Raw genomic sequence first — 54577 nt, forward strand, 5'->3', positions numbered from 1 at the left:
TGTTGCTGCCGCCGTTGAAGCCGGCGATCACCTGGCCCTGCGCGGGCCAGGCCCAGTCGCCGGTGCCGACGCGCGAGGGCGGCGGGCCCGATTCGCGCGGGGCCGGCGGCACGGGCCGCTTCGAGGGTTCGCGCTCGCCGCCTGCTGCGGTGCGCGGCGGCGGTTCCGACGCGCCGCCCGGCGGCACGATGCGCAGCACCTGGCCGACCTCGAGCTTGTCCGGGTCGTCGATGCCGTTCCAGCGCGAGATGTCCTGCATCCGGCGGCCGGTCTTCGAGGCGATGCGGTACAGGGTGTCGCCCGGCTGCACCACGTAGTTGCCGGGACCGCGTGCATCGCTCTTTTCGACGGGCGCGTTGCCCGGGGATGGGGTGGAGCAGCCCGCGATGGCCAGCGCCATCGTCAGTGCCACGAGCGGCGCGGCGTGCCTGCGCCAGTTCCTGCCTGTCGAAACCAAAACCGGATACCTCCTGGATCAAAAGCCGCCGTGCGCGGCGGGGCATGATCGCACGAGGCGGCGGCGGGCCGTCCGGAAGGCGGCCGCGAGCCGGCGTAGGAGGCCGGGAGGCTCAGGCGATGACGTTGAACCAGCGCGTGGCGCTGGCGCCGTCGATGCGCGCTTCCTGCCGCGCATGGGCGGCCTGTTCGAGCACCGCCGTGACCGGCCGCGCCGGATCGCCGATGGCGAAGCCGACCTTGCAGTCCAGCCCGTGGCCGAGCGCCCGCGCGCCGCGCACCAGCGAGGAGCCGACGCGTTCGGCGGCCTGCGCCAGCCCGTCGCGCGGGCCGGTCAGCACGATGACGAAGGTGTCGGCGTCCACGCGCCCGCAGGCGTCGCCGGGCCGCACCGAGCGGCGCATGCGGCCGACGAAGGCCTGCAGCAGCCGTTCGGCCGCTTCCTCGCCGAGGCGGTCGCGCGCCGCGGCGAGGCCGCCGAGCTCGACGCTGATCGCGCACCAGAGGAAGCCGGGGCTGTTCTCGGCCACGCTGCGCGCCTGCCGCACCTGCGCGAGGAAGACCTCGGGCAGCGGCAGGCCGGTGGTGTCGTCGCGCGCCATGTCCTCGGGCGCTGGCGCCACCTCGGCGGCCACGCCGGGCTTGGGCATGGCCTCGGCCGCGGGGCCGGGCACGGTGAGCGCGCGCGCGGTGGCGCTGGGCACCACCACGTCGGGCACGTTGAGGAACGCGGGCCGGAACTCGCGGTTGAGCCGGCGCGCGATCAGTGCCGAGGCGGCCAGGCCCAGCACGATCAGGCAGCTGCCCATGCCGAGCAGCGAGGCCAGCGGGTTGCGGGCGCTGCGGTTCAGGGTGTCCTCGGGCACGCCGACCGCGACCCACCAGGCGGTGCCGGGCACCGGCGCGATGGTGGAGAGCACCTTCAGGCCGTCGAGCGTGAGCGTGCTGCTGACGCTGCGGTCGGCGCCGGCGATCTTCTGCCGCAGCTGCGGCGTGGCGTGATGGCCGAGGTAGCGGTCCTCGTCGCGCGAGCGCGCGACCACCTTGCCGCTGGCGTCGACCAGCGAGGCGATCCAGCCCTCGGGCCAGATCTGTTCGCGCAGCACCACGCCGAAGCCCTCGGGCCGCAGGCTGGCGCGCGCGATCGCGGCATCGGCCAGCGCGTTCGGGTTGTACTGGCGGTAGAGGGCATGGAGCGCGGCCGAGGTCTCGCCCGAGGCCAGCACCTCGAAGCGCTGGCCCGCGCCGGGCAGGGCGGCGAGCTGGTGGACGTCGGCGCGCAGGCGGTCGGCCTCGCGCGCCATCGCGGCGGCGGTGCTGTTGGCCTTGTCGAGCAGCAGCTGGCGCTCGCGGGCCTCGGCCTGGTCGCCCATGCGCGTGGTGACGTAGACGCTGAAGACCAGCATCGGCACGAGCACGAAGAGCTGGACCGCGATCAGCCAGGGAATGAAGCTCGCCGGGCGCGAGGGCGCGCTTCCCGGCGGGAAAGTGGTGCGTTGGAAGAAGCCGATCCGGTTCATGGCAGGTGTGCGCTGCGCTGGAGCCTGAATGTAACCTTTGGCCTTAAGAAAAGGTCACTAATTGTTGCCCGGTGCGGGGGCTTTTTTCACGCCCCGGCGACCGGCGGTGTTTGGCGCGGGTGCCGGCGGCGGTGCCGGGGCGTCCTGCCGCTCCTGGCGGGCGGCCGTGATCATGGCGTCGAGCAGGCCCGGGAAGCGCCGTGCGAGGTCGTCGCGCCGCAGCCGCATGTAGCGCGCGGTGCCCTCGGCACGGGTCTGCGTCAGGCCCGATTCGCGCAGCCGTGCCAGGTGGTAGGACAGCCGCGACTTCGATCCCAGCCCCAGGAAGCTCGAGCAGTTGAGCTCGGTGTGCTCGTCCAGCAGCAGCAGGATGCGGCGGCGCGTGGCATCGCGCAGGGCGTCGTAGACGGCCGACAGGTCGATGTCTTCGGTGGCCGGGTGCGGGAGCTCGGGGGTCGACATGGCGCAGCAGGGTAACCCAGCGACACCTTCGCGTTAAGCCGAAGGACCGCAAGGGCCTCGAAGTTCAACGGTTATTGAACAAAGGCCGGCTTCGCAGTACGCTCGCGGCCCTTGTTCAACAGTCGTTGAACCAACCGGAGAGAAACGGATGCTGACAAAACTGGTGTGGCTGATGGCGGGCGCATTCGCCATCGGCACCGAGGGCTTCGTGATCGCGGGCATCCTGCCCGCGGTGTCGCGCGACCTGCACGTGACCATCGCGCAGGCGGGCCACCTGGTGATGGCCTTCGCCTTCACCTATGCGATCGCGGCGCCGGTCACGGCCACCTTGACCGCGAGCTGGCCGTTCGGCCGGCAACTGCGGCTGGCGATGGGCGGCTTCACGCTTGCCAACGTGATCGCCGCGCTCGCGCCGGGCTTCACGGCGCTGCTGATCGCGCGCGTGCTGCTGGCGCTGTTCGCGGGGCTGTTCATGGCGGCGGCGGGTTCGTACGCGGCCGCCTCGTCCGAGCCGTCGCGGCGCGGCCGGGCGCTGGCGCTGCTCTACATGGGCATGACGGCCGCGACCGTGCTCGGCGTGCCGCTGGGCACCTGGGTCGGCAACAGCTTCGGCTGGCGCGCCACCTTCTGGATGATCGGCCTGCTGTCGCTGGTGTCGCTGCTCGGCCTGACCCGGCTGCGCCCGTTTACCGTGCCCTGGCCCGTGCCCAGCCTGCGCGAGCGGCTGCGCATCGCCGCGCGGCCCGACGTGCTGATGACGCTGGGCGTCACGCTGGTCTGCTTCGCGGGCATCTTCGCCGTCTACACCTACCTGTCGCCGCTGCTGCGGCTGGTGGCGGGACTGTCGGACGACGGCGTGGCGCTGGCGCTGCTCTCGTTCGGCGTCTGCGGCGCCATCGGCAACCTGCTGGGCGGCCACATGGCCGACCGCTTCGGTGCGCTGCGCGTGGGCGGCCTGGCGCTGGCCGCGCTGGGCCTGGTGCAGGCCGGCCTGGCCTGGGTCGCGCATGCGGCGCCGCCGCAGGTCGCGGTCTACCTAGTGTTCGGGCTGATCATGGCCTGGGGCGTGGTGGGCTGGTCGTTCCCGCCGGTGCAGCAGGTCACCTTGGTGCAGCAGGCACCGCAGGCGGTGTCGGTGGTGCTGTCGCTCAATGCCTCGGCGATGTACTTCGGCATCGCGCTGGGCGCATGGTTCGGTTCGCTGGTGGTGGCGGCCGAGCAGGTGCGCTCGCTGCCCTGGGTGGGCGCCGCGGGCGTGTTCGCGGCGGCCGGCCTCGCGGCCGTGGTGCGCGGCCGGTTGCGGCGCGCGGCCCGGCGCGCGCAGGCCGCGCCGCTGCCGGCCTGAACCTGTTCTCAGGCGGCCTGCAGCGCCGCGAAGCCGCGCCCGAGGTCGGCCACCAGGTCGGCCGGCGCCTCGAGCCCGACGTGCAGCCGCACCACCGCGCCGCGCGCGCTCCAGTCGCTCACGCTGCGCGCCGCGCGCATGTTGGCCCAGGCCACCAGGCTCTCGTAGCCGCCCCAGGACGAGCCGCGCCCGAACAGCGAGAGCGCGTCGACCAGCCGCTCGACCGCGGCCGGCGCGATCTCGGGCCGCAGCTCGAAGGACAGCAGCCCGTTGGTGCCGCTGCAGTCGCGCCGCCAGAGATCGTGGCCCGGATGCGTGGGCAGCGCGGGGCAGAACACGGTCGCCACCTCGGGCCGGGCCTGCAGCCAGCGCGCGACCTCGAGCGCATGCTGCTCGTGCAGGCGCAGCCGCGCCGACAGCGTGCGGATGCCGCGCAGCACCAGCCAGGCGTCGTCGGGGCTCACGGTCATGCCGAAGGCGTCGCAGCGCTCGTTGAGCGCGCGCCAGGCCTCGCGCGTGGTAGCCACCGTGCCCATCATCACGTCGGAGTGGCCCGAGAGGTACTTGGTGGCGGCCATCAGCGAGATGTCAGCGCCGAGTGCGAGCGGGCGGTACTGCAGGCCCGAGCCCCAGGTGTTGTCGGCCGCCAGCAGCGCGCCGCGCGCATGCGCGAGCGCGGCCAGCCTCGGCAGGTCGCACATCTCGTAGACCAGCGAGCCCGGGCACTCGGCGTAGACCAGCCGCGTCGCGGGCTCGAACAGCTGCTCGATGCCGCTGCCGTCGGCCGCGAAGAAGCTGCAGCGGATGCCGTAGGGATCGAGGAAGGAATGCACCAGGTGGCGCGCCGGTTCGTAGACGCTGTCGGACATCAGCACGTGGTCGCCAGGCTTGAGGTAGGACAGCAGCACCATGCCGATGGCCGCGAGGCCGGTGGGAAAGAGCCGCGTGCGGTAGCCGCCCTCGAGCTCGCTGACCGCATCCTCGAGCGCGAAGGTGGTGGGCGTGCCGCGCGCGCCGTAGCTGAACACGCGCTCCTCGCCGCGCCGCGCGCGGGCGTCGCGCATCGCGGCCACGCTGTCGAACACCACCGTGCTCGCGCGCACCAGCGGCGGGTTGACCGGCGCGCCGCCCGCATGGGCCGGGTGCTTGCCGAGGTGGGCGATGCGGGTCTCGAGCGACAGGCCGGAGGGATCGGTGGGCGAGGCGGGCATGGGCATCTTGTCTCGTTGTGACGTCGTCGATGCTAGTCGGCGCGCGCGCCCGACAGCTTGACGATGCGCGACCAGCGCTCGATGTCCTGCCGCAGCTGCGCGGCGAAGGCCTCGGGCGTGTTCGCGACCACCTCGCTGCCGCCATCGGTCACCTGTTTGTTCACCTCGGGCAGGTGCAGGGTGCGCACGATCGCCTCGTTGAGATAGGCCACGCGCTCGGGCGGCGTGCCGGCCGGCGCGAAGAAGCCGTACCAGTCCTCGAAGCGCGCGTTGGCATAGCCGAGCTCCTCGAGCGTGGGGACCTTCGCGAACACGCCGATGCGGCGCGGGCTGGTCACGGCCAGCACGCGCAGCTTGCCGTTCTGCACCATGCCCGCCACCGAGGCGGTGGAGGTCACGAGCACGTCGACCTGGCCGCCGAGCAGGTCGGTGAGCGCGGGGCCGGCGCCCTTGTAGGGCACGTGCGTCATGTCGACGCCGTTGTCCTTCTGCAGCACCACGCCGACCAGGTGCGAGAGCGTGCCGTTGCCCGGCGTCGCATAGGTGAGCTTGCCGGGGCTGGCCTTGGCCTTCGCGGCCAGGTCGGCGAAGGACTTGAGCGGCGAGTTCGCCTCCACCACCAGCGCGAGCGGTGCCGCGTTGATCTGCGTGATCGGCACGAAGTTCTTGACCGGATCGAAGCCCGGCGCCGCGTACAGCGCGGGGTTCACCGCCATGATCGAGACCTGCGAGGTCAGCACGGTGTAGCCGTCGGCCTTGGCGTCGGCCACCGCCTTGGCGCCGATGTTGCCGCCCGCGCCGCCGCGGTTGTCGACCACGGCCGGCTGGCCCGTGATCTCGGCCAGGCGCGTGGTCACCAGGCGCGCGGTGGCGTCGTTGCCGCCGCCGGGCGGGAACGGCGAGATGAAGCGGATCGCCTGCGTGGGGTAGCCGTTGCGCGCGGGCAGCGGGTCGGCCGCCGCGCCCTGCAGCACGAGGGCCGCGCTCCACGCGGCGGCGAACAACCAGCGCGCGCGGCGCATGCGGGACGGACGGTGCGTGGAAAGGCCGGAAGCAGTCGACATGGTGAACTCCTGGACGGAACGAACGAGGACGAGCGAAACCGGACCGTGGCGCGAAGCCACGGTCGGTGGACTGACGGGGAAGGGTTCGAGGGCTAGGCCTGCGGCGCGCCCGGCAATCGGAAGGCGGCGCGCTCCTGCGCGTCGAGCTGCGCGACCAGGCCGGTCTCCCAGGCGAGGTAGCGGCGCGCGGCCTCCTTGTTGCCGTCGTGGCGGTCGTGCACGAAGAACAGGTAGTCGATGCAGTCGGCATCGCCGGGCAGCGCGGGCGTGGCCTCGAGCGGCAGCCCGGCGGCGCGCCACGCGGCGATGCCGCCTTCGAGCAGCAGTGGCGCTGCATGGTCCGCGAGCTCGGAGGCGGCGGCCCAGGCGGCGAGTGCCGGATCGTCGGCCACCAGCACCAACTGGCGCGTCTCGCCACGCAGGTCGTCGGCCAGCCGTGGCCGGATCGACCAGCGCGCACCCGCGATGTGACCGGCGCGGAACGCCATGCCCGGCCGCAGGTCGACCAGCGCGACTTCGCCGCTCGCGATGCGCGCCGACAGCGCGTGCGCGTCGATCGTTGCGAGCGGCTTCGGCGCAGGCGCGGCAACCGCCTCGAGCGCCAGCCCGCTCGCGAGCCCGCCCTCGAGCACGCTCGCGTCGTGGCCCATCTGGCGCAGCCAGCTCGCGACCGTGGGCGCGCGCACGCCGTCGCTGTCGAACAGCACCAGCCGCGCGCCGCGCACGCCCAGGTACTGGTCGGCCGCCTGCAGCAGCTGCCCGCCCGGCGTGTGCTGCGCGCCGGGCAGGCTGCCGGCCGCGAATTCCTCGGGCGTGCGCACGTCGCACAGGAACAGGCTGCGGCCCGCGTCGCCGGCCCAGTCGCGCACCGTGCGCGCATCGACCGTGGGCGCGCCGAAGCGCGCGGCCAGCGCCTGCGCGGCACCGCGCAGTTCGGTGGTGCCGCTGTCGTCGGCATAGCGCTCGGTGCCGCCGTGCGCGAGCGCATGGTCGGCCAGGTACCAGCCCTGCGTGCCGTTCTCGAGCGCATAGACCGGGTTCGGAACGCCGAGGTTGATCAGCGTCTGCGCACCGATGATGCTGCGCGTGCGGCCCGCGCAGTTGACGACGATGGTCGTGCGCTCATCGGGCACGAGCCGGCGCACGCGGTAGGCGAGCTCGCCGTTGGGGCAGCAGGTCGCGCCCGGGATGTTCATCTTGAAGAACTCGCTCACGGGCCGGCCGTCGAGCACCACCACGTCGTCGCGGCGCGCGAGCATGGCGGCGAGTTCGTCGGCGCCGATGCGCGGCGTGTGATAGGCCTCCTCGGCCAGTTCGCCGAAGGTCTTCGAGGGCAGGTTCACGCCCGCGAACAGCGCGTGGCCCGCGGCCTGCCAGGCGCGCGTGCCGCCTTCGAGCACGTGCACGTCGCTGTAGCCGAGCGCCCGCAGGCGTTCGGCGGCGCGCTCCGCGACACCCCGGCTCTGCGCGTCGCCGCCGTCGTAGGTCACGACGCGCACGCCGCGGCGTGGCAGCAGGCGCGGCGCATCGAGCTCGAGCCGGCTGAAGGGAAGCGGCACGCCGTAGAACAGGTGCGACTCGCCGTACTGGCCGTGCTCGCGCACGTCGAGCAGCGCGATCTCGCCGCCGTCGTGCAGCCAGCGCTTGAGGGTCTTCGGGTCGATGGAGGTCATGGGGAGCGGAAAGGAAGAAGGCGAGGGAACCGGTTCAGCGCCGCGTCTGCACGCCGATGCCCATGGTCTGGCAGGTGCCGGCCGCGAGGTCGTAGGCGGTGCGGCGGTCCAGTGTCTCGAGCGCGCGGCCGTACATGTGCAGGTGGCGGATGGTCTGCTCGCCCTGGATCTCGACCGAGTGGATGTCCTCGGGCATCAGCGCGATGCCGGCGCCGGGCGCGACCACCACCAGCGCGGTCTCCTCGAGTCGGCCCACGCCAGGCACCGAGCCGTCGTCCAGCCGTTGGTAGACGCGGTTGTGCTCGGTGCCCTCCACCGCGGCGATGCAGGCCCAGGTCGTGTGGTTGTGCGGCACGATGCGCTTGCCGGGACGCATCACGTTGAGATAGAGCGCATAGCTCTGGTCGGCGTCCTCGGCGATCAGGTAGCGCGCCTGGTGTTCGCCGGGCTCGGGCGGCGGGTAGTCGCCGGCCTGCCAGTACTCGGTGCGGGCCGCCAGGCCCTGCAGTGCTTCGAGCACCTCGGCCAGCTTCTCGCGCGTCGGTTCACCGCCGTCGATGGTTTTCTTCATCTGGCCGATGGCGTTCTGGACGGCCTCGCGGCGCGGGGCGGATGCGGTGCTCATGCGGTTTCTCCTGTGGGGATGCCTGATTTCTGTGCAGCCACTGTAGTGAGCCCGGCGCCACCGAACAATCCAGCACGGGCGCAAAACACATCAATAAAATTAATGGATGCCCACGCTCGACCTCGAACTGCTGCGCACGCTCGCGGCCGTCGTCACCCATCGCAGCTTCGCCGCCGCGGCGGTGCATCTGGACCGCACGCAGTCGGCCGTCACGCAGCAGATGCAGCGGCTCGAGGAGCAGATCGGCCATCCGCTGTTCGCCAAGCAGGGCCGGCAGAAGCGGCTGACCGAGCACGGCCAGCGCCTGCTCAACTACGCGCACCACCTGCTGGCGCTCAATGACGAGGCGCTGCGCAGCCTGCGCGAGGGCCAGCTCGAGGGCAACCTGCGCATCGGCGCGCCGCACGACGTGGCCGAGACCATGCTGCCGCTGCTGCTGACCGAGGTGGCGCGCACCTCGCCGCTGCTGCAGCTCGACATCCACGTGGCGCGCAGCCCCTACCTCATGACCTCGCTCAAGCGCGGCGAGGTCGACATGATCATCTCGAACCGCATCGACACCCAGTTCGAGGGCGTGGTGCTGCGCAACTCGCCGACCGTGTGGCTGTGCGCCGCGGGCTACGTGCACGACCGCGCGAAGCCGGTGCCGCTGATCATGGCCGACGGGCCCAGCATCTTCCGGCGCATCGGCCACGAGGCGCTCGACGCGGCCGGCGTGCCCTGGACGCCGCGCTACACCTCCTCGAGCCTGATCGGCATCAAGGCGGCGCTGCGCGCGGGGCTCGGCGTGACGGCGCGCGGCGTGGAGCAGCTCGACGCGGGCCTGCGCGTGCTCGGCGTGGGCGACGGCATGCCGCGGCTGCCCGACCTGGCCTACCACCTCTACGTGCGCAGCCACGTGGTGAACCCGGTCACGCGGCAGGTGTTCGAGCACCTGAAGAAGCACCTGCGGCTGCCGCGCACCGACGCGGCGGCCTGAACCGAGGGCTCAGCGCGCCGCGGTCGAGGCGTGGGTGTCCTGCTTGGCGCGGTACATCGCCTGGTCGGCGGCCGCGAGCAGGTCCTGCGGCAGCTCGCCGCCGCTGCCCAGCGCGATGCCCACCGACACGCCGATCAGCGTGCTCGCGCGCGCCAGCTGCAGCGGCTCGGCGATCGCCGCGATGCAGCGCTGCGCCAGCACCTGCGCGCCCTGTTCCACGGGCTCGGCGAGGCCGGTGGCGAGCAGCACGAACTCGTCTCCGCCGATGCGCGCCACGGTGTCGGTCTGCCGCACCAGCGCCTGCAGCCGGCCCGCGATCTCGCGCAGCGCGAGGTCGCCGGCCTCGTGGCCCAGGGTGTCGTTGAGCCGCTTGAAACCGTCGAGGTCCAGGTAGAGCACCGCCACCTGCTGCCCATGGCGCGCGGCCTGGGCCAGCGCCTGCTGCAGCCGCTCGTCGAGCAGCTTGCGGTTGGGCAGGCCGGTCAGCGTGTCGTGGTGGGCCAGCCGCGCCAGCGCCTGCTGGTTGTCGACCAGCTTGGCCAGCAGCCGGTTGAAGGCCTGCGTCAGGTGGCCGATCTCGTCGTCGCGCACCACGCGCAGCGGTGCCAGCGGCAGCTCGCCGCGCGTCATGCGGTCGGCCTGGTCGGCGGCGCGCAGCAGCGGGCGCAGCAGCCAGGTCATGATCAGGCCGATCACGATCAGCACCATCGTCACGGCCGGCGCGCGCTGCTGCAGGATGAAGGCCTGCATGCGCGCCACCGGCGCCAGCGCCTCCGACACCGGCAGCCGCGCCACCACGAACCAGCCGGTGGTCGGCACCGAGGCGATGGCCGAGATCTCGTCGATGCCCCTGGCGTTGCGCGTCGTGCCGCTGCCGCGGTAGCCCGCCATCGCGCGGTCGTGCAACGGGTTCACGCCGTCGGGCGGGGTGGGGGTGAGCATCATCGTCGCATCGGTCGAGGCGACGAACAGCCGGTCGCGCGGCGAGATCACGAGGATGCCGCCGGCCTGGCCCACGCGGCCTTCGAGCAGGTGGTCGAGCAGGCCGTCGGCCGTGAGGTCGGCGGTGCCGAGCAGCACGGCCACCACGTCGCCGCGGCCGTCGCGCAGCGGCACGGCCATGGGCAGGGCCGCATGGTGCTGCGCGGTGGCCTGCGCCCGGCCCACCGCGCGCCGGCCGGCGCGCGCGGCCGCGAATTCCAGCGCCTCGGTCGCGAACTGGCCGTCCTGGTCGAGCCGCCTGCCGTCGGGCGTGGCGAGCGCCAGGCCGAGCGGGAACAGCGGGTTCAGCGCGCCGCGCTCCGCGAGCCAGGCGTGCAGCGGCGCGGGCTGCGCGAGCAGCTCGGGCGGCACGGCCTGCGCCAGCCGCTCGAGGAAGGCGAGCCGTTCCACCAGGTAGTTGTCGACGTCGCGCGCCACGTAGGCGGCCAGTGCCGTCTGCTGCGAGGCCACCGATTGCGTCAGGTCCTCGCGCAGGAAGCGGCTGAGCTGGATGTAGCTGGCGGCGGTGCCGACGATCGCCATCACCAGCCCCATCACCAGAAGGCGGACAACCAGGCTGCGAGCGGATGTTCGGAGAGTCACTCTGGCGGCGGGTCGTGAGGCGGGGAGGTGCGGGACTGTAGCCGAAGCCTCCGTGCCGCCGCCGCGGCGGGGGACTTCAGGTCGACCAGATGCGCGGCGTGGCGGCCGGCAGCGACCACAGCTCGGCGCGCCAGTCCTGCCACACCTGGCGCAGCAGCCGCATCGCGGGTTCGACCACCGGCGCGAGCACGCGCAGCACCACCACCTCGGCATGCGGGCTGGTGGCGCCCGCGCTGTCGGCCAGGCCCTGGGCCTCGATGCGTTCGCGCGCGAGCGCGAGCAGCGCCTCGCGCCGGGCGCGCGCGGCCGGCGTGCCCGCCACGTAGAACAGCGAGGCCAGGCAGCGGTGGCCGCCCAGGCCCAGCGGGCTTTGCAGCAGCCGGTGGTCGGCCGCGTCGATGCGGCCGCGCTCGAGCCACACGCCGGGCGCCTCGATGTGCTGCAGCAGGCTGCCGCGCTCGAAGGGCTGGCGCGCATGGGGCAGGCCCAGCGCCGTCACGTCCCAGCCGATCATCTCGGCGCCGGGCTCGGCCTCGATGGCGATGCGGTTCTCGGCCACGCAGCCGCTGTAGCAGATGGCCTCGAGCGGCAGCCATTCGAGCCGCGCGCCGGCCGCCAGCCGCAGCCGGGTGCGCTGCACCGCGCGCTCGCCCTCGCTGCGGTAGAAGCGCGAGGCGCCGGGCGTGGTCACCAGGCCATGGCTGCCGGCGGCGGCCTCGACCTCGATCTCGAGCGTGTCGCCGCCCACCAGCCCGCCCGGCGGATGCACCAGCACGTTGTGGCAGACGGTGTCGCCCTCGGGGTAGAGGCTCTGCAGGATGCGCAGCGGGCCGTCGTGGCGGAAGCGGGCGACGGTGCGGTCGGCTTCGTGTCGGTAGGAGAGATGGAGGCGGGCGTGCCAGGACATGCGGCGGAGTCTAGGTCCTCGCGGTGCGCCGCTTCAGGTCTTCCAGGCGCCGTCGTGGGCGGCGCTGGCCTCGTCGATCAGCGCCGGGCCGATGCATTCGATCGGATGCGGCGAGGCGCGGAACACGTCGCGGCACGATAGCTCGGCATCGCGCTGGTCCTGCCGCTCGCCGCGGAACACGCGCAGCCGCTCGGCGTCGATGCCGAACACCACGCGGCCGATGTTCGACCAGAAGATCGCGCCCGCGCACATCACGCAGGGCTCGCCCGAGGCATAGAGCGTGGCGCCGGCCAGTTCCTCGCGCGAGATGCCGCGGCCCGCGAGCGCGCGGATCGCGTTGGTCTCGGCATGGCCGGTGCAGTCGCCGGTCTCGCCGGTGTTGTTGTAGGCCTCGCAGAGCACTTCGCCCGCGGCCGAGACGATGACCGAGCCGAAGGGCCGGTTGCCGCGCCGGCGCGCGAGGTGCGACCAGACGATGGCCTTGCGCAGGTAGCGGCCGTCGCGTTCGTCGAGCGCGGTTTCGGCGGGAGCGGTGGGGGTGGTGGTGCTGGGGGAGTTCATGCCTTGGGAAGGGTGCGTTCGGTGCGCGATGGGAGCATCGTGGTGTTGAAGATGGCGTCGGAGGCGGGCTTGACCTTCAGACCGAAGACGTCGGCCACTTCGTCGACCTGCCGCTCCAGCGTGAGCTTGCGGATGTCGCCGAGGCCGTGGCCGCGCGTGTCGGCGGCGCCCACGTACTGGGCCGTGATGTTCCAGCGCTCGCGCTCGATTTTCTCATCGAGGATGGGCTCGCGCTGGCGCATGGCCGCGATGCTCGGCGCCGGATCGGCGAAGGTCTCGACGATGGCGCGGTTGCTCGCGCGCAGGAAGGCGGCCACCAGCTTGGGGTTCTGCGCCACCAGGTTGCTGCTCGCGAGGATGGCGTTGCCGTAGAGGTCGACGCCCGCGTCGGCGTACTTGAGCACCGACAGCGTCTCGGGCCGCATGCGCGCGAACAGCGAGACCGCCGAATCGTGGAAGTAGGTGGCGGCATCGACGTCGCCGCGCACCATCACGTTGTCGCGCGCGCTGAAGTCGGTGGTCTGCCACTGGAAGGCGTCGGCGCGCAGGCCCTGCCTGCGCGCGACCAGCGGCCAGGCGCGCCGCGTCGATTCGACCGCGGCGGCCGCCACCTTCTTGCCCGCGAGGCTCTTGAAGTCGCCGGTCACGCCGCGGTCCTTGCGGCCGATGATCACGAATGGTGCGCGGTTGTAGTACTGGTAGACGGCCTGCACCGCCGGCGTGCCCGGGTTCTGCGCGTTGAACTCCACCAGCGAGCTGATGTCGCCCAGCCCGAGCTGGTAGACGCCGCTGGCGATGCGGGTGATGGAAGCCACCGAGCCGGCGCCGGTGTCGATGCTCACGTCGAGCCCTTCTTCCTTGTAGTAGCCCCTGGCCAGCGCGAGGAAGAAAGGCGCGGTCTGGCCGTTGATGCGGAAGTCGAGCGTGAACTTGAGGGGGGTGAGCCGGCCGTTGCCGCCCTGGGCGAGGACGGCCGGAGCGGCGAGGGTGGCGGCGCTGGCCGCAAGGAAGGATCGACGGTGCATGGGAAGCCTCGGAATCTTCGGTTCTTGAATCCGTTCGCCCTCTGGGGACAGAGGGCGGCGGGCATTTCAAGAGCAATTTCCGGGCGGGCGCACGTTCGTGGTGCGTGCGCTGCTGAACGCTTCTACTCTTGGGATCGGCAAAGCAGAAGGCATGCCAAGGGCTTGGCGCCTCACGCTTTGCGCTTTGCTCGGGCATTGGCGGCGGGGCTTGGCATGGCACGCGCGCCGCGCAACAATCCGGGCGCGCAATTTGCAAGGCAGTTGCGCAGAGTAGAAGCGTTCAGCCCCATCGTCATCGCGCCATCGCGGTCCGGCACGGGGTGGGAAATTGCTCTTTCAGTTCGTCCCACACGACCTCAGAAGGAGTCCGCCCATGCTCGTCACCCGTCAACCCGTCTTCCGCAAGTTCTGGCATGCCGTCATGCCGCTCACCGACCTGGCCCAGGGCCCCAAGCCCTTCCGGCTGCTCGGCGAGGACATCGTTCTCTTCCTCGACGCCGAGGGCCAGCCGGCCGCGCTGCGCGACCGCTGCTGCCACCGCACCGCGAAGCTCTCCAAGGGTTGGTGCGTGGACGGCGCGGGCCAGGCCTGCGCCCAGGGCGCGATCCAGTGCGGCTACCACGGCTGGACCTACGACCGCGGCGGCCAGGTCATCCGCATCCCGCAGTACGACCCCGAGCGGCCCATTTCGCCCGACTACCGCACCACGGCCTACCGCTGCACCGCGCGCCATGGCTACGCCTGGGTGGCGCTCGAGGAGCCGATCGCCGACATCCCCGCCATCCCCGAGTTCGACGATCCCGGCTACCGCACCATCTTCCAGTTCCACGAGGAATGGCAGACCAGCCCGCTGCGCGCGCTCGAGAACTCCTTCGACAACTCGCACTTCAGCTTCGTGCACCGCGCCACCTTCGGCGTGGCCGCGAGCCCGAAGCCGAGCAAGTACGAACTGGTGGAGAACGAGGCGGGCTTCTATGCCGAGACCGTCATCGAAGCGACCAATCCCGAGAAATTCCACGCGATCAGCGGCGTGACCGATCCCATCACCACGCGCCACATGCGCAATGCCTATTTCCTGCCGTTCTCGCGCCGCCTCGACATCGAGTACCCGAGCGGCATCCGCCACATCATCATCAACTGCTTCACGCCGATCGACGACCACCGCATGCAGCTGTGCCAATGGCTGTTCCGCAACGACACCGAGGCCGATTGCCCGGCCGCGATGCTGATCGCCTTCGACGACGAGATCACGCGCGAGGACAAGGACATCCTCGAGTCGACCGACCCCGATGCGCTGGTCGACACGCGCCGGCGCGGCGTCGAGTACTCGATGGAATCGGACCGCCCGGGCATGCTGATCCGCAAGCACCTGATGCAGCTGCTCGCGCGGCACGGCGAGGCCGAGGTGTACCGCGGCATGGAGGCCGCGGTGCCAGTCGCGAAGGCGGCCTGATTCAGGCCGTGGCCGGCGAGGTGCTCGGCCGCGCGGTGCGCGAGCGGCCCTCTTCGTAGCGGTCCATCGCGAGACCGTCGGTGCGGATCTCGGGCCGCTGGCCGGTCACGATGTCGGAGATCAGCTTGCCCGAGCCGCAGGCCATGGTCCAGCCCAGGGTGCCGTGGCCGGTGTTGAGGAACAGGTTCGGGTAGCGCGTGGCGCCGACGATCGGGGTGCTGTCGGGCGTCATCGGGCGCAGGCCGGTCCAGAAGCTCGCGCGCGGCAGGTCGCCGCCCGGGAACAGGTCGCTCACCACCTTCTCGAGCGTGGCGCGGCGCTGCGGGTTCAGGCGCAGGTCGAAGCCCGAGAGCTCGGCCATGCCGCCCACGCGGATGCGGTTGTCGAAGCGCGTGACGGCCACCTTGTAGGTCTCGTCGAGCACGGTCGACTGCGGCGCCAGCGATTCGTCGACCAGCGGCACCGTGAGCGAGTAGCCCTTGACCGGGTAGACGGGAATGTCGAGGCCCAGCGAGGCGATGGCCGCGCGCGAATAGCTGCCGAAGGCCATCACGTAGCGGTCGGCCGTGAGCACCTTGCCGGCCGTGGTGCGCACGCCGCTGATGCGGCCGCCCTCGGTCTCGAGCGCCTCGACGCCCTGGCCGAAGCGGAAGTCCACGCCCAGGCCGCGCGCGATCTCGGCCAGGCCGCGCGTGAACAGGTGGCAGTCGCCGGTCTCGTCGTTCGGCAGCCGCAGGCCGCCCGCGAGGCGGTCGCGCGCGCCGGCCAGCGCGGGTTCGACGCGTGCCAGCGCATCGCGGTCGAGCAGCTCGTAGGGTACGCCGCATTCCTCGAGCACCGCGATGTCGCGCTGCACCGCGTCGAGCTGCGCCTGGGTGCGGAACAGCTGCAGGGTGCCGCCGGTGCGGTGCTCGTACTGCAGGCCGGTCTCGGCGCGCAGCGCCTGCAGGCAGCCGCGGCTGTACTCGGCCACGCGCATCATGCGTTCCTTGTTGATCGCATAGCGCTCGGGCGAGCAGTTGCGCAGCATCTGCGCCATCCAGCGCAGCTGGAACAGCGTGCCGTCGGGGCGGATCGACAGCGGCGCATGCTTTTGGAACATCCACTTGATCGCCTTCAGCGGAATGCCGGGCGCGGCCCAGGGCGTGGAGTAGCCGGGCGACACCTGGCCCGCGTTGCCGAAGCTGGTTTCCTCGGCCGGACCGGCCTGCCGGTCGAGCAGGGTGACGTCGGCGCCCGAGCGCGCGAGGTAGTAGGCCGTGGTGGTGCCGATCACGCCGCCGCCCAGAACGATGACTTTCATGGTGTATCCGCTGATTCGAATGGAATACCGAGAATTTATGCGTCAGAATGAAGTGGATTCCACTGTTTTCAAGCGTTCGGCAGCGGAATCCCCTGTGTAGAACCTTCCTATGCGCCGCGCGGAGTGAAAGTGCCCGAGCTCGACCGAATCGACCGCAAGATCCTCGACCTGCTGCAGCGCCAGGGCCGCATTTCCATGACCGAACTGGCCGAGCGCATCGGCCTGTCGGCCTCGCCCTGCGCCGAGCGCGTCAAGCGCATGGAGCGCGACGGCGTCATCAGCGGCTACCACGCGCGCGTGTCGCCCGAGGCGCTGGGCAAGACGCTGCTGGTGTTCGTCGAGATCAAGCTCTCGGCCAAGTCGGGCGACGTGTTCGACAAGGTCAGGCAGGAGCTGCTGCACATGCCCGAGGTGCTCGAATGCCACCTGGTGTCGGGCAGCTTCGACTACCTCGTGAAGGCGCGCCTGAGCGGCATGAGCGAATACCGCCACCTGCTCGGCGACATCCTCAAGAAGCTGCCGGTGGCGGCCGAGTCGCACAGCTACGTCGTGATGGAAGAGATCAAGGAAACCCTGATGCTGGCCACCGACCGCTGAAGGCACGGCTACCATCGCCGGCCCATGTCCCAAGACCCGATCACCATCCGCCCCTGGCGCCTCGACGACTTCGACGCCGTCAAGGCCATCCTCGACGACACCTTTGCGAGCACCTGGCTGCCGCAGCTCACGCCCGAGGCCGCGCGCGGCTACCGCGAAAGCGGCGAGCCCGTGGGCTACATCGACGAGATGGGGCCCGAGTTCTTCGTCGCCGAGATCGGCGGCGAGGTGGTCGGCATGGTCCATTGGCAGCGCGACTTCGTGCAGGCGCTGCACGTGCCCGCGGCGCAGCAGCGCAAGGGCATCGCGCGCGCGCTCATGGCCTTCGCCGAAGCCGGCATGCGCGCCGACGGCGTCGAACTCGCGCGGCTCGAGACCGACACCTTCAACACCGCGAGCCAGGGCTTCTACCTCGCGCTCGGTTACCGCGAGGCCGACCGCTATCCCGACCTCGAGTGGCACAGCGGCTTCACGACCATCCTCTACGTGAAGCCGCTGGCTCCCTGAATCCCTTCCCACCCAAGGACACCGCCATGAGCATCTCGATCCGCCGCGACGGCACCACCGGCACGCGCCACATCCTCAAGATCCGCAACCACGAGATCGCCGTCGATGCCTCGCCGGCCGGCGGCGGCAACGACGACGGCCCCGAGCCGCACGACCTCTACGACGCCTCGCTGGCCGCCTGCAAGGCGCTCACCGTGCTGATCTACGCGCGCCGCAAGGGCATCCCGGTCGAGGATATCGAGGTCATGGTCGACCGCGACGACAGCGAGGAGCGCAAGGGCATCTACCGGCTCAACTCGACGCTGCGCGTGAGCGGCAACCTCACGGACGCGCAGCGCGACGAGCTGCTGCGCGTGGCGGGCAAGTGCCCGGTGCACAAGCTCATGACCGAGGTGAAGACCGAGATCCAGACGAACTGGGCGGCCTGATCCCGGGGGGCGGTCAGCGCAGCACGCGCCAGGCCCGCACCGCGCGCAGCAGCGACCACAGGCCGGCCTCGGCCGGCACCTTCTTCTCGTTGAAGGACACGGCGATGTAGAGGTCGTCGGCCGGCACGTAGGCGACCACGCTCGTGAAGCCCTCGATGCCGCCGCTGTGGCCCAGCATCAGGCCCGGCCCGTCGGGCACGTCGTAGAGCTGCACGCCCATGCCGTACGAGGCATTGCCGCCGCTGTAGGGGCCGAGCATCGCGGCCATGTCGCCGAACATGCGCCGCACCGTGGCCGGCGGCAGCACCCGGCCGCCGAGCAGCGCATGCCAGAAGCGCACGAGGTCGCCCGCGGTCGAGGCCAGCGCGCCCGCGGCATAGGGCGTGGCGTACTGGTCGGGCGCATCGACCGGCCGGCCGGCCGCATGGCCGCTGACCACCGGCAGTTCGACGCCGGGCCGGCGCATCGTGGTGTGCGTGAGCGCGAGTGGGCCGATCAGCCGCTTCGCCAGCACCTGCTCGAAGGAGGCGCCCTCGAGCCGCTCGACGATGGCACCGAGCATCGCGTAGCCGGTATTGCTGTAGCTCCAGTTCGTGCCGGGGCAGAACTGTGGCTTCTGCGCGAGGCCCATGGCGATGATCTCCGCCGGTGGCCGGTACTTCGTGCCGAAGTCGGGCAGCGCATTGAAGCTCACGAGGCCGCTGGTGTGGCGCAGCAGGTGCTCGATGGTGACGAGCCCGGCGTTGGGCGCCTCGGGGAACCAGCGCTCGATGCTGTCGCCGAGCGCGAGCCGGCGTTCCTCCACGAGCTGCAGCACGATGGCGGCGGTCAGCGTCTTGGCGGTGCTCGCGACCTGGAAGCCCTGGTCGGGCCGCACGGGCTCGCGCGGCTCGGTGCGCGCCAGGCCGCGTGTCGCCCGCCAGCTGCCTTCGCCGGGCATCGCGACCGCCACGCTCGCGGCCGGCACATGCTGCAGCATCCTGTCGAGCGCATCGCCGAGGCTCTGCTGCAAGTCGGCGGGCAGCTCGCCGTCGATCGCGCGGCCGAAGTCGCGCTGCCAGATGGCATCGGGCGCGGAACGCCGCGGCGGGCCCGCATAGGCGGCGCCGGCCGCGCAGCCCGCGTCGGCCCGCGCGCTGCCCCAGGGCAGGGCCATCGCGATCATCGTGGCCAGTGCGTTGCGGCGTGCCGGGTCGTTCAGCGTCGTCCTCATCCGATCTCCTTCAGCCCTGCCTGGCCGCTTCCGACTGCTTGCGCGCCGCCTCCACGCGCTTGGCGTAGCGGTCACCCCAATCGGCGAGCGGACCGAGCGCCGCATTGAGCGTGGCGCCCAGCTTGGTCTCCGAATACTCGACGCGCGGCGGCACTTCGTGGAACACCTCGCGCGCGACGATGCCGTCGGTCTCGAGCTCGCGCAGCTGCTGGATCAGCATCTTCTCGCTGATGCCCGGCAGCATGCGCCGCAACTCGCCGAAGCGGCGCGGCTGCAGGTGCAGCTCCCAGAGGATCAGTGCCTTCCATTTGCCGCCGATGACTTCGAACGCGGGGCCGATGCCGCAGACGTAGGGCTTCTTCGCTGCCATGCCGTTCTCCAATACTGAAGTTTTGGTAAGTACCGCACTTTATCGTAGGTACTTGACCATTGGGAGGTGCGATTTCTACCATGCAGCCATCGTCAATCCTTTTTGGAACACCCCATGAGCAGCAAGCAGAAGATCACCGTCATCGGCCTCGGTTCGATGGGCGCCACCATCGCGCGCCTCTACCTCGAACAGGGCCACGAAGTCACGGTCTGGAACCGCAGTGCCGACAAGGCCGCGCCGCTGGTCGCCCAGGGCGCGGTGCTGGCCTACAGCGCCGCCGCCGCGGTGCGCGCGAGCCACGTGGTGCTGATGTGCGTCTACGACTACCGCGCGGCCGATGCGATCCTCGGCGCCGAGGGCGTGGCGGCCGCGATGGACGGCCGCCTGCTGGTGCAGCTCACGACCGGCAGCCCGCAGGATGCGCGCGATGCGCAGGCCTGGGCGCAGCGCCATGGCGCCACCTTCCTCGAGGGCGCGATCCAGGCCGCGCCCGAGCAGATGGGCCAGGGCGACACGCCGATCCTGATGTCGGGCGACGAGCCGGTGTTCCGTGCCGTCGAGCCGCTGCTCGCGGTGCTCGGCGGCGGCATCGTCTACCTCGGCGAGAAGATCAGCAATGCCGCGGCCATGGACCTCGCGACGCTCTCGACCATCTACGGCACGATGCTGGGCTTCCTGCACGGCGCGCGCGTGGCCGAGTCGGAGGGCTTCGACGTGGCCGAGTTCGGGCGCATCGTCGCGGGCATCATGCCGACCTTCGCGGGCTTCCTGCAGCACGAGGGCGCGGTCATCCAGTCGGGCGACTTCAAGATCTCGCAGAGCCCGATGCGGATCTCGGTCGAGGCCACGCAGCGCATCCTGCAGACGGCGCGCGAGAGCGGCATCAACAGCGAGTTCCCGGCCTTCGCGGCCGGCCTGTTCCAGCGCGCCGATGCCGCGGGGCTCGGCGGCGAGGAGCTGGCCGCGCTGATCAAGCTGCTGCGCGCGCCGGCTTGACATCGCCGGCCGGTCCTCAGGCCCAGCGCATCGCCTCGATGGCGCGCACCAGTTCGGCCTCGCGTTCGATGAAGAAGTCGCCGTGGCAGGCGTCCTCGAACACGATCTGGTGGTGCGTCTTCAGTGCCGCCATGAGGCGGGCCGCGTCGTCGACGCGCACGTAGCGGATCACGCGCAGGTAGGCCGCCGCGTCCTTCAGCGTGGCCGCGTCCAGCGTCTCGGGCAGCGCGGGGAAGATGTCGCGGATGTCGCCCGGCATCGCGGTCACGACGAGAGCGGGCGCTCGCACCGGCGCGTAGTCGGGCGAGAAGGAATGGCTCGCGGTCTCCATCGCGGCGGCCACCGTGGCGGGCGTGTTGAGGCGCACGCTGCCGTCGGGCTGCAGGTCGAGCTGGTCGCGCAGGTTGGCTTCCAGCGGCGCCGACCAGTGGCGCACGGTGCGCCGCGCGTAGGCGAGCGCCGCCTCCATCGAGGCGCCGTCCTCCTCGCGCGGCACCGGTTCGCGGAACAGCCGGTTCTCGGGCACGGGCAGGCCACCGGTGGCGGGATCGCGCGTGTGGTCGAAGGTGGCATCGATGTAGACCAGCCCGCGCACGCGCTGCGGATGCCGGCCCGCGAAGCGCGTGAGCTCGTTGCCCGCGATCGAATGGCCCGCGAGCACCACGCGGTCGAGGCCGAGCCCGTCGAGCAGCGCATGCAGGTCGGCCACCAGGGTGTCGACCTCGTAGTGCTGGGTGGCGGTACGCACCGGCAGCGGCTTGTCTGACTGGCCGTAGCCGCGCCGGCTCACCGCGATCACGCGCGCACGCGGCGCGAGCGCATGGGCCAGGCCGTCGAAGACGTAGGCATTGGCACCCAGCCCGGGCAGCAGCACGATGGTCGGGCCGCGGCAGTTGTCGCATTGCCAGTCGCGCACGTGCAGCGAGACATCGTGCGCCACCTTCACGCGGCGGTCGGTCACCGACACCACGGTCGGGCCGGCGGGCGGAGCGACCGGCGGGCTGCCCGGATGGCTGCTGCCGCCGCAGCCGCCGAGGGTGACGAGGCCGCCGAGGCCCGAGAGCGAGACGGCCGAGGGCCAGGCCAGCGCGGCGCGCAGGAAGGCGCGCCGCGGCGGGAAGAAGAGGGGATGGAACCGGGGCATGGCACGCAGTGTGGGCAACCGACCTGAAGCGCGGCTGTTGCCTTTATGAAGGAATCCTGAAGTCTTCGAAGGCCGCTTGGCAGATACTTCCGGCTCCCCAGGTGCCGGGCGGCGCACCGCACGGAGACTGTCATGAATCTTTTGCTCGTGGAGGACGACCTCGAACTCGGCAACGGCGTGCGCATCGCGCTCGCCAACCAGGGCATGGACGTGGTCTGGGTGCGCCGTCTCGACGACGCCATCCGCACCCTCGACAGCGGTGCCTTCGACATGGTGCTGCTCGACCTCGGCCTGCCCGACGGCGACGGCATCGAGCTGCTGCTGCGCCTGCGCCGCGAACGCCAGATCCTGCCGGTGCTCGTGCTCAGCGCGCGCGACGCGCTCAACGACCGGCTGCGCAGCCTCGACGACGGCGCCGACGACTACCTGGTCAAGCCCTTCGCGCTGGCCGAGCTGCTGTCGCGCGTGCGCGCGCTCGCGCGCCGCAGCTACGGCTTCGACGACGAGACCATCCGCATGCGCGGCCTGGCGCTGCACGAGCCCACGCGCGGCGTGCTGGTCGACGGCCAGCAGGTGGAGCTCTCGCGCTGCGAGTTCGACCTGCTCGCGCTGCTGCTCAAGCGCACCGGCCGCGTGGTCACGCGCCGCGTGATGGAGGAACAGGTGCTGCCGGGCGGCCCGGGCATCGGCAGCAACTCGCTCGAGGTCCACATCTCGAACCTGCGGCGCAAGATCGGCCAGGGCTACATCCGCACCGTGCGCGGCATCGGCTACGTGGTCGACGCCCAGTCGCTGGCGCGCGCCGGCAGCCCGCGCGCATGATCCGAACCGCGCTGCGCTTCATCGGGAGGGTGATCCAGCCCTCGTTGATGCGCAGGCTGGTGCTGGCGCAGATGGCGGTGGTGGCGGCGCTGTGGACCTTGATCGTCGGGCTGCTGTTCTACGACTCCTACAAGGACCCGGAGCTGCTGCGCTTCAGCAAGATCTACGAGAGCGTGGCGGCGATCGCCATCAACCTGGCCGACGACCCGAAGCGCCAGTACGACACCCTGCATGCCTTCGACCTCGCGCTGCTCGAGACCGCGAGCGACGGCAACGCCGAGTCCGACACCTCGCCGATGCTGCAGGTGTGGCAGCGCGGCAAGCTGATCTACCGCACCACCGATGCGGTGCCCGAGATCGTCAACAGCGTGCCCGACCTGATCGAGACGGTGCACGTGGGCGGGCGCGAATGGCGCGCGCGCACGCTGCATTCGCCGCAGTTCGACACCCGCGTGATGATCGCCGAGCCCGGCATCTGGCGGCTGGTGGTCAACATCACCTACCGCGGCTACTACCTGCTGCCGCTGCTGGTGAGCCTGCCCTTCCTGGTGGTGCCGGCCTGGCTCACGGTGCGGCTCGCGCTGCGGCCCTGGCGCCGCGTGAGCCGCGAGACCTCCGAGCGCGGGCCGGCCGACCTCACGCCGCTGTCGTACCGGCCGCCGCACCGCGAGCTGCAGCCGCTGGTACAGAGCATCAACACCCTGCTGCAGCGGGTGCGCGACAGCACCACGCGCGAGCGCAGCCTGATCGCCGACGCGGCCCACGAGCTGCGCACGCCGCTGGCCGCGATGCGCGTGAACGTGGAGGCGCTGAAGGCGCAGAGCATCGATTCCGGGCAGCGCGAGCTGATGGGCAACCTGCTGCGCAGCAACGACCGCGCGACCCGGCTGGTGGGCCAGCTGCTGCAGCTCATGCGCAGCGACGCCGTGTCCGATGCCGCGCTGCCGGTGGCGCTGTCGCTCGATGCGCTGGTGCAGGACCGGCTCGCGATGATCGAGGGCGTGGCGCATGCGCGCGGCGTCGAGCTCGAACTGGCCTGCGCGGGCGAGGTGCCGGTGCTCGGCGAACGCGAGAGCCTGGTGTCGATGGTCGACAACCTGGTGGACAACGCCATCAAGTACAGCCCCCGCCGCACCGTGGTGAAGGTGCAGGTGGCGCGCGAGCAGGGCCACGCGGTGCTGCGCGTGGCCGACCAGGGCCCGGGCATCCCGCCCGGCCTGCGCGAGCGGGTGTTCGACCGCTTCTTCCGCAGCCCGGGCCAGACCCAGAGCGGCAGCGGGCTCGGGCTGGCGATCGTCAAGTCGGTGGTCGACAAGCATGGCGGCACCGTGGCGCTCGAGACCGGCGCCGGCGGGCGCGGGCTGCTGGCGGTGGTGCGGCTGCCGCTGGCGGTCGAGGGGCAGGAGCAGCCGATGCTCGAGGGCCGCACCTGAGGCGCGGAGCCGTTTTCGGGGCCAAAACCCGCGTCAGGCTCATTGAAGTGTGAAGAATTAAACTAGCGGGTGCTCTCCAGCGCTCCCCCCGAACAGGACACTCTCACATGAAGTGGGTCATTCTCGCCATCTTCGCGCTCAGTGCGCTCTACGTGCATTTCCGCGGCCAGGTGCGCCATCGTTTCTTCCGCCAGCTGTCGGACCACTCGACCTTCCTCGCGCCGCTCAACGTGTTCATGTACCTTTTCTCGAAGGTGCCGAGCACGCCGTACCTGTCGCCCAAGGAATTCCCCGAGATGCGCGTGCTCGAGGAGAACTGGGAGGTCATCCGCGAGGAAGCGCTCGCGATGCGCAACGGCGGCAGCATCAAGGCCTCGAGCCAGTTCAACGACGTGGGCTTCAACTCCTTCTTCAAGAGCGGCTGGAAGCGCTTCTACCTCAAGTGGTACGACGAGGCCCATCCCTCGGCCGCGGTGCTGTGCCCGCGCACGACCGAACTGCTGCGCGGCATCGGCACCATCAAGGCCGCGATGTTCGCCGAGCTGCCGCCCGGCAGCCGGCTGGTGCGCCACCGCGACCCCTTCGCGGGTTCGCTGCGCTACCACCTGGGCCTGTGGACGCCGGGCGTGGAGGGCTGCTACATCGACGTCGACGGCCAGCGCTACCACTGGCGCGACGGCGAATCGGTGGTGTTCGACGAGACCTACATCCACTATGCCGAGAACACCACCGACCACGACCGCGTGATCCTGTTCTGCGACATCGAGCGTCCGCTCAAGTACCGTTGGGCCAGCGCCGTCAACCGCTGGTTCGCGAAGAACCTGCTGGCCGCGGCCAGCTCGCCCAACGATGCCGGCGACAAGACCGGCGGCATCAACCGCGCCTTCAAGTACATCTACCAGATCCGCGTGATCGGCAAGCGCCTCAAGGCCTGGGACAAGCGCGTGTACTACCTCGTGAAGTGGGCGATCTTCGGCGGCCTCGCGCTCTGGATCTTCTGGTGATGAAGGCCGGGCGCCGCCTCAGACGCCCACGAGGATCAGCCGCCGCCGCGCCGGGCCGGTGATCCAGCTCATGAACCCCGCCAGCGCCGTGCCGCCGAGCACGTCGAGCAGCACGTGCTGGCGCGTGGCCAGCGTCGAGTAGACGATCCCCGCCGCCCACAGCCAGTTGAGCGCCAGCACCCAGGCGGGCGCGTCCACGCTGCGCAGCTGGCGCGTCATCAGCACGGCCGTGAACACCGCGAAGGACACGTGCAGCGAGGGAAAGGCATTGCCGCCCGCGTCGGTGCTCTTGAGGAACTGCAGTGAGGGGTACTGCGTCCAGTCGACCGCGAACACCGGCACCACGGTCGGAAAGAGCCAGAACACCGCGAGCCCGATGGCGGCCATCAGCGCCGCGGCCTGCGCATGCAGCAGCAGCTCGGCGCGGTCCTTGGCCAGGGCCGGCGCCAGGCCCACGTAGAGCCACAGCGAGGCGTAGAGCGGCAGCGCGTCCTCGCTCAGCGGCACCCAGTGGTCGACGGCCGTGAGCGGCATCGTGAGCGGCAGGCCGAGCGGGTGGTGCATGACCCAGAAATACAGCACGAAGAAGCCCGAGATGCCGAGCGTGGTGCCGAGCATCTTGGTGACCCAGAGCGTGGCGATGCGCCGCGCCAGCGCCGCGTGCCATGGGGTCCTGACGGGGCGGGACGAGAGGGGTGTCACCTGGGCTCCCTGGATGGATGAACCGGCCAGGGTAGGCGCCGGCATTGCGTGAACATTACGAATGTCGGATCGGGGCCGGCCTCTAGAATTCCCGCCCGATATGAGAATCCTGCTGGTCGAAGACGAAGCCGAACTCGCGCAGGCGCTGGCGGCGGCACTGCGCCAGAACCAGGCGGTGGTCGACGTGGCCGGTTCGCTGCGCGAGGCACAGGACGCGGTGCTCGCGGGCCAGCACGAGGTGATCGTGCTCGATCGCGGCCTGCCCGATGGCGATGGCCTGAGCCTGATCGAGTTCCTGCGCGCCAACGGGATCGCGGCCGCGGTGCTGGTGCTCACCGCGATGGCCGACATCTCCGAGCGCGTGCTGAGCCTCGACGGTGGCGCCGACGACTACCTGGCCAAGCCCTTCTCGATGGACGAGCTGATGGCGCGCGTGCGCGCGCTTGCACGCCGTCCTGCCCTGCGCGCGAACCCGGTCACCGCGCTGGCGCGGCTGCAGTTCGACCACCTGCAGCGGCAGGCGCATGTCGATGCGCAGAGCCTGCTGCTCACGCGGCGCGAGCTGCTGGTGCTCGAGGCCCTGCTCGAGCAGCGCGGGCGCACCGTGCTGCGCGAATCGCTGCACGACCGCGTCTACGGGCAGGAGGGCGACATCCATTCGAACGCGCTCGACACCCATGTCTCGCGCCTGCGTTCCAAGCTCGACAAGGCCGGCGCCCAGGTCGAGATCCACGCCATCCGCGGCGTGGGCTACCTGCTGTGCGCGGCGCCGGGCGCCGCATGAAGCTGCTGTCGCTGCGCTGGCAGCTGATCTGGAGCCTGATCCTGCTGCAGGTGGTGGTGGGGCTGCTGGTGATGGGTGGCTTCATCGGCCTGGCCTGGGTGCTGGGCCGGGTGGTCGACGAGACCGGCGAGGAGACGGTGCGCGTGATCCGCGATGCGGTCGTGCGCGCGGGCGACGGCGCACTCGCGCTCGCGCCCACGCCCGAGTTCGAACAGCTGCGCGGCAACGCCGGCGCGGGCCTGTGGTTCATCGTGCGCGATGCGCAGGGCCACCAGCTCGTGCAGGGCGAGGTGCCCGAGCGCTACCTCGGCCTGGCCGGACGCTTCGACGGCATCGACCGCGTATGGATCGACCTCGCCACCAGCAACGGCCAGCCGAAGGCGCGCTTCGAGCGCGTCGAGACGCGCGCCGGCCCGGTGGCAATGATGGTCCAGACCGGCAGCCCGCTGTCGATGAAGAGCACGCTGCGCGGCACCGGCGTGGCCTTCCTGTTCCTGGTGGCGCCGATGGCGCTCGTCACCTGCCTCGGCGTGATCCTCGCGACGCCCTTCGTGGTGAAGCGCGGGCTCAAGGGGCTGATCGCCACCGCCGCGCATGCCGAGAGCATCGACGTGCACGAGCGCACCACGCGGCTGCCGCTCGACGGCGTGGCCGGCGAGATCCGGCCGCTGGTCAATGCGGTCAACCGCGCCTTCGACCGGCTCAACGAGGGCTACGACCGGCAGGAGCGCTTCCTGGCCGACGCGGCGCACGAGCTGCGCACGCCGATCACCATCCTGCAGATCCGCCTCGAGGGGCTGCCCAACGATCCGCTCAAGGTCAAGCTGATGCAGGCCTCGGCGCGCCTGGCGACACTGGCCGAGCAGTTGCTCGACCTGCAGCGGCTCGACGGCGTGGTGGTGCAGGCGCAGCAGGTGGACCTGAAGGCGCTGTGCGAGCGCGCGGCGGCCGACCTCGCGCCGCTCGCGATCATGAACCGCTGCACCCTGTCGGTCGATGCGCCGCTGGCGATCGTTGTCGGCGGCGATGCGCCCTCGCTCGAGCGTGCGCTGACCAACCTGATCCAGAACGCGATCGAGCATGGCGGGCAGGGCTGCGACATCCAGGTGCGGCTGTGCGAGCCCTTCTGCATCGAGGTGCTCGACTCGGGGCCCGGCATTCCCGAGTCGGAGCGCGAGCGCGTGGTCGAGCCCTTCCACCGGCTGGTGCCGCGCGGGCGCGGCGCCGGGCTCGGGCTGCACCTCGTGGCCGAGGTGGCGCACCTGCACCGCGGGCGGCTCACCATCGGCAGCAACGACACGGGCGGCGCGCGGATGCGGCTGGAGCTGAACCTCGGGACCTGATCAGGCCTGGCGCAGCCAGCGGTTGCAGGGCTCGGAGAAGCCTCGCGCCACCACCTGCCCCAGCAGCCCCGACGCGGCCAGCAGCGCGAAGTAGCCGAGCGGAATCCACGTCGCCGACAGGCCCGATTGCTGGAACCACCAGGCACCGGGAATCACCACGAACATGTGGCTCAGGTAGACCTCGTAGCTGTGGCGCCCGAACCAGCGCAGCGGCGCCGTGGCCGCGCCCGCGCACCAGCGCCAGGGCTGCCAGTGCGCCGCCACCAGCAGCAGCGCGAGGCCCAGTTCGAGCAGCGTGACCTGCAGGCCGAAGCGCGTGAGGCCGAGCTGGAACACCTCGCGCCGCAAGCAGAACACGCCCGCCACCAGCAGCGCGCCCGCGGCCAGCAGCAGCCGATGCACCGTGGCCGAGGGCGCGCGCGGCACGCGGTGCGCGAGCAGTGCCGCGAGGCAGCCGAAGGCGATGCCGTCCATGCCCGAGAGGTAGGCGTGGTCCTGCCACAGCTCGTTGTCGCTCCACACGCTGCGCGCCAGCGGCCCGAGCGCGATCGGCACCAGCATCAGCAGCGCGAAGCGGCGCTCGCCGCGCGCGAGCAGGCACAGCCACGGAAAGCCCAGGTAGAAGGCCTCCTCGACCGAGAGCGACCACAGCACGCCCCAGGGGCCGGGCAGGTAGCCGACCTGCGCCTCGAGCCAGTTGAGGTGCAGCCCCAGCGCCGCGAGCAGCGCGCGCGGCAGCGAGACCTTCGTCGTGTCGAGCGCGAACCAGGCACTGCCCGCGAGGTGCAGCACGCTCAGTACCGCGAGCAGCAGCACGAGGCTCGGCAGGATGCGCGCCGCGCGCAGGCGGTAGAAGGCACCGGGCGGCACGTGCGACAGCGTGCCCCAGCGGCGCAGCGAGGCGCTCGTGATCAGGTAGCCCGACACCACGAAGAACGCGATCACCGCGTAGTAGCCGCTCCTGAACACGATGCCCTGCAGGCGCGGCCCGAGTGCCTGCGCGAGCTCGGGCGGACCGAAGGGCAGGCGCAGGTTCGCATGCAGCAGGATCACGCAGACCACCAGCAGGCCGCGCAGCAGGTCGACGTGCGGCAGGCGGGGCAGGGCATCGGAGCGGACCATCGCGGCGATTCTGCGGACGAACGCCCGCGCGGCCTGAAGGGCTGCTGAAGCACCGACAATCGCGCCTCGACCGCCTCCGCACCGCATGTCCGCTTCGCCTTTCGCCGACCCGGCCCTTCTCGCCACGCCGACCGACCTCGCCAGTGCCCAGGCCCTGATCGCGCGCATCGCGCCGCTGCTGGCGGCGCGCGGCCTGTCGATGCGCGCGCCCCCGCCCGAACCCACCACCTGCTGCGGGCGCGGCTGCAACGGCTGCGTCTGGGAAGGCTGGCTCGCGGCGGTCGCCTACTGGCGCGACGAGGCCTCCTTGCTGCTCGACTGAGCGGCGCGCTTGCGCGGCGCCTTGCGATCGGGCGCGGCGATGGCGCCCGTGCCCGCGGCGCGCAGGATGCGCCGGAAGGTCGGGCATTCCATGTGGCTGGGCGCGCGGCACACGGCCGCATGCCGCAGGCCGTCGCGCATCGCGGCGAGCTGGCGGATGGTGCGGTCGAGCTCGTCGGCCTTGGTCTCGAGCATGCGGCGGTCGATGCGCGGCTGGCCGTCGGGCGCGAACATGCGCGCGATCTCGTCGAGCGAGAAGCCGGCGGCCCGGCCCAGCGAGATCAGCGCGAGCTTCTCGAGCACGCCGGGATCGAACAGCCGGCGCAGCCCCTGCCGGCCCGTCGAGGCGATCAGCCCCTTCTCGTCGTAGAAGCGCAGCGTGGAAGCGGGCACGCCCGATTGCCTCGCCACCTGCGCGATATCCAGTGGTGCCATCCTCTTGACCTCAAGTCGACTTGAACTTGCATAGTGCGTTCTCCGCCTTCCGAAGGCAAGCCAGAAAGGAAAGAAAGATGCACGACACGCAAGAGTCCGACAGCGAGCAGTCGCGGCTGTGGAACGGCCCGGCGGGCCGCGCCTGGGTCGACCGGCAGCCGCTGCTCGACCGCCTGTTCGCACCGCTCGGCACGCTGCTGATCGAGTCCCTGGCGGGGCGCGCCCTCGGTCGCGTGCTCGACGTGGGCTGCGGCACCGGTGCCGTCACGCTCGCGCTCGCGAGCCCGTCGGGCGATGCCGGCGAATGCGTCGGCATCGACATCTCGGCGCCGATGATCGAGGCCGCCCGCGCACGCGCCGAGCGCGAGGGTTCGCTGGCGCGCTTCGTGTGCGCCGATGCGCAGACGCATGCCTTCGCGCCGGCCGGGTTCGACACCATCGTCTCGCGCCTCGGCGTGATGTTCTTCGACGACTCGGTCGCGGCCTTCGCGAACCTGCGGCGCGCCGCGCGCGACGGTGCCGTGTTGCGCTTCCTCGCGTGGCGCGCGGCCGCCGAGAACCCGTTCATGACCACGGCAGAACGCGCCGCGGCGCCGCTGTTGCCTCGACTGCCCGCGCGCCGGCCGGGCGCGCCGGGACAGTTCGGCTTCGCGGACCGCGAGCGGGTCGAGGCCATCCTCGCTCAGGCCGGCTGGGGCGCGATCGCGCTCCGTCCCGTCGATCTGGCGTGCAGCCTGCCCGCGCAGGAGCTCGTGCCCTACCTGAGCCGCCTTGGCCCCGTCGGCCTCGCGCTCGAGCAGGCCGATGCGGCGACACGCGAGCGCGTCATCGAGACCGTGCGTGCCGCCTTCGAACCCTTCGTGCAGGGCGACGAAGTGCGCTTCACCGCGGCCTGCTGGCTCGCCAGTGCCGAAGCGGCCCTGCCGCACGAGGTGTTCCATGGCTGAGATCGCCGAACTGCTGGCGCGCGCCGTGCCGACCGGCATCGGTGCCACGGTCGTGATGGACCTCTGGGCCGTCGTGCGCCGGCGCGTGTTCGGCCTGCCTTCGCTCGACTACGCGCTGGTCGGCCGCTGGGCCGCGCACCTGCCGCGCGGGCGTTTCGTCCATCGGCCGATTGCGGCCACCGCGCCCGTGCCCGGCGAGCGCCTGCTGGGCTGGGCTCTTCACTACGCGACCGGCATCGCATTCGCGCTCGTGCTGCTGGGAATCGGTGGCCTCGACTGGGCGCGGCGGCCGACACCGGGCCTCGCGCTGCTGGTGGGCATCGGCACGGTGGCGGCGCCCTGGCTGCTGATGCAGCCGGGCATGGGCGCGGGGTTCGCCGCGCGCCGCACGCCGCGCCCGTGGGTGGCGCGCTGGCACGGCCTCGTCACGCACGCGGTGTTCGGGCTGGGGCTCTATCTCGCGGCCTGCGGGCTGTCGGTGCTCAGCCCCTGAAGCGCCTCACTGGTTCTGCGACCCGCGGTGCGCCCAGCCCGTGGTGTGCTTCTCGACCACGCTGAAGAGTTCGTACATCAGCATCGCCATCGCGCCCACCACCATCAGCCCCGCGAAGGCCAGGCCCATCTGCATCGACGAGCCGGCCGAGATCAGCAGGTAGCCGATGCCTTCGTTGGCGGCGGTCATCTCGCTGACCGTGGTGCCCACGAAGGCCAGCGTGATCGCGACCTTGAGCGAGCCGAAGAAGTAGGGCATGGAACGCGGCAGGCCGATCTTCATGAGCACGTCCCAGCGCTTGGCGCCGAGCACGCGCAGCACGTCCTCGAGCTCGGGCTCGAGCGTGGCGAGGCCGGTCGCGATGTTGACCATGATCGGGAAGAAGCTGATCAGGAAGGCCGTGAGGATCGCGGGCCCGATGCCGATGCCGAACCACACGACCAGGATCGGCACGAAGGCCGCCTTGGGCAGCGCGTTGAAGGCCGTCATCAGCGGGTAGATGGCCGCATAGGCGAGGCGCGAGCTGCCGATCACGAAACCGAGCAGCACGCCCACCACGATCGCGAGGCCGAAGCCCGCCATCGTGACCCAGAAGGTGCGCCAGGCATGGCCCGCGATGATCTCCTTGAACTCCCAGAACTGGTTCCAGATGCGCAGCGGGCTCGGGAAGATGAAGTCCGAGACGCCGAAGCCCGCGCAGATCACCTGCCACAGCAGGATCACCGCCACGAGCAGCAGCCAGGGCGACCAGCGTTCGAGTTGCTTGTTGTTCTTCATGGCCGCTCCTCAGTGGGCCACCGCGGCGGCACCGGTCGCGCCGGCGGCATTGCCGCGGATCGCGCCGATGTGGCTGCGCAGTTCGAGCACGATGTCGGTGAACTCCTTGGTGTAGGTGAGCTCGAGCTCGCGCGGACGCGGTAGCTCGATCTCGCGCTTGACCACGAAGCGGCCCGGGCTCTTGCTCATCACGTAGACCGTGTCGGCCAGGAACACCGATTCGCGCAGGTCGTGCGTGACCAGGATCACGTTGAAGCGCTGCTCGGTCCAGAGGTCGCGCAGGATGCACCAGAGCTCCTCGCGCGTGAAGGCGTCGAGCGCGCCGAAGGGCTCGTCGAGCAGCAGCATCTTGGGCTCGTGGATCAGCGCGCGGCAGATGCTCGCGCGCTGCTGCATGCCGCCCGAGAGCTGCCACGGGAACTTGTCCTCGTAGCCGCCCAGGCCCACCTTCTGCAGCAGGCGGCGCGCGCGTTCCTCGTACGCCTTGCGCTTGGCCTTGAAGTTCGAGCGGTAGGGCTCGACGATCTCCAGCGGCAGCAGCACGTTGTCGACCGTGGTGCGCCAGGGCAGCAGCGAGGGCGCCTGGAAGGCCATGCCCGAGATCTTGAGCGGCCCGGTCACCGGCGCACCGTCGATGCGGATGCGGCCCATCGACGGCATCCGGAGCCCGGTCGTGAGCTTCATGAAGGTCGACTTGCCGCAGCCCGAGGGGCCGACGATGGCGATGAACTCGCCGCGCTTCACCTTCAGGTCGATGGCCTCGACCGCGAAGTGGTTGGCGCGCAGCAGTTCCTCGTTGTAGGCGAGCCAGACGTCCTGGAAGTCGACGAAGGGGGCGGCCTCGTTCGCAGCGTCCGCCATCACTTGCGCAGGATCCCGCTGAGTTCGGCCGCCGGCGGCAGCAGCGCGGCGGACCACACGGCCTCGGGGCTCACGCGGGTCTTGGTGTTGAAGGCATCCGACACCTGCGAGGCCATCAGCGACAGGCGGCCCGCGTTGACCGCGCCGAAGCCGTCGGCGCGCGCGTCGGGGCTGTTGATCACGGTGTCGATCGCGAGCTGCAGGCGGCGCGTCTCGAGCTTGCTGTCGACGATGCCGTCGCGCGCCTTCACCGACTCGATGCCCTGCGCGGGATTGGCGATCACCTCCTTGGCGCCCTTGGCGAAGGCCGAGAGGAATTTCTTCACCGCCTCGGGGTTCTCCTTGATGAGCTTGGGCGAGGCGATGATGACGTTGCCGTAGAGCTTCACGCCGTAGTCGGGGTAGGGCAGGATCACCACGTCGGCCGTCTTGGCGCCGCGCGCCTCGAGGTTGAGCAGCGAGGTGAAGGTGAAGCCGGTGATGGCGTCGATGTCGCCGCGCATCAGCATGGTCTCGCGCAGGGTCGGGTCCATCGCGGTCCAGTTGACCGTGCCGATGTTGTTGGCCTTGGCGAAGATCGGGAACGCGCGGCGGCCCGCATCGAACACCGGCGCGCCGAGCTTCTTGCCCGTGAGGTCGGCGGGCTTGGTGATGCCGCTCTTCTTGAGCGTCATGACCGAGGCCGGCGTGTTGTTGTAGACCATCATCACCGCGACCGGCTTGTTCGGGCTGTCGGGGTTGTTGGCGTGGAATTCCATCAGCGCCGCGAGATCGGCGAAGCCCATGTCGTAGGCGCCCGAGGCCACGCGCGTGACGGTGCCGCCCGAGCCGTTGCCCGCGTCGATGGTCACGTCGAGGCCGGCGGCCTTGAAGTAGCCCTTGGCGGCCGGATGCAGGAACAGCGCGGCCGGTCCCTCGAAGCGCCAATCGAGCTGGAACTTGATCGGCGTCGTGGCCTGGGCGAAGGCCGAGGGCAGGCCGAAGCTCAGGGCCGAGGCGGCGAGGAAGGACTGGAGCAGATGGCGCTTGTTCATGCGGGCTTGGTTCCGTGAAAGTGAATGCTTCCGGATTCAAGCAAAAACGGTGCCCGCACGTGATTGGTGCGAACCCTTCCCGCGATTCAAGGCGGTGCGTGCCCAGCGAAAAACTGCACCGCACACGGGAAAAACCTTCGAAATTCAGGGGACGTTGGCACCGAAAGCGAGCCAATACGGGTCGCCGATGCGCTTGCCCACGTTCGCCGCGGCATCGCGCACCACGGCGCCGTAGCGCTCGACCAGCGGCTCCGACAGCAGCTCGGCCGGCAGCGCGACGCCGAAGGCATAGGTCTGGCGCGTGGCCGCGTCGAACACCGACGACGAGATGCCCGCCACGTTGGTCACGTACTCGCCGCGCGACAGGGCCCAGCCGGTCTCGCGGATCACGGCCAGCCGCGCCATCAGGTCCTTGCGCGTGCGCGGCGCGTCGCCGCGGCCCTGGTCGAGCCGGCCGCCGAGCAGCGCCGTCACTTCCGCATCGCTCAGGCGCGCTAGCAGCGCGCGGCCCATCGCGCTCGAATAGGCCGGCGCGCGGCTGCCCGGCGGCGTGTAGATCTGCAGCGCGCCGGCGCCGGCGCGCATCTGGATCACCAGCGTGTCGGCGCCGTCGAGCACGTTGATGTAGCCCGTGAAGCGGGTCTGGTCGACCAGCGCGGCGAGCGCCTCCTCCACCAGCGAGGCGGCGTTGCGCGAGGCGCGGAAGTGGTAGGAGGCTTCCATGATCACGCCGCCCGGCCGGTAGGCGCGCGTGGCGGCATCGCGGTCGAGGAAACCGTAGCCGGCCATCATGCTCAGCGTGCGCGAGGCCGAGCTCTTGGGCAGGCCCAGCTCGTTCACCACGTCCGTCACCGTGATGTCGCGGCGCAGGCGCGCGATCAGTTTCAGGACGTCCATGGCGTTGGCGAGGGTGCTCATATCTGGGGGCGGTGGATCGAGGGGAATCATAGGTTCGGCGCGCGACAAGGGCAGGGGCTGGGTGCGGGCTCGGGTGAACCGCGCTTGACAGCGCCCGGACCGGTCCTATGATGAGGTTCAATATTATTGCATCAAGTTCCAAAAAATGGAACTACTGAAAAGATGAGCATCGATACCGAGGCCACCGCGCTCGCGCCGCTGCACGACCACACCCCGCCCGCGCTGCACCCCAAGGCCCTGGCACCGGCCAACCTGGTCCTCACGCTGGTGCTCAGCGTGTTCGGCGCCATCGTCGGCATCCAGATGCTCGCGAGCCTGGGCATCACGCCGAGCACCTCGCTGATCGGCGCGCTCGCGGCCATGACCCTGGCGCGCGTGCCGCTGGCCATGTTCCGCGGCTTCCGCTCGGTGCATGCGCAGAACCTCGCGCAGACCAGCATCTCCTCGGCCACCTTCGGCGCGGCCAACAGCCTGTTCCTGCCGATCGGCATCCCGTTCCTGTTCGGCCTGCCCGAGATGGTGGTGCCGATGCTGGTCGGCGTGAGCCTCGCGATGCTGCTCGATGCCTGGCTGCTCTACCGCATGTTCGACACGCCGGCCTTCCCCGCGAAGAACCCGTGGCCGCTGGGCATCGCGGCGGCCGAGGCGATCAAGGCGGGCGACGGTGGCGGCAAGCAGGCCTGGCTGCTGCTGGGCGGCCTGGCCACGGGCGCGCTGGGCGCGGTGTTCAAGCTGCCGATGTCGGCCTTCGGCGTGGCGCTGATCGGCGGCCTGGGCGCGATGACCGCGTTCGGCATCGGGCTGCTGGTGCGCGGCCATGCCCTGCCCTTGACCGGCATCGACATCGGCGCGCTCTACCTGCCGCACGGGATGATGATCGGCGCCGGCATCGTGGCGTTGGCGCAGGTGGGCCGCGTGGTGCTGAAGAAGCACGGCGTCACTGCAGGCGCGCCCGATGCGCGCGGCGCCCGTGCGCTGGGCCGCTCGCTGCGCCTGGGCGGCATCGGCTACCTCGCGATCATGGTGCTGCTGGCCGTGGGCACGGGCGTCTACCACGGCATGTCGCCGGGCATGCTCGTGGGCTTCGTGCTCTACGGCACCTTCGCGGCCTTCGTGCACGAGCTGATCGTGGGCATCGCGGCCATGCATTCGGGCTGGTTCCCGGCCTTCGCGGTGGCGCTGATCTCGCTCCTGATCGGCATCCTGATCGGCTTTCCGCCCGAGGCGCTGGTGGTGCTCGCGGGCTTCTCGGCCGCCACCGGGCCGGCCTTCGCCGACATGGGCTACGACCTCAAGGCCGGCCACCTGCTGCGAGGCGAGACCTCGGGCACGGCCTTCGAGACCGCGGGCCGGCGCGAACAGATGATCGCCGGCATGGTGGGCTTCGCGGTGGCGATCGTGGTCGTGGCCTGCAGCTGGCGGCTGTTCTTCGCCAACCACCAGACGGCGCCGATCAACGCGGCCTACGTCGCGGCCATCCAGGCCGGCATCTCGGGCGACACCGCGCGCAACCTCGCGCTGTGGGCCGTGCCGGGCGCGCTGCTGCAGCTCGCGGGCGGCGCGCGCCAGCAGCTCGGCGTGCTGTTCGCCACCGGCCTGCTGATCGCGAGCCCGCTGGCCGGCTGGATGGTCGCGGCCGGCATCGCCTGCCGGCTGCTCGTGCAGCGCGTGCTCGGCAGCGCCGCGCGCGAGCGGCTCGAGGTGTTCGCGGGCGGCGTGATCGCGGGCGACGCGCTCTACAGCTTCTTCTCGGGCGCGGTGAAGAGCCTGCGCAAGTAGCCATCCCTTCTTCTCATTCGTCACACACAGGAGCCATGCATCCATGAAACGCAATCTGACCCCCGACGACGTCCGCGCGGCCATCTGGGGCGGCGCCATCCTCGGCGGCGGCGGCGGCGGGCTGATCGCGGCCGGCGAGCGCGCCGCCACGCTCGCGTTGCAGGTCGGCACGCCGCAGCTGTGGAGCGTCGACGAGTTCGAGCCCTCGGCGCTCACCGCCACCATGGCGCTGGTCGGCGCGCCGGCCGCGCCCGATCCGCATGTGCAGCCCGCGCACCTGCTGCGCACGCTCGAGCTGCTGCGCCGCGAACTGCCGCCGGGCCGTGAGCTGGTCGGCCTGCATGCCAACGAGAACGGTGCCGAGACCACGGTCAACGGCTGGTTCCATGCCGCGATGAGCGGCCTGCCCGTGATCGACCTGGCCTGCAACGGCCGCGCCCATCCGTCGAGCGTGATGGGCGCGCTGGGCCTGCACACCGAGCCCGGCTACCTCTCGGTGCAGGCCTATGCGGGCGGCGAGCCGCAGCGCTACGTCGAGGGCGTGGTGTCGGGCCGGCTCGAGCGCACCTCGGCCGTGGTGCGACGCGCCTCGGTGGAGGCGGGCGGCCTGGTGGCGGTGGCGCGCAATCCGGTCGAGGTGGGCTATGCGCAGCGGCACGGCGCGCCCGGCGCGATCAGCCATGCGATCGCGTTGGGCCAGGCCTGGCTCGACGGCGGCGTCGATGCCGTGGCGCGCTCGCTCGAGGGCCGCATCGTGGCCGAGGGCACGGTGCGCGGCTACCGCTGCGAGCAGCAGGAGGGGCTGGACGTGGGCGTGGTCGAGCTCGACGATGCAGCGCGCACCGTGCTGCGCTTCATCAACGAATACATGCTGCTCGAGCAGCAGGGCCGGCGCGTCGCGCGCTTCCCCGACCTCGTGATGACCTTCTCGGACGAGGGCCGGCCGATGGTGTCGGCCCATGTGCGCGAGGGCGCGCGCCTGCGCGTGCTGGTCGCGCCGCGCGCGCGGCTGCTGCTGTCGCGCACCATGTTCATGCCCGAGCTCTACCGGCCGCTCGAGCAGTCGCTCGGCGAGGCTTTCGCACCCGCCGAGGACGCCGTGGTCTGAAGCGACCCGCTTACTTGTCGACCGTGACCTTCGCCACCGCCAGCGCCGTCATGTTGATGATGCGGCGCACCGTCGACGAGGGCGTGAGCACGTGCGCCGAGCTCGCGGCGCCCAGCAGCACCGGGCCCACCGTGATGCCGTTGGCGCCGGTCATCTTCAGCACGTTGTAGAGGATGTGGGCCGAATCGAGGTTCGGGCACACCAGCAGGTTGGCCTCGCCCGAGAGCGTGCTGTCGGGCAGCGCGGTGCGGCGGATCTCTTCCGAGAGCGCCGCGTCGCCGTGCATCTCGCCATCGCATTCGATGTCGGGCGCCATCTGCGCGAACAGGTCGCGCGCCAGCCGCATCTTGCGGCCCGAGCCGCGCGAGGAGCTGCCGTAGTTCGAGTGCGAGAGGAAGGCGACCTTCGGCGGCAGGCCGAAGCGGTGGATCTCCTCGGCCGCCATCAGCGCGATGCTGGCGAGCATCTCGGCGCTCGGGTCTTCGTTCACGTTGGTGTCGGTGATGAAGATGGTGCGCTTGTCGAGCGTGAGCGCGTTCAAGGTCGCGAAGCCGGGCGCGCCGCGCTTCAGGCCGATCAGGTCGCGGATGTGCTCGAGGTGGGCGTCGAAGCGCCCGACCATGCCGCAGATCATCGCGTCGGCGTCGCCGAGGTGGATCATCAGCGCGGCGATCACGGTGTTCGAGCGGCGCACCGCGGCCTTGGCGGCCTCGGGCGTCATGCCGCGGCGGCCCATGAGCTTGTGGTAGCTCTCCCAGTAGATGCGGAAGCGCGGATCGTCCTCGGGGTCGACCACCTCGAAGTCGGTGCCCAGGCGGATGTGCAGGCCGGCCTTCTTGATGCGCGTCTCGATCACGGCGGGGCGTCCCACCAGGATCGGCCGTGCCAGGCCTTCGTCGACCGCGTACTGGGCCGCGCGCAGCACGCGCTCGTCCTCGCCCTCGGCATAGGCCACGCGCTTGGCGGTGGCCAGCTTGGCGGCGGTGAACACCGGGCGCATGAACATGCCGGTCTGGTAGACGAAGCGCGTGAGGTGCTGGCGGTAGGCATCCATGTCCTCGATCGGGCGCGTGGCCACGCCCGAGGCCTGCGCGGCCTTGGCGACGGCCGGCGCGATGCGCAGGATCAGGCGCGAATCGAAGGGCTTGGGAATGATGTAGTCGGGGCCGAAGGCGAGCTCCTGGCCCGCGTAGGCGGTGGCCACTTCCTCGCTGATGTCGGCCTTGGTCAGGTCGGCGATCTCGCGCACGCAGGCCAGCTTCATCTCTTCCGTGATCTTGCTCGCGCCGCAGTCGAGCGCGCCGCGGAAGATGTACGGGAAGCACAGCACGTTGTTGACCTGGTTCGGGTAGTCCGAGCGGCCGGTGGCGATGATGCAGTCGGGCCGCACGGCCTTGGCGAGCTCGGGGCGGATCTCGGGCTCGGGGTTGGCCAGCGCCAGGATGATCGGCTGGCGCGCCATGGTCTTGACCATGTCGGCCGTCATCACGCCCGGGGCCGAGCAGCCGAGGAACACGTCGGCGTCCTTCACCACGTCGGCCAGCGTGCGCGCGCCGGTGTCGGGCTGCGCGTAGCGCGCCTTCGATTCGTCGAAGCCGCCCGCGCGGCCGGTGTAGATCAGGCCCTTGGAGTCGCAGGCGTGGATGTTGGCGGGCTTCACGCCCAGGCCCACCATCACGTCGAGGCAGGCGATGGCGGCGGCGCCCGCGCCCGAGACGGCGATCTTCACGTCCTCGATCTTCTTGTCGACCAGTTCCAGGCCGTTGATCAGCGCGGCGGCCGAGATGATGGCCGTGCCGTGCTGGTCGTCGTGGAACACCGGGATGTTCATGCGCTCGCGCAGCTTCTTCTCGATGTAGAAGCACTCGGGCGCCTTGATGTCCTCGAGGTTGATGCCGCCCAGCGTGGGCTCGAGCGCCGCGATGATGTCGACCAGCTTGTCGGGGTCGTTCTCGGCCAGTTCGATGTCGAACACGTCGATGCCGGCGAATTTCTTGAACAGGCAGCCCTTGCCTTCCATCACGGGCTTGGCGGCCAGCGGGCCGATGTTGCCCAGGCCCAGCACGGCCGTGCCGTTGGTGACCACGCCCACGAGGTTGCCGCGCGCGGTGTATTCGGCGGCGGTGGACGGATCGGCCGCGATGTCGAGGCAGGGATAGGCCACGCCCGGCGAATAGGCCAGCGACAGGTCGCGCTGGTTCAGCAGGGGCTTGGTCGGGGTGATCGAGATCTTGCCCTTGACGGGCGAACGGTGGTACTCACGGGCAGCTTCGCGCAGTGCTTCTTCTGCCGGTGACAGGGGGGCGGCCATGGAAAGTCTCCTTGTTTCTACGGGCGACGAGGCTACCGCAAAAGCGCTACCTCTTCTTGCCAGGGCGATGCCGAAAAAGCCTGAACCCATAGCGGGCGTGGGAGAGAGCGGGTGCGCCGGGCCCGCAACGGGGGCCCGAAACGGGTTCGACGCGGCCCGAGGGTTGGCTAAACTGCGCTTCGGCCGGTTGCGGCCCTGCCGCGAGGGCGGCTTCATCCTCCACATGACAGAACGACAACAAGAGGCTTGCAGCGAATGACTTCCGGACCTTTCACCAGCACCGAACCCGACGTCGTGGTCATCGGCGGCGGCCCCTCGGGCTCCACCGTGGCCGCGCTGCTCGCGGACAAGGGCCACGACGTGGTGCTGTTCGAGAAGGCGCAGCATCCGCGCTTTCACATCGGCGAATCGCTGCTGCCGATGAACATGCCGCTGTTCGACCGGCTCGGCGTGCGCACCGAGGTCGAGGCCATCGGCATCCGCAAGCACGGCGCCGAGTTCGTCTCGCCCTGGCACGACCACAGCAGCCATTTCGACTTCGGCGAGGCGATGGACAAGAGCTTCCCCTACGCGGTGCACGTGCGCCGCTCGGAGTTCGACGAGCTGCTGTTCCGCCATGCCGGCAAGCGCGGCGCGCGGACTTTCGAGGGCCAGCGCGTCACGGGCGTCGACATGGACGCCGGCAAGGGCACCCCCGACAACCGGCCGCTCGTGAAGATCAAGGCCGACGACGGCACCGAGACCGCCTGGCGCCCGCGCTTCGTGATCGACGCCAGCGGGCGCGACACCCTGCTGTCGAACCAGTTCGACGCCAAGCAGCGCAACCGCAAGCATGCGAGCGCCGCGCTCTACGGCCATTTCGCCAATGCCGAGCGCCGGCCGGGCCGCTTCGAGGGCAATATCTCGCTGTTCTGGTTCGACCACGGCTGGTTCTGGTACATCCCGCTCAAGGACGGCACCGTGAGCGTCGGCGCGGTGGCCTCGCCGGCCTACTTCAAGCGCCGCCAGGGCGCCTCGCTCGAGGACTTCCTGATGGAGACCATCGCGCTCGCGCCCAAGCTGGCCGCGCGATTGAAGAACGCCACGCTGATGGAGGGCGCCACCGCCACCGGCAACTACGCCTACGACTCCAAGTTCTGCCGCGGCGACCGCTTCATGATGGTGGGCGACGCCTATGCCTTCGTCGACCCGATGTTCTCCTCGGGCGTCTACCTCGCGATGAACAGCGGCTTCGAGGCCGCGACGGCCGCCGACCTGTGGCTGCGCGGCGAGGCCAGGGAAGCCGAGCGCGCGTTCCGCCACTACGAGAAGGTGATGAAGCGCGGGCCGAAGATGTTCTCGTGGTTCATCTACCGCATCACCTCGCCGGCGATCCGTCGCCTGTTCATGGCGCCGCGCAACGTCTGGCGCATGCAGGAGGCGCTGCTGTCGATCCTGGCCGGCGACCTGTTCCGCGACACCCCCATCGGCCCGCGCTTCTGGGGCTTCAAGGTGACCTACTACGCCTCCTGCCTCGGCATCCTGCCGCAGGCCATCAAGACCTGGGCCTGGCGGCGGCGCAACCTCAAGGAATCCCTCGAGGCTGCGAAGACCTGAGCCGCAGGCTCAGTCCGGCGCCACCGTGTGCTGCGCCAGCGCTTCCAGCGCACGCACCAGCGCCGAGTGGTCCTGCTGCCCATGGCCCAATGCCGCGCAGGCGTTCATCAGTTGCGCCGCGCCGGCCGTCTGCGGCAGCGCCACGCCCAGCGAACGCGCGCTCTGCAGCGCGAGGTTCAGGTCCTTCTGGTGCAGCGAGATGCGGAAGCCCGGCGCGAAGGTGCGCTTGATCATGCGTTCGCCATGCACCTCGAGGATGCGCGAGCTCGCGAAGCCGCCCATCAGCGCCTGGCGCACCTTGGCCGGATCGGCGCCGGCCTTGCTCGCGAACAGCAGTGCCTCGCCCACGGCCGCGATGTTCAGCGCCACGATGATCTGGTTGGCCACCTTGCAGACCTGGCCGTCGCCCACGCCGCCCACCAGCGTCACGTTCTTGCCCATCTTCTCGAGCAGCGGGCGTACGCGGCCGAAGGTGCCTTCGTCGCCGCCGCACATGATCGTGAGGCTCGCAGCCTTGGCGCCCACCTCGCCGCCCGAGACCGGCGCGTCGATGTAGCCGCAGCCCAGCGCCTCGATGCGCTGCGCGAAACCCTTGGTGGCGATCGGGTCGATCGAGCTGCAGTCCACCACGATCTTGCCCTTGCTCAGGCCCGCGGCCACGCCGTCGCGGCCCGGTTCGCCGAACAGCACCTTCTCCACGTCGGGCGTGTCGGGCACCATCACGAACACGATGTCGGCCTGGCGCGCGACCTCGACCGGCGAGGCGCAGATGGTGGCGCGCGAGATGAAGGGCTCGGGCGTGTTGCCGTGCGTGTTCACGAACAGCTGGTGGCCGGCCTCGAGCAGGTGGCCCGCCATGGGCGCGCCCATGATGCCCAGGCCGATGAATCCGATGCGTTGCGATGCTTGTTGCGTCATGTCTGAGGTTTCCTTGAATCTTGTGGTGTCGTCGTTCACTGCGCGCGGGTCAGCGCCTCGCGCCAGCCCAGGCCTTCGGCGGTGGTGGCGCGCGGCTTGTATTCGCAGCCGATGAAGCCGTCGTAGCCCAGCGCATCGATGTGCTGGAACAGCCACGGGTAGTTGATCTCGCCCGTGCCCGGCTCGCCGCGGCCCGGGTTGTCGGCCAGCTGGATGTGGCCGATACGCGCGAAGTGCTTCGTGAGCGTGTTGCCCAGCTCGCCCTCGGTGCGTTGCGCGTGGTAGATGTCGTACTGCACGCGCAGGTTGGCCGAGCCCACCTCGTCGATCAGCGCGATCGCCTGCTCGGTGCGGTTGAGGAAGAAGCCGGGAATGTCGAAGGGGTTGATCGGCTCGACCAGCAGGCGGATGCCCGCCGCCTCGAGCTCGGAAGCGGCGAGGCGCAGGTTCTCGACCGCCGTGCGGTGGGCGATGTCGTGGCTCACGCCGGCCGGCACCTTGCCGACCAGGCAGTTGACCTGTGGGCAGCCGAGGGCCGTGGCGTAGTCGATGGCCATCGCGATGCCTTCGCGGAACTCGCCGGTGCGGTCCGGATGGCAGGCGATGCCGCGCTCGCCCTTGTCCCAGTCGCCGGCCGGCAGGTTGTGCAGCACCTGCACGAGGCCGTTGGCGCGCAGCGCGGCGGTGAGGTCCTTCTTCTCGAAGGGGTAGGGGAACAGGTACTCCACCGCCTCGAAGCCCGCCTTGGCGGCGGCCTCGAAGCGCTGCAGGAACGGCAGCTCGGTGAAGAGCATGGTGAGATTGGCTGCGAACTTGGGCATGGTGTGGTCCTTCGAATCGATCCGGTGATGGCCCGTGCTCAGTCCAGCAGCACCGCCGCCACGGCGGTGGGCGCATCGGCCGGCGTTTCCGCGAGCGGCTCGAACTCGGTGATGTTGTCGATCTCGGTGCCCATCGCGATGTTGGTCACGCGCTCGAGCATCACCTCGATCACCACCGGCACGCCGTGCTCGGCCATCAGCGCCTCGGCGCGGCGGATCGCGGGGGCGATCTCTTCCTGGCGGTTGACGCGGATCGCCTTGCAGCCCAGGCCCTCGACCACCTTCATGTGGTCCACGCCGTAGCTGCTCTCGATGCCGGCGTCGGGGCCCGCGTTGATGTTGTCGAAGGCCAGCTGCACGCAGTAGTCCATCTCGAAGCCGCGCTGCGCCTGGCGGATCAGGCCGAGGTAGGAGTTGTTGACCACGATGTGGATGTAGGGCAGCTTGAACTGCGCGCCCACCGCGAGCTCCTCGATCATGAACTGGAAGTCGTAGTCGCCCGAGAGCGCGACGATCTTGCGCGTGGGGTCGGCCGCGCGCACGCCGAGCGCGGCGGGAATGGTCCAGCCCAGCGGGCCGGCCTGGCCGCAGTTGATCCAGTGGCGCGGGTTGTAGACGTGCAGGAACTGCGCCGCGGCGATCTGCGACAGCCCGATGGTGCTGACGTAGCAGGTGTCGTTGTCGAAGTTGTTGTTCATGCACTGGTACACGCGCTGCGGCTTCATCGGCACTTCGTCGAAGTTGGTCTTGCGCAGCATGGTCCTCTTGCGCTCGATGCAAGCGTTGGCCCACTCGCGGCGGCTCGGCAGCCGGCCCGCGGCCTTCATCTCCTCGGCCACCTGCACGAACAGCTCGAGCGCGGCCTTGGCATCGGAGACGATGCCGAAGTCGGGCGTGAACACGCGGCCGATCTGCGTGGGCTCGATGTCCACGTGCACGAACTTGCGGCCCTTGGTGTAGACGTCGACCGAGCCGGTATGGCGGTTGGCCCAGCGGTTGCCGATGCCCAGCACGAAGTCGGAGGCCAGCATGGTGGCGTTGCCGTAGCGGTGGCTGGTCTGCAGGCCGCACATGCCGGCCATCAGCGGATGGTCGTCGGGGATCGAGCCCCAGCCCATCAGCGTGGGGATCACGGGCACGCCGGTGGCTTCGGCGAAGCGCACCAGCAGTTCGCTCGCGTCGGCATTGATGACGCCGCCGCCGGCCACGATCAGCGGGCGCTCGGCCGCGTTCAGCATCTCGATCGCGCGCTCGATCTGGGCGCGGCTCGCGGCCGGCTTGTAGGGCTTGAGCGGTTCGTAGCTGTCGATGTCGAACTCGATCTGCGCCATCTGCACGTCGAAGGGCAGGTCGATCAGCACCGGGCCCGGGCGGCCCGAGCGCATCAGGTGGAAGGCCTGCTGGAACACCTGCGGCACCTGGCCGGGTTCGCGCACCGTCACCGACCACTTGGTGACCGGCTTGGAGATCGACTCGATGTCGACCGCCTGGAAGTCTTCCTTGTAGAGGCGCGCGCGCGGTGCCTGGCCGGTGATGCACAGGATCGGGATCGAGTCGGCCCAGGCCGAGTACAGGCCGGTGATCATGTCGGTGCCCGCGGGGCCCGAGGTGCCGATGCACACGCCGATGTTGCCGGCGACGGCACGGGTGTAGCCCTCGGCCATGTGCGAGGCGCCCTCGACGTGGCGCGCGAGGATGTGCGCGATGCTGCCGCGTTGCCGCAGCGCCGAGTACATCGGATTGATGGCGGCACCGGGCACGCCGAAGGCCTGCGTCACGCCCTCCTTCTCCATCACCAGCACGGCGGCCTGGACCGCGGTCATCTTTGCCATTGAAAGTCTCCTTGAAAGCTTGGGTCCACTGTAGGAAGCGGGGCGGATTCCAAGAAGACGGCACGGGACCATAAAACCTATTCCATTGCGGAATAAGTGATTAGGATGGCGGCGATCCGAAGGAGTGGCGATGGACCGGCTGTTGGCAATGGAAATGTTCGTGCGCGTGGTGGAGACCGGCAGCTTCTCGAAGGCCGCGCTCGAGTTCCACACCACCCAGCCCACGGTGACCAAGCAGATCGCCGCCACCGAGGCGCGCCTGAAAGTAAGGCTGCTCAACCGCAACACGCGCGGCGTGAGCCTCACCGAGCCCGGCGCGCTCTACTACGAGAAGTGCAAGTCGATCGTGCGCGACGCCGAGGAGGCCGACAGCGTGGTGCAGCTGCGCCAGAACCAGGCCCAGGGCCTGCTGCGCGTCGGCACCTCGGTGGCCTTCGGCCGCCGCGTGGTGGTGCCGCTCGCGCTCGAGTACATGCGCCGGTATCCGCAGGTGCAGATCGACCTGAGCTTCGAGGACCGCTACGTGGACCTGATCGCGCAGGGCATCGACGTGGCGGTGCGCATGGGCAAGCTGGCCGATTCCTCGCTGGGCGCGCGCTACCTGGGCGCCAACCCCTGGGCCATGGTCGCCTCGCCGGCCTACCTCAAGAAGCACGGCACGCCCAGGCGCGCGCAGGACCTGAGCGCGCACGTGGCGCTGATCTACAGCAGCGTGGTGGGCGACGAGTTCTGGCGCATGCACACGCCCAAGGGCGAGCCGGTGACGGTGCCGGTGTCGGGCCGCTTCCGCTCCAACAACCTCTCGGCCGTGCTGGCGGCCGCGCGCGACGGCCTGGGCATCGCGCTGATGCCGCGCTACGTGGCCAGCGAGTCGCTGGCCGCGGGCAAGGTGCGCGCGGTGCTGGCCGACCATGCGCTGCCCGAGCAGGAGATCCACGCCGTCTTTCCCTCGCCCAAGCTGGTGCCGGGCAAGGTGTCGAGCTTCGTGGCCTTCCTGCAGGGGCGTTTCGACGAAGGCTGGTGGGACGCCTGATGCGTCCCCTCGCGCCTCAGGCCTTCACGAAGGCCCCGTGCAGCCCCAGCGGCAGCGCATAGGGCAAGGTGGCCTGCGCCACCGGCCCCGCCGCGAGGTGGTCCGCCGCGAAGCAGGACAGCACCGTGCACTTGCGGCCGAAGTCGAGCGAGGTGCCCAGCACCCAGCCCGGCTTCCTGCCGTCGGGCACGAACACATGCTCCTCGACGATCGATTGCGCGCCATGGACGAAGCGCTCGCTGCGGCCGCTCTCGACGTCGGTGCGCGCCACCGCCTGGAAGCCCGGCACGTCGGGCCGCGTCAGCGTGGCATGGATCACCTGGCGATGGCGCAGGCCGACGCGGCGCGGATCGATGCGCGGGAACTCGGCCTCCTGCGGCAGCACCTTCTGCGTGGCCCGGCCGGCGGCCAGGTCGAGCGTGGCGACGGTCAGGCGCGGTTCGTTCTGGCGCACGCGGCGTGCGCGCATCAGCTCGCGGTTGGTCGTGAACACCGACTCGGCGTCCTCGGTGCGCACGTAGTCGATGTGGATGCGCGGGCCGCGCGGCGTGTCTTCCTCCCAGGCATTGCCGACGTGGAACAGGAAGCCGGCCGGCAGGGTCAGCAGCTGGCGCCGCTCCCAGTCGCGCTTGTCGACCACCAGCGCGCGCATGCCGAGCTCGGGCCGCCAGACATGGGCATCGAGGAAGCTGGCGCCGGCCTCCTTGCGCTTGCCGTCGTACACCAGCGGCGGCATCAGGAACACCAGGTGCCGCTCGGTGACGGCGAAGTCGTGGACCATCGGCAGGTCGGGCACCGGCACTGCGGCGGCGCGGCGCAGGCCGCCCTCGGGCGCGATCTCGTAGAGCGCGAGCAGGCTCGCGCCCGAGCTCACGCCGAAGTTCCAGACCGTGCCGTCGGGGTCGACCTTCGGGTGGGCCGAGAACGGCATGCCCGCGAGGTCGGCGCGCCAGGTCTTCAGGCCCAGCGTATCGAGCGTGCGCGCATCGAGGCGCGTGGCCGAACCGCCTTCCCACAGCGCCAGCACCTCGCCCTGCAGCGGCAGCACGCTGGTGTTGGCGACGTTCATCGCGTCGGGCGAGGCCGGCGGCTCCGCGCCCGGCGGCACGGTGCCGAAGGCCTCGACCAGCCGGCGCCCGGCGCGCAGCTCGGCCACGCGCTTGGGCGTGGCCACGTAGCGGCCCTGGTGCAGCACCTCGCCGCCCGCGATCGCGAAACGGTGCACCATGCCGTCGCCGTCGAACCAGTGGTGGTAGCGCTCGCCGCCCAGGTCGTGGCCGGTGGGGCCGACGCGGAACAGCGTGCCGGCCACCGCGTCGGGGAAGCGCCCGCGCACTGTGGCGCGGGTCGGCGGCAGGTCGCCGGGCGGCGTGGCGAAGCCGATCTTCCAGGGGGCGTCGGCGGCCTCGAACTGGGCCTGCCAGTTCTCCTCGCCCGCTGCTCGGGCCCAGGGTGCGAGCAGGGGCAGGGCGCCGGTGCCGGCCAGCAGGCGCAGCAGTTCGCGTCGTTGCATGGCGGCCTCCTCAGCGCAGGTGGATGGCGCTCTGCAGGTCGGCGTCGACGCCGATCGCCGCGGCCTCGAAGTCGGGCGCGCCGAGCTTGCCCCTGGCATCGTTCGAGAAGCCGTAGCGCTCGGTCGGCAGGCCCACGAGGTTGGTGTCGAGCTTGCCGTTGCCGTTCTCGTCGGCATAGGCGCGCACCGCATAGCGGCCCGGCGGCAGGCCCGCGAACACCACGCGCGCCTTGCCCTCGCGCAGCGGCAGGCTCTGGGAGGCCAGCGGCTTGCTGGCGCCGAAGCTGGCGGCATCGGCATACAGCGCGATGTAGAGCGTGGCCTCGGTGGCCGGGCCCTCGGCCACGTTCAGGCTGAGGTCGGCGGCCCGCGCGCTCAGCGGCGCGAGCGTGGCGGCCGCGAGGGCGGCGACGGCGGTCGCGGCGTACAGGGTGCGCGCGGCCGGGCGGGGCAGGAAAGCGGGAAGGTGCATGGCGGTCCTCGTCGTGGTGGATGAAAGACCCGACGATCCCAAAGGCGGCGGCCGCTGCCCAGCGCCATGCGACGGAATGCGCGAATGCACGCGCGAAATGCGCGCAGGCCGGCGCGAACGGCCGGCCCCCGGAGCCGGCTTCAGCCCTTGTGCTGGCCCTTGTGTTGGCCGCCGTGCTGGCCGTGGTGGCGGCCGTCCTCGGCCTCGTCGGCCGGCTTTTCGTGGCCCGTGCCCACGTGGCCCGAATCGGCGAACAGGCTCCAGGCCGCCATGAACAGCGCCGCCACCACCGGCCCGATCACGAAGCCGTTGATGCCGAAGATCGCCATGCCGCCGATGGTGGACATCAGCACGATGTAGTCGGGCATCTGCGTGTCCTTGCCCACCAGCACCGGGCGCAGGATGTTGTCGACCAGGCCGATCACGAACACGCCGACGAAGATCAGGATGCCGCCCTGCCAGAAATGGCCGGTGGCGAGGAAGTAGATCGCCACCGGGCCCCAGATCAGCGCAGCGCCCACGGCGGGCAGCAGCGACAGGAAGGCCATCAGCACCGCCCACAGCAGCGCGCCCTGCACGCCGAGGAACCAGAACGCCAGCCCGCCCAGCGCGCCCTGCGCCACCGCCACCGCCACGTTGCCCTTGATGGTGGCGCGGATCACGGTGGTGAACTTGTTGAGCAGGTAGTGCGTGTGCGGCTTGGCCAGCGGCAGCGCGTCGCGCATGGTCTTCGACAGCGAGGCGCCGTCGCGCACCAGGAAATAGAGCAGGTACAGCATCACGAAGAAGCTGACCACGAAGTCGAAGGTGTTCTGCCCGATGGCCAGCGCCTGGCTCGCGATCAGCTGGCTGCCCTGGCCGGCGATGGTCGAGATGCGCGCCTGCCAGGCCGCCGCGTCGCCTAGGTTGAAGCGCTCGACCAGGTTCAGCAGCCACTGCGGCGTGGCGGCCAGGATCTGCTGGAAGTAGGCCGCGAAGTTGATCTGCCCCGAGCGGATGCTCTGCGTGACCAGCGCCACTTCCTGCACCAGCGACACGCCGATCATCGCCAGCGGCAAGATCACGATCACCAGGCAGATCGCGAGCGTGGACAGCGCCGCCGCATTGGGCTTGCCGCGCATCTTCCTGAGCAGCCACTTGTAGAGCGGCGTGAACAGGATCGCGAGCGACACGCCCCAGAGCACCGCGCCGAAGAACGGCATCAGCACCCACAGGAAGGCGACGGTGACGATGGCGAGCAGGGCGAGGAACACGCCGCGCTGGAGTTGGGGAGAGTTCATGGTTGACCCGGACTGTAGCCGAGCCCGCCGGGCCGCCTCTGTAGTCGCGGGCCCCTTCGTGCGCCGCCGCCGGCGGCCGGCGCGGACCTAATGCACGTTTCTCAGCGCTTGGCGCGCGGCAAGGCCACCGGCGCCAGCGTGGCGCGCAGCCGTGCCGAGGCATCGGGTTCGGCGCTGGCCTCGACCTCGAGCGCGCGCTCGACGTTGCCGATGTGGGCCAGCATCAGGCTGCGTGCGCGCGCGCTGTCGCCGCGCTCGAGCGCGGCCACGATCGCCTCGTGCTCGGCGCAGGACTGGCCGGCCTCGTGCTTCGACTGGTAGAGCGTGGCCGCCAGCGTGGTGCGCGCCGTCAGGTCGCGCAGCACGTCGACCAGCAGCTGGTGGCCGAGCTGCTCGGCCAGGCAGACGTGGAAGTCGGCCAGCAGGAAGGCGCGGGTGGCGGCGTCGGCGCCTTCCACCGCGCGCTGTTCGTCGGCGATGTGGTCGCGCAGCTTGCGGATCACCTTCGCCAGCGGCCGGCCCTCGGGCTCCGAGAGGATGCCCGACTCGATGATGCGGCGCGCGCGGAAGGCGTCGCGCGCCTCCTCGGCCGAGGGCTCGACCACGTACCAGCCGCGGCGCGACTGCACCTCGACGAAGCCGCGCGCCTGCAGCTGCATCAGCGCCTCGCGCACCATGGTGCGGCTGACCGCGAAGTTCTCGGCCAGCGCCTGCTCGCCGAGCCGCTCGCCGGGGGCGAGCTTCTGCGCGAGGATCGCCTCGACCACGCGCTCGGCGATGACGGTGGGGCTGACTTCGGTGGTGCTCATCGGTGGCGGGGCGGCGGGTGGCTTGCTTCAGTGGCGTTCGAGGGCGGCGCCGACGGGCGGCGCGCCGGATTCTGCCAGCGCCGGTTCATCGGGTGTCGCGCGGCCGTCGAGCACCGCATGGGCGCGCTCGCGGTCGATGTCGCCTTCCCAGGCGGCGATCGCCACCGTCGCCACGCAGTTGCCGATCAGGTTGCCGAGCGCGCGCGCGATGCCCATGAACCAGTCGACCGACAGCACCAGCACCAGCCCGATCGCGGGAATGGCCGGAATCGCATGCAGGGTGGCGGCCAGCACCACGATCGCCGAGCCCGGCACGCCGTGCGCGCCCTTGGAGGTGACCAGCGAGATCGCGAGGATCGTCAGCAGGTCGGTCATGGTGATCGGCGTGTTGGTGGCCTGCGCGATGAACACCGCCGCCAGCGTGATGTAGATCGAGAAGGCGTCGAGGTTGAACGAGTAGCCGGTGGGGATCACCAGGCCCACCGTCGAGTCGCGAATGCCCATGCGGCGCAGCTTGGCCATGATCTGCGGCAGCACGCTGTCCGACGAGGTGGTGGCGAACACGATCGCGAGCTCTTCGCGCAGGTAGCGCAGCAGCTTCCAGAGGCTGAAGCCCGACATGCGCATCACGAAGCCCAGCACCACGAACACGAACACCAGCACCGCGAGATAGAACAGCGCGATCAGCATGCCGAGCTGCTTGAGCGAGCCCACGCCGTACTGGCCCACCGTGAAGGCGATCGCGCCGAGCACGCCCAGCGGCGCCAGCTTGATGAGGATGCCCATGATCTTGAACAGCACCAGCGAGAGCGCGTCCACCACCACCGCCACCGGCTTGCCGCGCTCGCCGAGCAGCGACAGCGCGCAGCCGAACAGCACCGCGAACAGCAGCACCTGCAGCACGTCGCCGGTCGCGAAGGCGTTCACCACCGTGGTGGGGATCAGCTTCATCAGGAACTCGACCGTGCCGCCGCTGGTGAGCTTGTCGGCATTGGAGGCATAGGCACTCATCGCGGCCGGGTCGAGCTTGCCCGGATCGACGTTCATGCCCACGCCGGGCTGGAACACGAAGGCCAGCACCAGCCCCATCGCCAGCGCGATGGTGGTGAGCAGCTCGAAGTAGATCAGCGCCTTCACGCCGACGCGGCCCACGCGCTTCAGGTCGCCCGCGCCGGCGATGCCATGCACCACCACGCAGAAGACCAGCACGGGAATGATCATCTTGATCAGCTTGATGAAGCCGTCGCCCAGCGGCTTGAGCTTGACGGCGAACTGCGGGGCCAAGAGGCCCAGCACCACGCCGATCAGCAGGGCGAGCACGACCTGGCCGAACAGGGAGCGGGTGAAACGACGCATGGCAATCTCCTGTGTTATTTGCATGCAAGTCGTCGGAAATCTTGCATACAAGCAATGTAGGCAAGAAAGGGCCTGGGTTGGCAGAGGGTATTCCCGGGCCTGTGGGAGCCCTTCTCCGCGCGTCCTCATGCGCCGGCCCATGAAAAATGCCCCGCGAGCGGGGCATCGGGCGTTGAAGCGGGGGCCGTTACTTCGTGGCCAGCAGGAACACCTGCTGCGTCTGGTCACGCTGCAGCCGCGTGGCGTTGCGCGTGCTCGCGAAGGCGATGACACCGCCCGAGGTCACCGGCCAGGTGTTGATGCCGGAGCCCTTGAGCAGCGTGCCGGTGTCCCAGCCCGCGGGCTTCTTGTAGACCGCGGTCATCACGCGCCAGCGCCAGTCGGCCGAGCGCGAGTCGAACCAGACCACGCGCACCGAGCCGTCCTTGTCCACGCCCAGGCGCGGGCGCTGGCTCATGGTGGTCGGCTCCGCGGCCAGCACCGTGGGGGCCGAGAAGGTCGCGCCGCCGTCGCCCGACACCGCCGCGAGCACCGCGATGTTCTTGCCGGCCGGCTCCTGCTCCTTGCTTTCCCAGGCCACGACCAGGTCGCCGTTGCCGCCGAAGATCACGTCGGGATGGCGATCGGCGCGGTCGGTGGCGCCGAGGCTCACGGGCGTCTTCCAGGCGCCGGCGGCGTCGCGCACCGCGACCTGCACCTGCCAGTCGTCGGGGTTCGAGCCGTCGCCGTAGGCGGCGGCACCGGTCCACAGCGGATCCTGGTCGTTGCGGTTGTCCTGCCAGGCCACGGCGACACGGCCATCGGCCGCGACCGTCAGGTTCGGCAGCACGGAAGCCGGGTAGTGCGGCGAGCGCGTGTCGTCGAGCACGCCGGCGTCGACCGACTTGCCGGCGCGCGAGAGGTTGCGCGGCTGCGCGTCGGTGCCGACCTCCTGCACCATGATGTCGAAGGGCTGGTCGGCCTGGATCTCCTGCCAGGCCAGCACCGGCTTGCCGCTCGCGGCCACGGCGACGTCCGGATGCTCGGCACGGCCCTCGAGCGAGCGCACGGTGTCGGTCGAGGCCCAGGTCGCGCCGCCGTCGGCCGAATGGCGCAGGTTGATGACCGGGCGGTGCGGCACCTGCACCGCGTCTTCCTCCCAGGCCACCCAGACGTCGTTGCCGCGCACGGCCACGCGCGGGAAGCGCGCCTGGCCCTTGCCGCTCAGCGTCTGGCCGGCATCGCTCCAGACGCCCTTGGCATCGCGGCGGCGGTAGACCACCGTGCTGGTGGCATCGCCATGCATCTCGGTGACCACGTGCGTCACGCCGTCGACGGTCACGAGGTCGGGGAAGCCGGCGAAGTCGCCGCGCGCACCGGCGACGCGCAGGGCGCCGTCGGCCACGCTGTCTTCCTTCGGCACGGCGATCTCGGCCTTGGCCTCGACCGGGGCCGGCGAGACGAAGATCGGCGACACGGCCGCCTTGAGCTCCATCGCGGCCGCGGCCGGCGGAATCGGCACGTTGATGCCGCGCACCTCGACGCGGTACCAGTCGGGCTGCGAGCCGGCGGTGATGTCGACCGTGTAGGTCTCGTCGTCGCGGGTCGGCTTGAAGGTCTTCATCGGGCCGGCGCTCTTGCCGGGCATGCGGAACAGCAGCACGTCCATGCCGGCAGCGCGCTGCACGCCGATGCGCAGGTGGCCGGTGGTGCCCGCGGGCACGAAGACCTCGTCGCCGCTCATGGCGGTGTAGCCGCCGCCCTTGAGGTCCGTGGTCATCGAGACGCCGGGGCCGGTCGGGTTGATCGACAGGCTGGTGTAGCCCGCGCGCAGTGCCTCGAGAATGCCGCGCTCGTTGTAGCCCTTGGCCAGCACCTTGGTCACCGGCATGCCGGGGCTGTTGAGGTAGGGCGCGCCCCAGTACTCGCGGAAGTGGTTGTCGCTGGCGCCGGCCACGCCGAAGCGGAAGCCCGCGTTCCAGCGGTTCTCGGCGTAGTCCATCTGCTTGTCCGGGCTCTTCGAGCGGTTCCAGACCTCGACCAGGTTGACGCCCTGCACGTTGGCATTCACGTTGGGCGTGCCGTCGGAATTCGTCTCGCCGTCGTCGGCATGCGCGACCGACCAGATGGCGCCCTGCGCGTGCGCATCCCAGATCGACTGCTGGACCAGCGCGAACTGCGCGCGGTCCGGATGCATGGCTCCCTGCTCGACCGAGTCCACGCCGCCGAGCGCGATGGCGTGCGGCTTGCCGTTGGCTTCCTCGCCGCGGATCAGCAGCAGCGACGACGATTCCCACAGCGGGTCGTAATGCTGGTCGTAGGTGCGGTGGTCGGTGAAGGGCACGAAGTCCAGGCCGGTGCGGCCGGCCTGGCCGATCTGGTCGGCCAGCGAGAGGTTGCCCTTGGCCTTGTCCTTGTTGAGCTGGCGCGGCGCGCTGCCGTCGTCGGAGTGGTCGTCGTGCACATGGGTGTCGCCCTTGAACCAGGTGCCGGTGGGCGCGGCGTTCGCGGCCAGCGAGAACTTCGCCACCACGTTGCGGGCCTGGTCCATCGTCAGTTCGCAGACCTCGGTGCCTTCGCAGGCGCCTTGCCAGCCGTCGAAGACCGAGCCGCGCGCGGCGGTGGCGATGAGCTTGACGCTCGCGCCCTGGGCGTAGTCGGCGCTGCACTGGGTGTCGCAGGCGAGCGCGGTGTCGAGCGACTCCACGTCGCCGTGGCCGTCGCCCTGCAGGCTCACGGCCGCGGCGTGGCGGGCGTTCGGGTCGTCAGGCGTGCCGGGGCCGCCGGAGCCACCCGAACCCTGGTCGGCGGGCGGAGGAAGAAAAGCGAATCCGCTGTTGCCCGAGCCGCCCCCGCACGAGGCGAGAAAGACTGCGCAGGCCACCGCGAGGAAGCGTTTGGAAAAAGACTGGGGCGTCGTGAACACCATGAACCTCTGGAAAAGAAGACGGGTTCCGCAAGGCAGGGCTGCGCTGCGGGAAGAGTTCCGTCGAAATGAAAACCAAAGGATGGTGTTTGTTCGTTACATCGCCATGAAAAATATTCAGTCTAATTTTCAACTCAGATAAATAAAACTCAAATCCGGGCCGACGGTGCCAGCAGCGACTCGATCGTCGCGCGCAATGTCTGCGCATCCACGGGCTTGTGCAGCAGCGGCCAGCGCGTGGCGCGCGCCTCGCGCAAGGCCTCGGACGAGGTCTCGCCCGTGATGAAGACCACCGGAAACTCGCCATGCAGTTCGCGCAGCCGCGCGACCAGTGCCGGCCCGTGTTCGTTGCCGCGCAGCCGCAGGTCCGCGATCAGCAGGTCGGGGCAGCCGCCGGCGTCGAACAGCGCCGCCGTGCCGGCGGC

Annotated in this window: 52 protein-coding genes (2 of these 52 only partly in view); 19 read left to right on the forward strand and 33 right to left on the reverse strand. The window is 70.6% G+C overall.

Annotated elements, in window-relative coordinates:
• From AC07RM_RS26790 to AC07RM_RS26800, 3 genes are all read right to left on the reverse strand, one after another.
• Positions 1-412: the 5' portion of a peptidoglycan DD-metalloendopeptidase family protein gene (locus AC07RM_RS26790; RefSeq protein ID WP_256222326.1), read on the reverse strand. 302 nt of this gene lie to the left of the window's left edge; the window shows 412 of its 714 coding nt (coding positions 1-412); it begins with the start codon at positions 410-412; the stop codon falls past the left edge of the window.
• Positions 413-569: 157 nt separating this feature from the next.
• Positions 570-1976: a sensor domain-containing diguanylate cyclase gene (locus AC07RM_RS26795; protein ID WP_495336501.1), complete on the reverse strand. Its 1407-nt coding sequence runs from the start codon at positions 1974-1976 to the stop codon at positions 570-572.
• 57 nt (positions 1977-2033) lie between these two features.
• Positions 2034-2438, reverse strand: a complete 405-nt coding sequence (locus AC07RM_RS26800) for an ArsR/SmtB family transcription factor (RefSeq protein ID WP_490880004.1) — start codon at positions 2436-2438, stop codon at positions 2034-2036.
• A 148-nt stretch (positions 2439-2586) separates the two neighbouring features.
• On the opposite strand from AC07RM_RS26800, the gene AC07RM_RS26805 reads away from it, so the two are divergent.
• Positions 2587-3783: an MFS transporter gene (locus AC07RM_RS26805; RefSeq protein WP_495336502.1), complete on the forward strand. Its 1197-nt coding sequence runs from the start codon at positions 2587-2589 to the stop codon at positions 3781-3783.
• Between the two features lie 8 nt (positions 3784-3791).
• Here AC07RM_RS26805 and metC read toward each other — a convergent pair whose 3' ends face one another.
• The 4 genes from metC to AC07RM_RS26825 form a co-directional block, all read right to left on the reverse strand.
• Entirely contained in the window at positions 3792-4994 is a 1203-nt protein-coding gene (gene metC / locus AC07RM_RS26810) for a cystathionine beta-lyase (protein WP_495336503.1), read from the reverse strand.
• 32 nt (positions 4995-5026) lie between these two features.
• On the reverse strand, positions 5027-6016 hold the full coding sequence (locus AC07RM_RS26815; RefSeq protein ID WP_495336578.1) for a Bug family tripartite tricarboxylate transporter substrate binding protein: 990 nt from the start codon (positions 6014-6016) through the stop codon (positions 5027-5029).
• Between the two features lie 134 nt (positions 6017-6150).
• A complete protein-coding gene (locus tag AC07RM_RS26820; RefSeq protein WP_495336504.1) occupies positions 6151-7731 on the reverse strand; it encodes a rhodanese-like domain-containing protein in 1581 nt (526 codons plus the stop codon).
• Between the two features lie 34 nt (positions 7732-7765).
• Complete coding sequence (locus AC07RM_RS26825; RefSeq protein WP_208510171.1) at positions 7766-8356, reverse strand: cysteine dioxygenase family protein; 591 nt, start codon at positions 8354-8356, stop codon at positions 7766-7768.
• Between the two features lie 106 nt (positions 8357-8462).
• On the opposite strand from AC07RM_RS26825, the gene AC07RM_RS26830 reads away from it, so the two are divergent.
• Positions 8463-9335, forward strand: a complete 873-nt coding sequence (locus AC07RM_RS26830; protein WP_203202420.1) for a LysR substrate-binding domain-containing protein — start codon at positions 8463-8465, stop codon at positions 9333-9335.
• Between the two features lie 9 nt (positions 9336-9344).
• On the opposite strand, the gene AC07RM_RS26835 is transcribed toward AC07RM_RS26830, so the two are convergent.
• The 4 genes from AC07RM_RS26835 to AC07RM_RS26850 all read right to left on the reverse strand — a co-directional run bounded on the left by AC07RM_RS26835 (position 9345) and on the right by AC07RM_RS26850 (position 13412).
• Positions 9345-10919, reverse strand: coding sequence for a diguanylate cyclase domain-containing protein (locus AC07RM_RS26835; protein WP_495336505.1), 1575 nt, complete (start codon positions 10917-10919; stop codon positions 9345-9347).
• Between the two features lie 76 nt (positions 10920-10995).
• A complete protein-coding gene (locus AC07RM_RS26840; RefSeq protein WP_495336506.1) occupies positions 10996-11826 on the reverse strand; it encodes an urease accessory protein UreD in 831 nt (276 codons plus the stop codon).
• A gap of 33 nt (positions 11827-11859) precedes the next feature.
• On the reverse strand, positions 11860-12387 hold the full coding sequence (locus tag AC07RM_RS26845; protein WP_093340634.1) for a nucleoside deaminase: 528 nt from the start codon (positions 12385-12387) through the stop codon (positions 11860-11862).
• Positions 12384-13412: an ABC transporter substrate-binding protein gene (locus tag AC07RM_RS26850; RefSeq protein ID WP_093340632.1), complete on the reverse strand. Its 1029-nt coding sequence runs from the start codon at positions 13410-13412 to the stop codon at positions 12384-12386. Before AC07RM_RS26850 ends, AC07RM_RS26845 begins: the two co-directional genes overlap by 4 nt.
• A 373-nt stretch (positions 13413-13785) precedes the next feature.
• Between AC07RM_RS26850 and AC07RM_RS26855 the strand changes: the two genes are divergently transcribed.
• Positions 13786-14865 carry an aromatic ring-hydroxylating dioxygenase subunit alpha gene (locus AC07RM_RS26855; RefSeq protein ID WP_495336507.1) on the forward strand — a complete coding sequence of 360 codons (1080 nt, stop codon included), beginning with the start codon at positions 13786-13788 and terminating at the stop codon, positions 14863-14865.
• A gap of 1 nt (position 14866) precedes the next feature.
• On the opposite strand, the gene AC07RM_RS26860 is transcribed toward AC07RM_RS26855, so the two are convergent.
• Complete coding sequence (locus tag AC07RM_RS26860; protein WP_495336508.1) at positions 14867-16168, reverse strand: D-amino acid dehydrogenase; 1302 nt, start codon at positions 16166-16168, stop codon at positions 14867-14869.
• A gap of 129 nt (positions 16169-16297) precedes the next feature.
• Here AC07RM_RS26860 and AC07RM_RS26865 point away from each other — a divergent pair, with 129 nt between their 5' ends.
• Genes AC07RM_RS26865 through AC07RM_RS26875 form a run of 3 tightly spaced genes read left to right on the forward strand, consistent with a single transcriptional unit; the run spans position 16298 to position 17700 of the window.
• Positions 16298-16765, forward strand: a complete 468-nt coding sequence (locus tag AC07RM_RS26865; RefSeq protein WP_057591580.1) for an Lrp/AsnC ligand binding domain-containing protein — start codon at positions 16298-16300, stop codon at positions 16763-16765.
• Positions 16766-16789: 24 nt separating this feature from the next.
• On the forward strand, positions 16790-17272 hold the full coding sequence (locus AC07RM_RS26870; protein WP_208510636.1) for a GNAT family N-acetyltransferase: 483 nt from the start codon (positions 16790-16792) through the stop codon (positions 17270-17272).
• 26 nt (positions 17273-17298) lie between these two features.
• On the forward strand, positions 17299-17700 hold the full coding sequence (locus AC07RM_RS26875) for an OsmC family protein (RefSeq protein ID WP_495336509.1): 402 nt from the start codon (positions 17299-17301) through the stop codon (positions 17698-17700).
• Between the two features lie 13 nt (positions 17701-17713).
• Here the strand turns inward: AC07RM_RS26875 and AC07RM_RS26880 are convergent, their stop codons facing one another.
• The gene (locus tag AC07RM_RS26880) at positions 17714-18913 is read right to left on the reverse strand and encodes a serine hydrolase domain-containing protein (protein WP_495336511.1); all 1200 of its coding nucleotides are present in this window, start codon (positions 18911-18913) and stop codon (positions 17714-17716) included.
• Between the two features lie 10 nt (positions 18914-18923).
• Positions 18924-19283, reverse strand: coding sequence for a winged helix-turn-helix transcriptional regulator (locus AC07RM_RS26885; RefSeq protein ID WP_208510609.1), 360 nt, complete (start codon positions 19281-19283; stop codon positions 18924-18926).
• A gap of 114 nt (positions 19284-19397) precedes the next feature.
• Between AC07RM_RS26885 and AC07RM_RS26890 the strand changes: the two genes are divergently transcribed.
• Entirely contained in the window at positions 19398-20279 is an 882-nt protein-coding gene (locus tag AC07RM_RS26890; protein ID WP_495336512.1) for an NAD(P)-dependent oxidoreductase, read from the forward strand.
• 16 nt (positions 20280-20295) lie between these two features.
• Here the strand turns inward: AC07RM_RS26890 and AC07RM_RS26895 are convergent, their stop codons facing one another.
• Positions 20296-21423 carry an alpha/beta fold hydrolase gene (locus AC07RM_RS26895; protein WP_495336513.1) on the reverse strand — a complete coding sequence of 376 codons (1128 nt, stop codon included), beginning with the start codon at positions 21421-21423 and terminating at the stop codon, positions 20296-20298.
• Between the two features lie 132 nt (positions 21424-21555).
• On the opposite strand from AC07RM_RS26895, the gene AC07RM_RS26900 reads away from it, so the two are divergent.
• From AC07RM_RS26900 to lpxO, 3 genes are all read left to right on the forward strand, one after another.
• The gene (locus AC07RM_RS26900) at positions 21556-22245 is read left to right on the forward strand and encodes a response regulator (protein WP_057591573.1); all 690 of its coding nucleotides are present in this window, start codon (positions 21556-21558) and stop codon (positions 22243-22245) included.
• The gene (locus AC07RM_RS26905; RefSeq protein ID WP_093340615.1) at positions 22242-23678 is read left to right on the forward strand and encodes an ATP-binding protein; all 1437 of its coding nucleotides are present in this window, start codon (positions 22242-22244) and stop codon (positions 23676-23678) included. Before AC07RM_RS26900 ends, AC07RM_RS26905 begins: the two co-directional genes overlap by 4 nt.
• Before the next feature lie 107 nt (positions 23679-23785).
• Entirely contained in the window at positions 23786-24682 is an 897-nt protein-coding gene (gene lpxO / locus AC07RM_RS26910; RefSeq protein WP_093340613.1) for a lipid A hydroxylase LpxO, read from the forward strand.
• Positions 24683-24700: 18 nt separating this feature from the next.
• Here the strand turns inward: lpxO and AC07RM_RS26915 are convergent, their stop codons facing one another.
• Positions 24701-25384, reverse strand: a complete 684-nt coding sequence (locus tag AC07RM_RS26915) for a phosphatase PAP2 family protein (protein WP_495336514.1) — start codon at positions 25382-25384, stop codon at positions 24701-24703.
• Between the two features lie 100 nt (positions 25385-25484).
• On the opposite strand from AC07RM_RS26915, the gene AC07RM_RS26920 reads away from it, so the two are divergent.
• Together AC07RM_RS26920 and AC07RM_RS26925 are read left to right on the forward strand one after the other, a co-directional pair.
• Positions 25485-26168: a response regulator gene (locus AC07RM_RS26920; protein ID WP_093340609.1), complete on the forward strand. Its 684-nt coding sequence runs from the start codon at positions 25485-25487 to the stop codon at positions 26166-26168.
• Positions 26165-27511: a sensor histidine kinase gene (locus AC07RM_RS26925; RefSeq protein ID WP_398498923.1), complete on the forward strand. Its 1347-nt coding sequence runs from the start codon at positions 26165-26167 to the stop codon at positions 27509-27511. Before AC07RM_RS26920 ends, AC07RM_RS26925 begins: the two co-directional genes overlap by 4 nt.
• Here AC07RM_RS26925 and AC07RM_RS26930 read toward each other — a convergent pair whose 3' ends face one another.
• On the reverse strand, positions 27512-28633 hold the full coding sequence (locus AC07RM_RS26930; protein WP_495336515.1) for an acyltransferase family protein: 1122 nt from the start codon (positions 28631-28633) through the stop codon (positions 27512-27514). It lies immediately after the preceding gene.
• A gap of 85 nt (positions 28634-28718) precedes the next feature.
• On the opposite strand from AC07RM_RS26930, the gene AC07RM_RS26935 reads away from it, so the two are divergent.
• The gene (locus AC07RM_RS26935) at positions 28719-28955 is read left to right on the forward strand and encodes an oxidoreductase-like domain-containing protein (RefSeq protein WP_495336516.1); all 237 of its coding nucleotides are present in this window, start codon (positions 28719-28721) and stop codon (positions 28953-28955) included.
• Here AC07RM_RS26935 and AC07RM_RS26940 read toward each other — a convergent pair.
• Positions 28919-29389, reverse strand: coding sequence for a helix-turn-helix domain-containing protein (locus tag AC07RM_RS26940; RefSeq protein WP_495320874.1), 471 nt, complete (start codon positions 29387-29389; stop codon positions 28919-28921). The two genes, AC07RM_RS26935 and AC07RM_RS26940, sit on opposite strands and share 37 nt — an antisense overlap.
• Before the next feature lie 77 nt (positions 29390-29466).
• Between AC07RM_RS26940 and AC07RM_RS26945 the strand changes: the two genes are divergently transcribed.
• Entirely contained in the window at positions 29467-30336 is an 870-nt protein-coding gene (locus AC07RM_RS26945; RefSeq protein ID WP_495336517.1) for a class I SAM-dependent methyltransferase, read from the forward strand.
• Positions 30329-30829, forward strand: a complete 501-nt coding sequence (locus AC07RM_RS26950) for a DUF2938 domain-containing protein (protein WP_495336518.1) — start codon at positions 30329-30331, stop codon at positions 30827-30829. Before AC07RM_RS26945 ends, AC07RM_RS26950 begins: the two co-directional genes overlap by 8 nt.
• Positions 30830-30835: 6 nt before the next feature.
• On the opposite strand, the gene AC07RM_RS26955 is transcribed toward AC07RM_RS26950, so the two are convergent.
• The 4 genes from AC07RM_RS26955 to AC07RM_RS26970 all read right to left on the reverse strand — a co-directional run bounded on the left by AC07RM_RS26955 (position 30836) and on the right by AC07RM_RS26970 (position 34449).
• Complete coding sequence (locus AC07RM_RS26955; RefSeq protein WP_093340600.1) at positions 30836-31606, reverse strand: ABC transporter permease; 771 nt, start codon at positions 31604-31606, stop codon at positions 30836-30838.
• Between the two features lie 9 nt (positions 31607-31615).
• A complete protein-coding gene (locus tag AC07RM_RS26960; RefSeq protein ID WP_093340599.1) occupies positions 31616-32467 on the reverse strand; it encodes an ABC transporter ATP-binding protein in 852 nt (283 codons plus the stop codon).
• Positions 32467-33501, reverse strand: a complete 1035-nt coding sequence (locus tag AC07RM_RS26965) for an ABC transporter substrate-binding protein (protein ID WP_203202398.1) — start codon at positions 33499-33501, stop codon at positions 32467-32469. Before AC07RM_RS26965 ends, AC07RM_RS26960 begins: the two co-directional genes overlap by 1 nt.
• Before the next feature lie 144 nt (positions 33502-33645).
• Positions 33646-34449: an IclR family transcriptional regulator gene (locus tag AC07RM_RS26970; protein ID WP_495336519.1), complete on the reverse strand. Its 804-nt coding sequence runs from the start codon at positions 34447-34449 to the stop codon at positions 33646-33648.
• Positions 34450-34581: 132 nt separating this feature from the next.
• Here AC07RM_RS26970 and AC07RM_RS26975 point away from each other — a divergent pair, with 132 nt between their 5' ends.
• Positions 34582-36198 (forward strand): OPT/YSL family transporter, encoded by a 1617-nt coding sequence (locus tag AC07RM_RS26975; RefSeq protein WP_495336520.1) that lies wholly within the window; start codon positions 34582-34584, stop codon positions 36196-36198.
• Between the two features lie 43 nt (positions 36199-36241).
• A complete protein-coding gene (locus AC07RM_RS26980; RefSeq protein ID WP_495336521.1) occupies positions 36242-37306 on the forward strand; it encodes an S-methyl thiohydantoin desulfurase domain-containing protein in 1065 nt (354 codons plus the stop codon).
• Positions 37307-37316: 10 nt separating this feature from the next.
• Here AC07RM_RS26980 and AC07RM_RS26985 read toward each other — a convergent pair whose 3' ends face one another.
• Positions 37317-39617 carry an NADP-dependent malic enzyme gene (locus tag AC07RM_RS26985; protein WP_093340591.1) on the reverse strand — a complete coding sequence of 767 codons (2301 nt, stop codon included), beginning with the start codon at positions 39615-39617 and terminating at the stop codon, positions 37317-37319.
• 255 nt (positions 39618-39872) lie between these two features.
• On the opposite strand from AC07RM_RS26985, the gene AC07RM_RS26990 reads away from it, so the two are divergent.
• Positions 39873-41213 carry an NAD(P)/FAD-dependent oxidoreductase gene (locus AC07RM_RS26990; RefSeq protein ID WP_495336522.1) on the forward strand — a complete coding sequence of 447 codons (1341 nt, stop codon included), beginning with the start codon at positions 39873-39875 and terminating at the stop codon, positions 41211-41213.
• Positions 41214-41222: 9 nt separating this feature from the next.
• On the opposite strand, the gene AC07RM_RS26995 is transcribed toward AC07RM_RS26990, so the two are convergent.
• The 3 genes from AC07RM_RS26995 to gcl are packed head-to-tail and all read right to left on the reverse strand — an operon-like array spanning position 41223 to position 44784.
• A complete protein-coding gene (locus tag AC07RM_RS26995) occupies positions 41223-42131 on the reverse strand; it encodes a 2-hydroxy-3-oxopropionate reductase (RefSeq protein WP_057591560.1) in 909 nt (302 codons plus the stop codon).
• A 35-nt stretch (positions 42132-42166) separates the two neighbouring features.
• The gene (gene hyi, locus AC07RM_RS27000) at positions 42167-42952 is read right to left on the reverse strand and encodes a hydroxypyruvate isomerase (protein ID WP_495336523.1); all 786 of its coding nucleotides are present in this window, start codon (positions 42950-42952) and stop codon (positions 42167-42169) included.
• Positions 42953-42990: 38 nt separating this feature from the next.
• The gene (gene gcl / locus AC07RM_RS27005; RefSeq protein WP_057591558.1) at positions 42991-44784 is read right to left on the reverse strand and encodes a glyoxylate carboligase; all 1794 of its coding nucleotides are present in this window, start codon (positions 44782-44784) and stop codon (positions 42991-42993) included.
• A gap of 130 nt (positions 44785-44914) precedes the next feature.
• On the opposite strand from gcl, the gene AC07RM_RS27010 reads away from it, so the two are divergent.
• Positions 44915-45817 carry a LysR family transcriptional regulator gene (locus tag AC07RM_RS27010; protein ID WP_057591557.1) on the forward strand — a complete coding sequence of 301 codons (903 nt, stop codon included), beginning with the start codon at positions 44915-44917 and terminating at the stop codon, positions 45815-45817.
• A gap of 16 nt (positions 45818-45833) precedes the next feature.
• Here AC07RM_RS27010 and AC07RM_RS27015 read toward each other — a convergent pair whose 3' ends face one another.
• The 7 genes from AC07RM_RS27015 to AC07RM_RS27045 form a co-directional block, all read right to left on the reverse strand.
• Entirely contained in the window at positions 45834-47330 is a 1497-nt protein-coding gene (locus AC07RM_RS27015; RefSeq protein ID WP_495336524.1) for a carotenoid oxygenase family protein, read from the reverse strand.
• A 10-nt stretch (positions 47331-47340) separates the two neighbouring features.
• Positions 47341-47802 carry a DUF2141 domain-containing protein gene (locus AC07RM_RS27020; protein WP_495336525.1) on the reverse strand — a complete coding sequence of 154 codons (462 nt, stop codon included), beginning with the start codon at positions 47800-47802 and terminating at the stop codon, positions 47341-47343.
• A gap of 140 nt (positions 47803-47942) precedes the next feature.
• Positions 47943-49082 (reverse strand): AI-2E family transporter, encoded by a 1140-nt coding sequence (locus tag AC07RM_RS27025; RefSeq protein ID WP_296784460.1) that lies wholly within the window; start codon positions 49080-49082, stop codon positions 47943-47945.
• A 101-nt stretch (positions 49083-49183) separates the two neighbouring features.
• Positions 49184-49891, reverse strand: a complete 708-nt coding sequence (locus AC07RM_RS27030; RefSeq protein ID WP_093340571.1) for a GntR family transcriptional regulator — start codon at positions 49889-49891, stop codon at positions 49184-49186.
• Between the two features lie 27 nt (positions 49892-49918).
• Entirely contained in the window at positions 49919-51247 is a 1329-nt protein-coding gene (locus tag AC07RM_RS27035) for a C4-dicarboxylate transporter DctA (protein WP_490876619.1), read from the reverse strand.
• A gap of 187 nt (positions 51248-51434) precedes the next feature.
• Positions 51435-53963, reverse strand: a complete 2529-nt coding sequence (locus tag AC07RM_RS27040; RefSeq protein WP_495336526.1) for a CehA/McbA family metallohydrolase — start codon at positions 53961-53963, stop codon at positions 51435-51437.
• A 338-nt stretch (positions 53964-54301) separates the two neighbouring features.
• Positions 54302-54577, reverse strand: partial view of a sensor histidine kinase gene (locus tag AC07RM_RS27045; RefSeq protein ID WP_495336527.1) — the end only. 1521 nt of this gene lie beyond the right edge of the window; only the last 276 of its 1797 coding nucleotides appear in the window; its start codon lies beyond the right edge, outside the window; the stop codon is at positions 54302-54304.

It is taken from the genome of Variovorax sp. GW821-FHT09B05 (genome assembly GCF_059418265.1).

Coding starts and splice junctions, on each gene's coding strand:
- AC07RM_RS26795 (WP_495336501.1), bottom strand. CDS start 1,976: ATGAACCGGATCGGCTTCTTCCAACGCACCACTTTCCCGCCGGGAAGC.
- AC07RM_RS26800 (WP_490880004.1), bottom strand. CDS start 2,438: ATGTCGACCCCCGAGCTCCCGCACCCGGCCACCGAAGACATCGACCTG.
- AC07RM_RS26805 (WP_495336502.1), top strand. CDS start 2,587: ATGCTGACAAAACTGGTGTGGCTGATGGCGGGCGCATTCGCCATCGGC.
- metC (WP_495336503.1), bottom strand. CDS start 4,994: ATGCCCGCCTCGCCCACCGATCCCTCCGGCCTGTCGCTCGAGACCCGC.
- AC07RM_RS26815 (WP_495336578.1), bottom strand. CDS start 6,016: ATGCGCCGCGCGCGCTGGTTGTTCGCCGCCGCGTGGAGCGCGGCCCTC.
- AC07RM_RS26820 (WP_495336504.1), bottom strand. CDS start 7,731: ATGACCTCCATCGACCCGAAGACCCTCAAGCGCTGGCTGCACGACGGC.
- AC07RM_RS26825 (WP_208510171.1), bottom strand. CDS start 8,356: ATGAGCACCGCATCCGCCCCGCGCCGCGAGGCCGTCCAGAACGCCATC.
- AC07RM_RS26830 (WP_203202420.1), top strand. CDS start 8,463: ATGCCCACGCTCGACCTCGAACTGCTGCGCACGCTCGCGGCCGTCGTC.
- AC07RM_RS26840 (WP_495336506.1), bottom strand. CDS start 11,826: ATGTCCTGGCACGCCCGCCTCCATCTCTCCTACCGACACGAAGCCGAC.
- AC07RM_RS26845 (WP_093340634.1), bottom strand. CDS start 12,387: ATGAACTCCCCCAGCACCACCACCCCCACCGCTCCCGCCGAAACCGCG.
- AC07RM_RS26850 (WP_093340632.1), bottom strand. CDS start 13,412: ATGCACCGTCGATCCTTCCTTGCGGCCAGCGCCGCCACCCTCGCCGCT.
- AC07RM_RS26855 (WP_495336507.1), top strand. CDS start 13,786: ATGCTCGTCACCCGTCAACCCGTCTTCCGCAAGTTCTGGCATGCCGTC.
- AC07RM_RS26860 (WP_495336508.1), bottom strand. CDS start 16,168: ATGAAAGTCATCGTTCTGGGCGGCGGCGTGATCGGCACCACCACGGCC.
- AC07RM_RS26870 (WP_208510636.1), top strand. CDS start 16,790: ATGTCCCAAGACCCGATCACCATCCGCCCCTGGCGCCTCGACGACTTC.
- AC07RM_RS26875 (WP_495336509.1), top strand. CDS start 17,299: ATGAGCATCTCGATCCGCCGCGACGGCACCACCGGCACGCGCCACATC.
- AC07RM_RS26880 (WP_495336511.1), bottom strand. CDS start 18,913: ATGAGGACGACGCTGAACGACCCGGCACGCCGCAACGCACTGGCCACG.
- AC07RM_RS26885 (WP_208510609.1), bottom strand. CDS start 19,283: ATGGCAGCGAAGAAGCCCTACGTCTGCGGCATCGGCCCCGCGTTCGAA.
- AC07RM_RS26890 (WP_495336512.1), top strand. CDS start 19,398: ATGAGCAGCAAGCAGAAGATCACCGTCATCGGCCTCGGTTCGATGGGC.
- AC07RM_RS26895 (WP_495336513.1), bottom strand. CDS start 21,423: ATGCCCCGGTTCCATCCCCTCTTCTTCCCGCCGCGGCGCGCCTTCCTG.
- AC07RM_RS26900 (WP_057591573.1), top strand. CDS start 21,556: ATGAATCTTTTGCTCGTGGAGGACGACCTCGAACTCGGCAACGGCGTG.
- AC07RM_RS26905 (WP_093340615.1), top strand. CDS start 22,242: ATGATCCGAACCGCGCTGCGCTTCATCGGGAGGGTGATCCAGCCCTCG.
- lpxO (WP_093340613.1), top strand. CDS start 23,786: ATGAAGTGGGTCATTCTCGCCATCTTCGCGCTCAGTGCGCTCTACGTG.
- AC07RM_RS26920 (WP_093340609.1), top strand. CDS start 25,485: ATGAGAATCCTGCTGGTCGAAGACGAAGCCGAACTCGCGCAGGCGCTG.
- AC07RM_RS26925 (WP_398498923.1), top strand. CDS start 26,165: ATGAAGCTGCTGTCGCTGCGCTGGCAGCTGATCTGGAGCCTGATCCTG.
- AC07RM_RS26930 (WP_495336515.1), bottom strand. CDS start 28,633: ATGGTCCGCTCCGATGCCCTGCCCCGCCTGCCGCACGTCGACCTGCTG.
- AC07RM_RS26935 (WP_495336516.1), top strand. CDS start 28,719: ATGTCCGCTTCGCCTTTCGCCGACCCGGCCCTTCTCGCCACGCCGACC.
- AC07RM_RS26940 (WP_495320874.1), bottom strand. CDS start 29,389: ATGGCACCACTGGATATCGCGCAGGTGGCGAGGCAATCGGGCGTGCCC.
- AC07RM_RS26945 (WP_495336517.1), top strand. CDS start 29,467: ATGCACGACACGCAAGAGTCCGACAGCGAGCAGTCGCGGCTGTGGAAC.
- AC07RM_RS26950 (WP_495336518.1), top strand. CDS start 30,329: ATGGCTGAGATCGCCGAACTGCTGGCGCGCGCCGTGCCGACCGGCATC.
- AC07RM_RS26955 (WP_093340600.1), bottom strand. CDS start 31,606: ATGAAGAACAACAAGCAACTCGAACGCTGGTCGCCCTGGCTGCTGCTC.
- AC07RM_RS26960 (WP_093340599.1), bottom strand. CDS start 32,467: ATGGCGGACGCTGCGAACGAGGCCGCCCCCTTCGTCGACTTCCAGGAC.
- AC07RM_RS26965 (WP_203202398.1), bottom strand. CDS start 33,501: ATGAACAAGCGCCATCTGCTCCAGTCCTTCCTCGCCGCCTCGGCCCTG.
- AC07RM_RS26970 (WP_495336519.1), bottom strand. CDS start 34,449: ATGATTCCCCTCGATCCACCGCCCCCAGATATGAGCACCCTCGCCAAC.
- AC07RM_RS26975 (WP_495336520.1), top strand. CDS start 34,582: ATGAGCATCGATACCGAGGCCACCGCGCTCGCGCCGCTGCACGACCAC.
- AC07RM_RS26980 (WP_495336521.1), top strand. CDS start 36,242: ATGAAACGCAATCTGACCCCCGACGACGTCCGCGCGGCCATCTGGGGC.
- AC07RM_RS26985 (WP_093340591.1), bottom strand. CDS start 39,617: ATGGCCGCCCCCCTGTCACCGGCAGAAGAAGCACTGCGCGAAGCTGCC.
- AC07RM_RS26990 (WP_495336522.1), top strand. CDS start 39,873: ATGACTTCCGGACCTTTCACCAGCACCGAACCCGACGTCGTGGTCATC.
- AC07RM_RS26995 (WP_057591560.1), bottom strand. CDS start 42,131: ATGACGCAACAAGCATCGCAACGCATCGGATTCATCGGCCTGGGCATC.
- hyi (WP_495336523.1), bottom strand. CDS start 42,952: ATGCCCAAGTTCGCAGCCAATCTCACCATGCTCTTCACCGAGCTGCCG.
- gcl (WP_057591558.1), bottom strand. CDS start 44,784: ATGGCAAAGATGACCGCGGTCCAGGCCGCCGTGCTGGTGATGGAGAAG.
- AC07RM_RS27010 (WP_057591557.1), top strand. CDS start 44,915: ATGGACCGGCTGTTGGCAATGGAAATGTTCGTGCGCGTGGTGGAGACC.
- AC07RM_RS27015 (WP_495336524.1), bottom strand. CDS start 47,330: ATGCAACGACGCGAACTGCTGCGCCTGCTGGCCGGCACCGGCGCCCTG.
- AC07RM_RS27020 (WP_495336525.1), bottom strand. CDS start 47,802: ATGCACCTTCCCGCTTTCCTGCCCCGCCCGGCCGCGCGCACCCTGTAC.
- AC07RM_RS27025 (WP_296784460.1), bottom strand. CDS start 49,082: ATGAACTCTCCCCAACTCCAGCGCGGCGTGTTCCTCGCCCTGCTCGCC.
- AC07RM_RS27030 (WP_093340571.1), bottom strand. CDS start 49,891: ATGAGCACCACCGAAGTCAGCCCCACCGTCATCGCCGAGCGCGTGGTC.
- AC07RM_RS27035 (WP_490876619.1), bottom strand. CDS start 51,247: ATGCGTCGTTTCACCCGCTCCCTGTTCGGCCAGGTCGTGCTCGCCCTG.